57 protein-coding genes and 1 pseudogene (2 of these 58 cut by a window edge) are annotated in these 55,431 nt (G+C 71.5%); 32 read left to right on the top strand and 26 right to left on the bottom strand.

What is annotated here, in order from left to right:
• The 3 genes from BSB02_RS39840 to BSB02_RS23375 form a co-directional block, all read right to left on the bottom strand.
• On the bottom strand, positions 1–1,653 hold the 5' portion of the coding sequence (locus BSB02_RS39840; protein ID WP_143591045.1) for a hypothetical protein. 969 nt of this gene lie to the left of the window's left edge; the window shows 1,653 of its 2,622 coding nt (coding positions 1–1,653); it begins with the start codon at positions 1,651–1,653; the stop codon falls past the left edge of the window.
• Between the two features lie 465 nt (positions 1,654–2,118).
• Positions 2,119–2,931 (bottom strand): hypothetical protein, encoded by an 813-nt coding sequence (locus BSB02_RS23380; RefSeq protein ID WP_084961831.1) that lies wholly within the window; start codon positions 2,929–2,931, stop codon positions 2,119–2,121.
• Positions 2,932–2,955: 24 nt separating this feature from the next.
• Positions 2,956–3,699, bottom strand: a complete 744-nt coding sequence (locus BSB02_RS23375; RefSeq protein WP_143591043.1) for a CAP domain-containing protein — start codon at positions 3,697–3,699, stop codon at positions 2,956–2,958.
• A gap of 304 nt (positions 3,700–4,003) precedes the next feature.
• Between BSB02_RS23375 and rplM the strand changes: the two genes are divergently transcribed.
• From rplM to BSB02_RS23355, 4 genes are all read left to right on the top strand, one after another.
• Positions 4,004–4,447 carry a 50S ribosomal protein L13 gene (rplM, locus tag BSB02_RS23370; protein WP_084961827.1) on the top strand — a complete coding sequence of 148 codons (444 nt, stop codon included), beginning with the start codon at positions 4,004–4,006 and terminating at the stop codon, positions 4,445–4,447.
• A gap of 25 nt (positions 4,448–4,472) precedes the next feature.
• Positions 4,473–4,994 (top strand): 30S ribosomal protein S9, encoded by a 522-nt coding sequence (rpsI, locus tag BSB02_RS23365; RefSeq protein WP_084961825.1) that lies wholly within the window; start codon positions 4,473–4,475, stop codon positions 4,992–4,994.
• 1 nt (position 4,995) lies between these two features.
• A complete protein-coding gene (gene glmM / locus BSB02_RS23360; RefSeq protein ID WP_084961823.1) occupies positions 4,996–6,336 on the top strand; it encodes a phosphoglucosamine mutase in 1,341 nt (446 codons plus the stop codon).
• Positions 6,337–6,419: 83 nt separating this feature from the next.
• Positions 6,420–6,896 (top strand): hypothetical protein, encoded by a 477-nt coding sequence (locus tag BSB02_RS23355; protein ID WP_143591041.1) that lies wholly within the window; start codon positions 6,420–6,422, stop codon positions 6,894–6,896.
• Between the two features lie 13 nt (positions 6,897–6,909).
• On the opposite strand, the gene BSB02_RS23350 is transcribed toward BSB02_RS23355, so the two are convergent.
• From BSB02_RS23350 to coaA, 8 genes are read right to left on the bottom strand one after another with little or no spacing between them, the layout of a single operon-like run.
• Entirely contained in the window at positions 6,910–7,383 is a 474-nt protein-coding gene (locus BSB02_RS23350; RefSeq protein WP_084961819.1) for a hypothetical protein, read from the bottom strand.
• Positions 7,384–10,446, bottom strand: a complete 3,063-nt coding sequence (locus BSB02_RS23345; protein WP_084961817.1) for a CHAT domain-containing protein — start codon at positions 10,444–10,446, stop codon at positions 7,384–7,386.
• Positions 10,447–10,494: 48 nt separating this feature from the next.
• The gene (locus tag BSB02_RS23340; protein WP_084961815.1) at positions 10,495–11,211 is read right to left on the bottom strand and encodes an ABC transporter permease subunit; all 717 of its coding nucleotides are present in this window, start codon (positions 11,209–11,211) and stop codon (positions 10,495–10,497) included.
• A complete protein-coding gene (locus BSB02_RS23335) occupies positions 11,212–12,126 on the bottom strand; it encodes an ABC transporter ATP-binding protein (protein WP_240506607.1) in 915 nt (304 codons plus the stop codon). It abuts the gene before it with no gap.
• Positions 12,123–12,989, bottom strand: a complete 867-nt coding sequence (locus tag BSB02_RS23330; protein ID WP_084961814.1) for an ABC transporter permease — start codon at positions 12,987–12,989, stop codon at positions 12,123–12,125. The genes BSB02_RS23335 and BSB02_RS23330 overlap by 4 nt, the downstream gene beginning before the upstream one ends.
• Positions 12,982–13,902, bottom strand: a complete 921-nt coding sequence (locus BSB02_RS23325; protein ID WP_084961812.1) for an ABC transporter ATP-binding protein — start codon at positions 13,900–13,902, stop codon at positions 12,982–12,984. The genes BSB02_RS23330 and BSB02_RS23325 overlap by 8 nt, the downstream gene beginning before the upstream one ends.
• 39 nt (positions 13,903–13,941) lie before the next feature.
• Positions 13,942–14,877, bottom strand: a complete 936-nt coding sequence (locus BSB02_RS23320) for a DUF389 domain-containing protein (protein WP_240506606.1) — start codon at positions 14,875–14,877, stop codon at positions 13,942–13,944.
• Positions 14,878–14,923: 46 nt separating this feature from the next.
• Positions 14,924–15,826: a type I pantothenate kinase gene (coaA, locus tag BSB02_RS23315; protein WP_084961946.1), complete on the bottom strand. Its 903-nt coding sequence runs from the start codon at positions 15,824–15,826 to the stop codon at positions 14,924–14,926.
• A 161-nt stretch (positions 15,827–15,987) separates the two neighbouring features.
• Here coaA and BSB02_RS23310 point away from each other — a divergent pair, with 161 nt between their 5' ends.
• The 12 genes from BSB02_RS23310 to tsaD all read left to right on the top strand — a co-directional run bounded on the left by BSB02_RS23310 (position 15,988) and on the right by tsaD (position 26,298).
• On the top strand, positions 15,988–17,406 hold the full coding sequence (locus BSB02_RS23310; RefSeq protein WP_084961808.1) for an alkaline phosphatase PhoX: 1,419 nt from the start codon (positions 15,988–15,990) through the stop codon (positions 17,404–17,406).
• Positions 17,407–17,422: 16 nt separating this feature from the next.
• On the top strand, positions 17,423–17,773 hold the full coding sequence (locus tag BSB02_RS23305) for a holo-ACP synthase (RefSeq protein WP_084961806.1): 351 nt from the start codon (positions 17,423–17,425) through the stop codon (positions 17,771–17,773).
• 10 nt (positions 17,774–17,783) lie between these two features.
• Positions 17,784–19,235: an NAD(P)H-hydrate dehydratase gene (locus BSB02_RS23300; protein ID WP_084961804.1), complete on the top strand. Its 1,452-nt coding sequence runs from the start codon at positions 17,784–17,786 to the stop codon at positions 19,233–19,235.
• A gap of 17 nt (positions 19,236–19,252) precedes the next feature.
• A complete protein-coding gene (gene alr, locus BSB02_RS23295; RefSeq protein ID WP_084961803.1) occupies positions 19,253–20,383 on the top strand; it encodes an alanine racemase in 1,131 nt (376 codons plus the stop codon).
• Positions 20,380–21,429, top strand: a complete 1,050-nt coding sequence (locus BSB02_RS23290) for an alpha/beta fold hydrolase (RefSeq protein WP_084961801.1) — start codon at positions 20,380–20,382, stop codon at positions 21,427–21,429. Before alr ends, BSB02_RS23290 begins: the two co-directional genes overlap by 4 nt.
• Positions 21,426–21,884 (top strand): tRNA (adenosine(37)-N6)-threonylcarbamoyltransferase complex ATPase subunit type 1 TsaE, encoded by a 459-nt coding sequence (gene tsaE / locus BSB02_RS23285; RefSeq protein WP_084961799.1) that lies wholly within the window; start codon positions 21,426–21,428, stop codon positions 21,882–21,884. Before BSB02_RS23290 ends, tsaE begins: the two co-directional genes overlap by 4 nt.
• A gap of 173 nt (positions 21,885–22,057) precedes the next feature.
• Positions 22,058–22,681 (top strand): hypothetical protein, encoded by a 624-nt coding sequence (locus BSB02_RS23280; RefSeq protein WP_084961797.1) that lies wholly within the window; start codon positions 22,058–22,060, stop codon positions 22,679–22,681.
• A gap of 2 nt (positions 22,682–22,683) precedes the next feature.
• Positions 22,684–23,223 (top strand): class F sortase, encoded by a 540-nt coding sequence (locus BSB02_RS23275; protein WP_084961795.1) that lies wholly within the window; start codon positions 22,684–22,686, stop codon positions 23,221–23,223.
• 36 nt (positions 23,224–23,259) lie between these two features.
• Positions 23,260–24,183 (top strand): aminoglycoside phosphotransferase family protein, encoded by a 924-nt coding sequence (locus tag BSB02_RS23270; protein WP_084961793.1) that lies wholly within the window; start codon positions 23,260–23,262, stop codon positions 24,181–24,183.
• Between the two features lie 21 nt (positions 24,184–24,204).
• The gene (gene tsaB / locus BSB02_RS23265) at positions 24,205–24,843 is read left to right on the top strand and encodes a tRNA (adenosine(37)-N6)-threonylcarbamoyltransferase complex dimerization subunit type 1 TsaB (RefSeq protein ID WP_084961942.1); all 639 of its coding nucleotides are present in this window, start codon (positions 24,205–24,207) and stop codon (positions 24,841–24,843) included.
• Positions 24,844–24,854: 11 nt separating this feature from the next.
• Complete coding sequence (gene rimI / locus BSB02_RS23260) at positions 24,855–25,286, top strand: ribosomal protein S18-alanine N-acetyltransferase (protein ID WP_084961791.1); 432 nt, start codon at positions 24,855–24,857, stop codon at positions 25,284–25,286.
• Positions 25,279–26,298: a tRNA (adenosine(37)-N6)-threonylcarbamoyltransferase complex transferase subunit TsaD gene (gene tsaD / locus BSB02_RS23255; protein WP_084961789.1), complete on the top strand. Its 1,020-nt coding sequence runs from the start codon at positions 25,279–25,281 to the stop codon at positions 26,296–26,298. Before rimI ends, tsaD begins: the two co-directional genes overlap by 8 nt.
• On the opposite strand, the gene BSB02_RS23250 is transcribed toward tsaD, so the two are convergent.
• Positions 26,242–26,847 (bottom strand): TetR/AcrR family transcriptional regulator, encoded by a 606-nt coding sequence (locus BSB02_RS23250; RefSeq protein WP_084961944.1) that lies wholly within the window; start codon positions 26,845–26,847, stop codon positions 26,242–26,244. The genes tsaD and BSB02_RS23250 overlap by 57 nt on opposite strands.
• A 55-nt stretch (positions 26,848–26,902) precedes the next feature.
• On the opposite strand from BSB02_RS23250, the gene BSB02_RS23245 reads away from it, so the two are divergent.
• On the top strand, positions 26,903–28,648 hold the full coding sequence (locus tag BSB02_RS23245; protein WP_206184845.1) for an ABC transporter ATP-binding protein: 1,746 nt from the start codon (positions 26,903–26,905) through the stop codon (positions 28,646–28,648).
• Positions 28,649–28,737: 89 nt separating this feature from the next.
• Here BSB02_RS23245 and BSB02_RS23240 read toward each other — a convergent pair whose 3' ends face one another.
• The 3 genes from BSB02_RS23240 to BSB02_RS23230 all read right to left on the bottom strand — a co-directional run bounded on the left by BSB02_RS23240 (position 28,738) and on the right by BSB02_RS23230 (position 32,212).
• Positions 28,738–30,201: a coiled-coil domain-containing protein gene (locus BSB02_RS23240; RefSeq protein ID WP_084961787.1), complete on the bottom strand. Its 1,464-nt coding sequence runs from the start codon at positions 30,199–30,201 to the stop codon at positions 28,738–28,740.
• A gap of 178 nt (positions 30,202–30,379) precedes the next feature.
• Positions 30,380–31,570, bottom strand: a complete 1,191-nt coding sequence (locus tag BSB02_RS23235) for a class I SAM-dependent methyltransferase (protein WP_084961785.1) — start codon at positions 31,568–31,570, stop codon at positions 30,380–30,382.
• Positions 31,571–31,597: 27 nt separating this feature from the next.
• A complete protein-coding gene (locus tag BSB02_RS23230) occupies positions 31,598–32,212 on the bottom strand; it encodes a Uma2 family endonuclease (RefSeq protein WP_240506605.1) in 615 nt (204 codons plus the stop codon).
• A 340-nt stretch (positions 32,213–32,552) separates the two neighbouring features.
• Here BSB02_RS23230 and groES point away from each other — a divergent pair, with 340 nt between their 5' ends.
• The 4 genes from groES (at position 32,553) to BSB02_RS40695 (ending at position 35,720) form a co-directional block, all read left to right on the top strand.
• The gene (gene groES, locus BSB02_RS23225; protein WP_012887898.1) at positions 32,553–32,864 is read left to right on the top strand and encodes a co-chaperone GroES; all 312 of its coding nucleotides are present in this window, start codon (positions 32,553–32,555) and stop codon (positions 32,862–32,864) included.
• 70 nt (positions 32,865–32,934) lie between these two features.
• Complete coding sequence (groL, locus tag BSB02_RS23220) at positions 32,935–34,557, top strand: chaperonin GroEL (protein WP_084961780.1); 1,623 nt, start codon at positions 32,935–32,937, stop codon at positions 34,555–34,557.
• Positions 34,558–34,917: 360 nt separating this feature from the next.
• Positions 34,918–35,553, top strand: a complete 636-nt coding sequence (locus tag BSB02_RS23215; RefSeq protein WP_143591039.1) for a sigma-70 family RNA polymerase sigma factor — start codon at positions 34,918–34,920, stop codon at positions 35,551–35,553.
• On the top strand, positions 35,550–35,720 hold the full coding sequence (locus BSB02_RS40695; RefSeq protein WP_158088708.1) for a hypothetical protein: 171 nt from the start codon (positions 35,550–35,552) through the stop codon (positions 35,718–35,720). Before BSB02_RS23215 ends, BSB02_RS40695 begins: the two co-directional genes overlap by 4 nt.
• Here BSB02_RS40695 and BSB02_RS23210 read toward each other — a convergent pair.
• Together BSB02_RS23210 and BSB02_RS23205 are read right to left on the bottom strand one after the other, a co-directional pair.
• On the bottom strand, positions 35,681–36,058 hold the full coding sequence (locus BSB02_RS23210; RefSeq protein WP_084961778.1) for a DUF5319 family protein: 378 nt from the start codon (positions 36,056–36,058) through the stop codon (positions 35,681–35,683). The genes BSB02_RS40695 and BSB02_RS23210 overlap by 40 nt on opposite strands.
• Before the next feature lie 50 nt (positions 36,059–36,108).
• On the bottom strand, positions 36,109–37,101 hold the full coding sequence (locus BSB02_RS23205) for a helix-turn-helix transcriptional regulator (RefSeq protein ID WP_240506604.1): 993 nt from the start codon (positions 37,099–37,101) through the stop codon (positions 36,109–36,111).
• 538 nt (positions 37,102–37,639) lie between these two features.
• Here BSB02_RS23205 and guaB point away from each other — a divergent pair.
• Positions 37,640–39,118: an IMP dehydrogenase gene (guaB, locus tag BSB02_RS23200; protein ID WP_084961774.1), complete on the top strand. Its 1,479-nt coding sequence runs from the start codon at positions 37,640–37,642 to the stop codon at positions 39,116–39,118.
• A 6-nt stretch (positions 39,119–39,124) separates the two neighbouring features.
• The gene (locus tag BSB02_RS23195; protein ID WP_240506603.1) at positions 39,125–40,246 is read left to right on the top strand and encodes a GuaB3 family IMP dehydrogenase-related protein; all 1,122 of its coding nucleotides are present in this window, start codon (positions 39,125–39,127) and stop codon (positions 40,244–40,246) included.
• Between the two features lie 24 nt (positions 40,247–40,270).
• Here BSB02_RS23195 and BSB02_RS23190 read toward each other — a convergent pair whose 3' ends face one another.
• Positions 40,271–41,038, bottom strand: coding sequence for a hypothetical protein (locus BSB02_RS23190; RefSeq protein ID WP_084961772.1), 768 nt, complete (start codon positions 41,036–41,038; stop codon positions 40,271–40,273).
• Between the two features lie 52 nt (positions 41,039–41,090).
• Here BSB02_RS23190 and BSB02_RS23185 point away from each other — a divergent pair, with 52 nt between their 5' ends.
• The 3 genes from BSB02_RS23185 to BSB02_RS23175 all read left to right on the top strand — a co-directional run bounded on the left by BSB02_RS23185 (position 41,091) and on the right by BSB02_RS23175 (position 42,555).
• Positions 41,091–41,483 (top strand): helix-turn-helix domain-containing protein, encoded by a 393-nt coding sequence (locus tag BSB02_RS23185; RefSeq protein ID WP_240506602.1) that lies wholly within the window; start codon positions 41,091–41,093, stop codon positions 41,481–41,483.
• A 131-nt stretch (positions 41,484–41,614) separates the two neighbouring features.
• Positions 41,615–42,031 carry a VOC family protein gene (locus BSB02_RS23180; RefSeq protein WP_084961768.1) on the top strand — a complete coding sequence of 139 codons (417 nt, stop codon included), beginning with the start codon at positions 41,615–41,617 and terminating at the stop codon, positions 42,029–42,031.
• On the top strand, positions 42,028–42,555 hold the full coding sequence (locus BSB02_RS23175) for a dihydrofolate reductase family protein (protein ID WP_084961766.1): 528 nt from the start codon (positions 42,028–42,030) through the stop codon (positions 42,553–42,555). Before BSB02_RS23180 ends, BSB02_RS23175 begins: the two co-directional genes overlap by 4 nt.
• On the opposite strand, the gene BSB02_RS23170 is transcribed toward BSB02_RS23175, so the two are convergent.
• Entirely contained in the window at positions 42,528–43,100 is a 573-nt protein-coding gene (locus tag BSB02_RS23170; protein WP_084961764.1) for a dihydrofolate reductase family protein, read from the bottom strand. The two genes, BSB02_RS23175 and BSB02_RS23170, sit on opposite strands and share 28 nt — an antisense overlap.
• A gap of 75 nt (positions 43,101–43,175) precedes the next feature.
• Between BSB02_RS23170 and BSB02_RS23165 the strand changes: the two genes are divergently transcribed.
• Positions 43,176–43,742: a TetR/AcrR family transcriptional regulator gene (locus BSB02_RS23165; protein ID WP_206184844.1), complete on the top strand. Its 567-nt coding sequence runs from the start codon at positions 43,176–43,178 to the stop codon at positions 43,740–43,742.
• A 37-nt stretch (positions 43,743–43,779) separates the two neighbouring features.
• Here the strand turns inward: BSB02_RS23165 and BSB02_RS23160 are convergent, their stop codons facing one another.
• Positions 43,780–44,907 (bottom strand): LacI family DNA-binding transcriptional regulator, encoded by a 1,128-nt coding sequence (locus tag BSB02_RS23160; RefSeq protein WP_084961760.1) that lies wholly within the window; start codon positions 44,905–44,907, stop codon positions 43,780–43,782.
• A gap of 38 nt (positions 44,908–44,945) precedes the next feature.
• Positions 44,946–45,821, bottom strand: a complete 876-nt coding sequence (locus tag BSB02_RS23155) for a PfkB family carbohydrate kinase (protein ID WP_084961758.1) — start codon at positions 45,819–45,821, stop codon at positions 44,946–44,948.
• Positions 45,822–45,970: 149 nt separating this feature from the next.
• Between BSB02_RS23155 and BSB02_RS23150 the strand changes: the two are divergent.
• A pseudogene (locus BSB02_RS23150) lies at positions 45,971–47,221 on the top strand (RNA-guided endonuclease InsQ/TnpB family protein).
• Here BSB02_RS23150 and BSB02_RS23145 read toward each other — a convergent pair.
• Positions 47,208–48,215 (bottom strand): SIS domain-containing protein, encoded by a 1,008-nt coding sequence (locus tag BSB02_RS23145; protein WP_084961754.1) that lies wholly within the window; start codon positions 48,213–48,215, stop codon positions 47,208–47,210. The pseudogene BSB02_RS23150 and the gene BSB02_RS23145 overlap by 14 nt on opposite strands.
• A 179-nt stretch (positions 48,216–48,394) precedes the next feature.
• On the opposite strand from BSB02_RS23145, the gene BSB02_RS23140 reads away from it, so the two are divergent.
• The 4 genes from BSB02_RS23140 (at position 48,395) to BSB02_RS23125 (ending at position 52,263) form a co-directional block, all read left to right on the top strand.
• Entirely contained in the window at positions 48,395–49,645 is a 1,251-nt protein-coding gene (locus tag BSB02_RS23140) for an ABC transporter substrate-binding protein (RefSeq protein WP_206184843.1), read from the top strand.
• Positions 49,646–49,718: 73 nt separating this feature from the next.
• Positions 49,719–50,606: a carbohydrate ABC transporter permease gene (locus BSB02_RS23135; protein ID WP_084961752.1), complete on the top strand. Its 888-nt coding sequence runs from the start codon at positions 49,719–49,721 to the stop codon at positions 50,604–50,606.
• Positions 50,603–51,436: a carbohydrate ABC transporter permease gene (locus BSB02_RS23130; RefSeq protein WP_240506601.1), complete on the top strand. Its 834-nt coding sequence runs from the start codon at positions 50,603–50,605 to the stop codon at positions 51,434–51,436. Before BSB02_RS23135 ends, BSB02_RS23130 begins: the two co-directional genes overlap by 4 nt.
• Positions 51,433–52,263 carry a sugar phosphate isomerase/epimerase family protein gene (locus tag BSB02_RS23125; RefSeq protein ID WP_143591037.1) on the top strand — a complete coding sequence of 277 codons (831 nt, stop codon included), beginning with the start codon at positions 51,433–51,435 and terminating at the stop codon, positions 52,261–52,263. Before BSB02_RS23130 ends, BSB02_RS23125 begins: the two co-directional genes overlap by 4 nt.
• Here the strand turns inward: BSB02_RS23125 and BSB02_RS23120 are convergent.
• The 4 genes in view from BSB02_RS23120 to BSB02_RS23105 are tightly spaced (at most 11 nt apart) and all read right to left on the bottom strand, a layout consistent with a single transcriptional unit that may run on beyond the window.
• Positions 52,256–53,077, bottom strand: a complete 822-nt coding sequence (locus tag BSB02_RS23120) for a class II fructose-bisphosphate aldolase (RefSeq protein WP_084961750.1) — start codon at positions 53,075–53,077, stop codon at positions 52,256–52,258. The genes BSB02_RS23125 and BSB02_RS23120 overlap by 8 nt on opposite strands.
• An 11-nt stretch (positions 53,078–53,088) precedes the next feature.
• Positions 53,089–54,009, bottom strand: a complete 921-nt coding sequence (locus tag BSB02_RS23115) for a 1-phosphofructokinase family hexose kinase (protein ID WP_084961748.1) — start codon at positions 54,007–54,009, stop codon at positions 53,089–53,091.
• Entirely contained in the window at positions 54,006–55,142 is a 1,137-nt protein-coding gene (gene nagA / locus BSB02_RS23110) for an N-acetylglucosamine-6-phosphate deacetylase (RefSeq protein ID WP_084961746.1), read from the bottom strand. Before nagA ends, BSB02_RS23115 begins: the two co-directional genes overlap by 4 nt.
• A protein-coding gene (locus tag BSB02_RS23105) for an SIS domain-containing protein (RefSeq protein ID WP_084961744.1) crosses the window boundary here: on the bottom strand, positions 55,139–55,431 show its 3' end. 583 nt of this gene lie beyond the right edge of the window; only the last 293 of its 876 coding nucleotides appear in the window; its start codon lies beyond the right edge, outside the window; the stop codon is at positions 55,139–55,141. Before BSB02_RS23105 ends, nagA begins: the two co-directional genes overlap by 4 nt.

The following is a 55,431-nucleotide window of genomic DNA, read 5'->3' as shown; positions in this document are numbered from 1 at the left end:
CCGGGCGACGGCGATCTCCGTGGAGGGATCCGGTCCGGGCCTCTCGGCGCCGGGCGCTTCCGCGGGCCGTTCGGGTTGCGGCGTCTCGGCCCTCTCTGGCTCGTGCCTGTCAGGTTCGGTCCTCTCGGACCCGGCTTCCGCGGAGGGGGATTCCTCCGTTTTCTCCGCTTCCTCGGTGGGCACGGCCTGCTCCGGCCTCTCCGGGAAGGCGGCCTGCCCGGAGGGGGCCGTGCTGTCGTGGTCGCCGTCCAGGGGCTCGCCGGTCGCCGCGGGCCAGGGCGGCATCACCGGGCTGTCGGAGACGGGGGCGGGCCACACCTGCATGCCGGCCGCCGCGGCCGTGAACCCCTGCGGAGGCTGCCAGCCCCCCTGCGGCTCCGGTCGCGGCTGCTCGCCGTCGAGGGGCGGGTCGGCGAACCAGTCGTACGGCCCGGCGTCGCCGTCCGGCACCTCCCACGGGTGCAGGGGCGTGAAGGCGGGCGGGTTGTCCTGACCGGCCGTTTCGGTGGTGGTGGGCTCGCCTGGCTGAGCGGTGTCCTGGTTCGGCGTCGACTGGTCCGATGCCGCCTGGTTCGGTGCCGGGAAGGCCGCAACGGGCATCCCGGTGGCGGGCGTGGGCGCTTCGCCGGTGGGCCGAGTGAAGTCCGCGGTGAGGTTCTCGCCGGTTGGCGGCGTGAGCGAGGCAGGCGAGGTGACGCCCTCCTGCGGCGCGTGCTCGGCGCTCGCGGCGGGCGAGTCGAGGACGTCACCGGGGACGGGCCTGCCCGGCGCCTCGACCTGGGACGCGGGCGGGAAGGCAGGGGCCGGGGAGTTGGGCCCGGAAGGCGGCTGGGCGGGAGGCGGCTCGGGTGTCCGGAACTCGTCCGTGCCCCGGAGCGCATCCGTGCCCCGGAACGCATGGGAGCTCTGAAACGACTCTGAACCCTGCAGCGGCTCCGAGCTTTGTGAGTGCTCCGAGCCGTGACGTGCCCCAGGAGCTTGGAGCTCCTCGGGAGTTCGAAAGGCCTCGGGAGTCTGAAGCGGCGTCTCAGGACTTCCGACCGCCTTGTGGGTCTGAGGTGACGTAGCGGGCGGTTCGACCGCATGCGGGCTCTGAAGCGTCTCGGCCGTCTCGCGATGCGGCCACAGCTCCTGCCGGAGCCGGCGGGCGTCGTAGGTCTGCTCGGGGTCCGGCTCGCCGCTCGGGTCGTCGTGGCCGTAGGCGGGGTGGAACCTCGGCATGGCCTGGGCCGGTGTGGTGGCGTCGCGGTCCGCTGGAGGGTCCTCGGGAGCCGGCAGCCCGGGAGGCGGGCCGGGGTAGACGGGGATCGGCGGGCGGACGGGCTCGGGCGACTGGACGTTGAACTGGGTCCAGGCCGGGCCGGTGTCGCCGGGCGGGGTGGGCGCCGCACCGCTGTCGCCGGGGGCCCACGGCGACCGTGGCTCCGGCTCGCGCTGCCATGACGCCGGAGGCGCCGACGGGGCGGCTCCGCCGTACGGGAAGGGCCCAGGGTCGGCGGGGTGGGGTGCCGGAGAAGGGGCACCGGGCGGCTGCGGGAAGGGTGCGGGCGCGCCCTGGAACGGGACCGGCTGCCCGGGGTGCGCGGCTTCGGACGGCCCGGCGGGGCTGGCGGCTTCAGACGGCCCGCCAGGGTGGACGGCTTCGGACGGCATGCCGGGGCCGGTGGTTTCAGAAGGCCCGCCGGGGCGCGCGAGGTCCGGGCGCTCACCAGCGTGGGCCAGCTCAGGGCGCCCACCGGGGTGGGCGAGATCAGGACGCGCACCGGGGCCGTCTGGATTGGAAAGCCCAGCGGGCTCGGGCGAGCCGCCTGCGGCCGGTGGGTCCTGCCTGCCGGCCGTCGCGTCCGGCTCGGCCGGGCCGGGTTCGGCACTCGGGTAGGGGGAGGGACGGTCCTGGGGACCGGGGCCGGACTCGGGAAGCGCGGAGGGATGGTCGGCCTCGGACCGGGACTGCAGCCTGCCGAAACTCGGCGGGGGCGTCGCCGGCGCGGCCGAGCGATCGGTCACGTCGCGCTCGTCCATAAGCGAGAGCGTAGCGAGACTCGGGAGATCGTCACGCCGGTATGAGTGTTCCCGGTCGAATCGGTCATCCCTTTCGTGCCCACATCACCCGAATGTCTAGCCTCCCGCGGCCCCCGAGAGGGAACGCCCGTCGAGCGCCTTGAACACGGTGTTCTGGGTGATGTCGTCGGCCGCCTGGAAGAGCCGCTTGCCCTCCTTCTTGTCCGGCTTGTGGCCGTCCTTGAACTGGAACCAGATCATGACCGCGTAGTGCCCGTGGGTCCAGACCTGCGCCCCGGCCTCACCGGAACCGAGGAACTTGGTCACCTTGTCCTTGCCGGGCAGCGGCTTGACGTAGTCCTGGCGCTCGCCCTTGCCGCCCGCCTTGCTGGCCTTGTCGGCGGCCTTGGTGTCGAGCAGGTTGGCCACGCCGACGGTACCGATGATCTCACCCTTGGCGTCGCGGAAGCTCGCGCGGATGACCTGCGTGCACTTGCCGTCCTTGAGCGCCTTCTGCAGCTTCTCGCCGACCACCGCGTCCGCGCACTTCTTGTCCTTGCGCGTGATGGTCATGGTGTACTGGCGCCCGTCGACCACGACCTTGGCGGACGGGAACAGCTCCTTGACGGTGAGCGGGTCGGGGTCGGTCTTGCGCTGGTCGGCGAAGCCGTACTTGCCGGGCGGGGCCGTGGGCAGCGGGTCGGAGGTCGGCCGGGCCTCGGTGGCCGCGGGGGCCGGCGGGTCGGCGTTGAACATCACCATGAGCGCCACGACGAGCGCGGCGAGCACGACGACGCCGCCGACGATGAACCAGAACGGCCCGCGGGTGCGGGGACCGTCGTCGTACGGGCTCCACATCTGGCTCTGCCGCTGGCTCTGCTGCGCCGGCTCGGGCTCGGCGCCGGTTTCCTTCTTCTTGGGAAAACCCATGCGGAGAGATTAACCTCTCGCGGCTCACGAGTAGCCGAAGTCCTGGGTCCACCACGGGCCGCCGCCTCCCGGGACGACGCCCACGCCGATGGCGGCGATGGCGCAGTTGAGGATGTTCTTGCGATGGTCGGGGCTGGCCATCCAGCCCTGGACGGCGGCCTCGGCGGTGGGGTAGCCGCGGCCGATGTTCTCGGCCGCGCCCGCGGAGTACCCGGCGCGCGCCATGCGGTCCCAGGGGGAGGAGCCGTCGGGCGAGCTGTGGCCGAACTGGCCGGAGGCGGCCATCTCCAGGGAGTGCTCCTCGGCCGAGCGCGTCAGCCGGGCGTCGACGCGCAGCGGGCCGCAGCCGTGCCGCCTGCGCTCGCGGTTGGTCAGCTGCACCACGCGCGCGGCCATCTGGGGCGAGACCGTCAGGTCCGGCGTGCCGTACACGCTGGTGTGATCGGGGTTGGTCTCGCCCCGGATCTGACCTTCCGGCGTGGGCCCGGCCGTGGGCGCGTGGCCGGCGGAGGGCGCCCGTTCCCGCTCGCGCGGGATCGCGTCGGCGGCCCGCTGCGGCTTCTTGGTCGTGGGGGTGGCGCTCGGCGCGGCGGCGGGCGGGGCCGTGCTGTTGAGGTAGACCTGCGGGGCCGAGTCGTCCTCGGCGGTGGTCAGCCGCCCGATCAGCACGCCCGCGAACAGGACGGTCAGCATGCAGCTCAGCAGGCCCAGACGGCTCCTGCGCCGCGCGCGCCGCCGGGTGTGCCGCGTGTGAGGGGGCTGCCACATACCGCAGTCAACGATAGGGAAGCAAGGTAGTGGTAAAGAAGGGGTTGGAGGGAACCGAAATGGAATCGGTAGCCCCGGCCGGTGCCGCCCGCCTCGTTTTGACCACTGCCAGCAGGGGCGGTAGCCTATCGACGTTGTGTGCATAGGTCCCGCGTGACCAATGCGCGGCGCGTCCGGCGTCATCTCCCATCCATGCGGAGACGGAAGGTCCGGGCCGTCGTGTGCCCGCACCGACCGACCAAGAGCTGTCCGCCCCGTCAGTGGGTCCGACAGTGCCGACAGACGCAAGATAAGGCTTACGACCGTGCGCACGTACTCACCGAAGCCCGCAGACGTACAGCGTCAGTGGTACGTCATCGACGCGACCGATGTCGTGCTGGGCCGGCTGGCCAGCCATGTCGCGGCCCTGCTCCGCGGCAAGCACAAGCCGATCTTCGCGCCCCACGTCGACACCGGTGACTTCGTCATCGTCATCAACGCCGACAAGGTCGCGCTCAGCGGCAACAAGCTCGAGCAGAAGAAGGCCTACCGCCACTCGGGCTACCCGGGCGGTCTGCGCTCCGTGACCTACGGCGAGCTCATGGAGAAGCGGCCGGAGAAGGCCGTCGAGAAGGCCGTGAAGGGCATGCTGCCCAAGAACTCCCTCGGCCGGAAGATGGCCAAGAAGCTGAAGGTCTACGCCGGTGCCGAGCACCCGCACCAGGCCCAGAAGCCCGTGCCGTTCGAGATCACCCAGATCGCCCAGTAGTAGTTCGAAGGATTTGAGGAGAACCGTGGCTGAGCCCACCGGTGTCGAGACGGCCGTCGAGGCCGAGCTGGAGGACTACTCCAGCGAGGAGTTCCCGTCCGAGTACACCACCGAGTCCGCTGCCATCGCCGACGCTCCCGTGCGCAGGCCCGTGACGACCGGCCACTCGTACGGCACCGGCCGCCGCAAGGAGGCCGTCGCCCGCGTCCGCATCGCCCCGGGCACCGGCAAGTGGACGATCAACGGTCGTTCGCTTGACAACTACTTCCCGAACAAGGTCCACCAGCAGATCGTCAACGAGCCCTTCGTGGTGCTCGGCGCCGAGGGTGCCTTCGACGTCATCGCCCGCATCGACGGCGGCGGCGTGACCGGCCAGGCCGGCGCGCTGCGCATGGGCCTGTCCCGCGCGCTGGCGGCCCTCGACGTCGAGGTCAACCGCCCGCCGCTGAAGAAGGCCGGCTTCCTCACCCGTGACGCCCGCGCCACGGAGCGGAAGAAGTACGGCCTCAAGAAGGCCCGCAAGGCTCCGCAGTACAGCAAGCGCTAAGTTGGGGCGCCTTTTCGGCACCGACGGGGTCCGTGGGGTCGCGGGGCGCGACCTCACGGCCGAGCTCGCCATGGACCTGTCGGTCGCGGCGGCTCACGTCCTCGGCGACGCAGGGGCATTCGGACACAAGCGTCCGGTTGCCGTCGTGGGCCGGGATCCCCGGGCTTCAGGAGAGTTCCTGGAGGCCGCGGTGGTCGCCGGCCTCGCGTCGTCCGGGGTCGACGTGCTGCGCCTGGGCGTGCTGCCCACCCCGGCGGTGGCCTACCTGACTTCCGCGCTCGGGGCCGACCTCGGCGTGATGCTGACGGCCTCGCACAACCCCGCGCCCGACAACGGCGTGAAGTTCCTGGCCCGCGGCGGCGTCAAGCTGGCCGACGCGGTCGAGGACGAGATCGAGCGGCGGTTGCGCGAGCCGTGGGACCGTCCCGAGGGGGCCAAGGTCGGCCGCGTCCGCGACGCCTTCGGCGAGGCCGACCGCTACATCTCGCACGTGCTGGAGACGATCCCCAACCGCCTGGAGGGGCTGCGGGTCGTCGTCGACTGCGCGCACGGCGCCGCCCACATGGTCGCACCCGAGGCCATGGTCAGGGCCGGGGCCGAGGTCGAGGCGATCGGCGCGCGTCCCGACGGCCTCAACATCAACGACAGCTGCGGCTCGACCCACCTGGCCAAGCTCCAGCAGGTCGTCGTCTCGCGGGGCGCCGACTTCGGCGTGGCCTACGACGGCGACGCCGACCGGTGCCTGGCCGTGACCCACGAGGGCAAGGTCGTCGACGGCGACCAGATCATGGCGATCCTGGCGCTCGACCTCCACTCGCGCGGCGAGCTGAAGCGCGACACCGTGGTGGCGACCGTGATGTCCAACCTCGGCTTCAAGCTGGCGATGCGCGAGGCGGGGATCACCGTCGTCGAGACGGCGGTGGGGGACCGCTACGTGCTGGAGCGGATGAAGGCCGACGGCTACAACCTGGGCGGCGAGCAGTCCGGGCACGTGATCATGCTGGATCACGCGACGACCGGCGACGGCCTGCTGACCTCGCTGCACCTGGCCGCCGTCGTGGCCAAGTCGGGCGTCTCGCTGGCCGAGCTGGCCTCGGTGATGACCCCGCTGCCGCAGATCCTGATCAACGTCAAGGGCGTCGACAAGGCCAAGGCGGGCGCGCCCGAGCTGGCCAAGGCCGTCGCCGAGGCGGAGGCGGAGCTCGGCGAGTCCGGCCGCGTGCTGATCCGGCCGAGCGGCACCGAGCCCATGATCCGGGTAATGGTCGAGGCGGCGTCGCAGGAGCAGGCCACCCAGGTGGCCGAACGCCTGGCCGGCGTGGTCCGCGCCGCATGCGTTTGACGGGGTACGGCCCGCGTGCCGTACCCCGATCATCCGGTTTGACGGCTTGATCCCTTCTTGGGGATCCTTGGCCAATGATTTCTTTGCGATCAATCGCGGGCGGCGTGGTCGCGGCGATCCTGCTGACGGCCGCGTTCATCGCTCCCGCCCAGGCCAAGACGGTCGAGGCTCTGGCGAGACCGGCGAACGGCACCATCCTGTACGACCGCATCAGCGGGGGACACGGCGTGCTGAAGGTGAAGAACGGCACCAAGCGCGACGCCGTCGTCACGCTGATGAAGGGCTCCAAGAAGGCGATCAGCGTCTACGTCAGGGCCAAGTCGACGGCCAAGGTGGACACGGTCGTCGACGGCACCTACCGGGTGTACTTCACCACGGGCACGCGCTTCAGCGTGAGCAAGGGCCGTTTCGGCAGGAACCCCAGCTACCAGCGGTTCGACGACAAGCTCCGGTTCGTGACGACCGCGACCAGCTACTCGATCTGGACGCTGACCCTCCAGCCCGTCATCGGCGGCAACGCCAAGACCAGCGGGGTCAACCCCAAGGACTTCCCCGCCTGAGCCCCGGAGGCGCTCACTGCCTCCTGCTCACGAACTCCATGATCAAGGCGAGGACGGCGTCGAGCCCCTTGGCGCCGCCCGCCTCCATGTTGACCTTGAGCTCGCTCGCCTTGGTCTTGAAGTGGATCGACCCTTTCGGCCGCAGGATCGCGGCCGCGGCGGCGATGAGGAGGACGTCCAGCGCCACGTCGGCCAGAGGCAGGGTGCCGACCCTGCGGATGCGGCCGGCGGCCTCCTCGATCGTGGGGCGGGTCTCGGGCAGCGTCTCGGCGATGGTCTCGATCACCTCGCGGAGGGAAGGGTCGGCGGAGCCGTCCGGCGACACGCCCCGAGCCTGCGCGAGCTCCTCGAGGAAGCGACGGTCGCGGGCGGTCCTGGCGGCGATCTCCTCCTCGGTGACCGGGAGGTCACCGGAGTCGTCGAAGTGGGCGACCAGGTGCTGCAGGACCTGGCCGAGCTGGGCGTCGTCGAGGTCGTCGAGGGTCACTCAGGCTCCCATCAGCTTGAACGCCGCCCAGTGGTAGAGGTGCCGCCAGGCGTCGTGATCGGAAGAAAAGTACATCTCGCGCTGGGCCTCGGTGAAGGCCTGCGCCTTGGACAGGCCGTCGCCGAGCCAGAGCGTGTAGAAGCGGTCGATCAGGACGGTCGAGGAGTGCAGGTCGGCGTTCCACATCGGGGCCAGGACGCTGTCGGCCCCGGCGGCCAGCGCCGAGCGGACCGGGCCCCACAGCTCGTCGCTGGCGGCGGTGACGACGCGGCCGACCGAGCAGGCCTGGAGCGTGAGGTGGACGCCTGCCATCGTGGCGGCAGGGAGCTCCGCCGCCGAGAGCCAGCCGCCGGTGCCGGTGCCCGGTGAGAGTCTCAGCCCCGCGTTCATGATCTCCCTCGGATCGGTGGGCGAGCCGCCGTGGGCCAGGATGTGCATCAGGTCGACACGGGTCAGCATCGACAGCGCCTCGGCTGGAGTGGCCTCGCGGCAGAACACCTGGTCCACGTCGAGCCCCAAGGTGTGCAGACGGTTCGCGATCCGCTGGTGGCTGTCGGCGAAGACGCCCTCTTCCACCGGCCGCAGCGGATGGCTGAGCAGACCCGCCCGGCGGGGGTCGTCGCCGCGACGCCGGAACAGCGTGACGGCCGCCTCCAGGCTCGGCACGTAGCACAGGGCCGGGCTGTGCCCCGCCTTCCACAGCTCGGGCAGCAGCAGGGCGTGGAGCGGGATGTTGTGCCAGGCGCCGTGTGGGGCGATCACCACGGCCGAGCTGAGCCGCAGCATGGCCGCCAGCGTTTCCATCTGGCGGTGCAGGTCTCGCAACGGTCGCAGGTACGGCTCGGCCAGGTCGAAGGGCCGGTCGGGGTCGATCGGCGGATGCAGCGCCGTCCCGGAGAAGCCGGCCTGCAGATACCTCACCGCCGTTTCCAGGTCACGTTGGGTGACCTGGACGCTCATCAGCAGCGTGGCGTCGTGGGTGGTGCAGAACAGGTAGCTGCACTCGCGTGTCTCGTAGAACGAGACGAGGGCGCTGTCCTCCGGGAGGTGGGAGCGCAGCTCCCGCACTGGATCGTTCGTCGAGAACCGTGCAAGGCGCTCGGCCTGGCTCTCTTCGAGGGCGGCGGGGTGACCGGCGAGATCCTCGCGCATCTGCGCGGCCCACTGGCTCAGCCGCTCGTCGACGTCCAGAACGGCGCCGGGCGGTCCGGCGGTGAGGCGGCGGGTCAGCCATCGGCTCTTGGCCGTCTCGACGTACCAGCGCAGTGTGCGAACAAGTCCACCCACAGCCATGTCGCTCAAAGCGTCATGCTTGAGCATGAGAGCCAACGCCCGGCACATGAACTCGAGCGCGTCCAGCTTGCGCCGCCCCGCGTACGCTTCGCCGGGCAGCGGGACGCGGGCGATGCGGTCATCCTCGAGCACCAGCAGGTGCTGGGCCGTCTCGGCCGCAAGGAAGGCCCTGTCGTATTCCCCGTTTTCTAAGAAATGGCTGGCGAGGAAGGCGTGGAGGACGATGGAACGGTCGGTTCCCCACCTCCCCGGCTCGGCCTTGGCCCTCTCCACCGCCTCGTCCAGCGGTCTGCCCTGCTTGTGCAACGCGGCCATCCAGAACACCAGCGTGCTCTTGCAGAGCTGGTCGTGTGCCCGCATGGCAGGATCGTCGGCCAGCCGTCGCAGCTCCTCTGCGGCCCTCTCACGCTCGCCCAGCAAGTCGCGTAACCGCCAGTGGTGGACGGGGATCGCCATCCGGGCCCACGCGGACTGCTCCTCCGGTTCCGCCAGGACCAGCTGTTCGGCTTGGTCGAGGTGATCCAGCGCGCCGGCGATCAGCTCTCGGTCGGTCTCGCCGAGCGGCTCTCCGAATTCATGGGCGGCGAACAGGGCGGCGCACGTCGTGGCGTAGCTCACGTGCAGGTTCCGCTCCAGGACCGCGTCGCCGTACGGCTCGGCTATGTCCAGTGCCTCCCGGTAGTGGGCGAGCGCGGCCTCGGCCAGCCCCATCGACTCGCACGAGATCGCGGCGTGGCGCAGGAGACGCCGCTGCTCGTCGACGAGCCCGAACTTCCCGGCGAGGGCGGCGCACGTCGTGGTTACCCACTCCACGGGGTACGGGATGTGCATGGACTCCAGGCTGTAGGCGAGGTGCATGCCGAGGGCGATCGTCGGCAGGGCTTCCTCCGGGCTCGTGGGCCGCGCCAGCCGTACGTGGTAGCCGAACTGCTCGAAGGCTCGCACCAGCTGCGTACCGTCCCGCGGGTCCAAGGCGTCCACCGTCTCCTGGCCGTAACGCATGGCTGACATGGTCTGGATGTCATCCCACACCAGGGCGTTCTCCTCGAGCGAGGCGTCCGGCGGCGGCCAGGACCCGGTGGAGTGGTTCATGGAGTAGGGCTCGTCGCCCCGGCGGACGACGTAGGTGTAGCCCAGGTCGTGGGGCGCCACCCAGACCAGAGTCAGCCCCGCGTGCTCGTAGCGTGTCGCGGTGCGCAGCACCGCCTCGCCGAACTCCGAGGGGGTCCAGGCCGCATTCGGGTGCCGGAGCTTGAGCCGGGGGCCGGGCGTGGGTGCGGGCGGTTCGGCGGCCCACACGAAGTCGCCGAGCTCGCCGGTGACCAGTTCCCAGTGGAAGATCCGGCGCGCCTCCTGCGGTGAGGGCGGCGCCGGGTTCAGCGTGACCAGGCCCAACCGGCGGCGCCGCCCGGCGAAGTGCCCTGACAGCACGAACGACACGGCCGTCGTCCCGGGCAACCGGTACGGCCCGCGCACGGCGACCGGCTCGCCGGTGCACTGCAGCGCGTCGACGGCCAAGTCGTGTGGGTTCGCCGCGCCCCGCAGCGTGTACGGCCAGCCTTCGAGCTCGGCCAGGAGCATCACCGGCACCGGCAGGTCGACCGCCTCCCACGCGGCGGCGAACGCCCGCGCGTCGAACAGCTCGGCCCCTATTCCCATCACAACGATGTAACGCGCCCGGCCGCGATGCCGTCCCGCCCAGACGACGGCCACCCGGTCGCCGAGCGCCGCCCGTGCCACCGGTTTCGCCCAGTCCCGCTTTCCGATCACGTGGCGATTGTCGGCCGTACCGGCGGGGCCGTCATGAGTAAGGGCTACCTAGTCCTCGCCGGTCAGGGAGAAGGCTCGCAGCCGCCGGCCCGTCAGCAGCACCGCGCCGACCGTCACGATCACCAGGGCCGGTACGGCGAAGCCGAGCGTGACGTCGGTCTCGACGAAGGGGGAGGTGGCCAGCTGGTCGGCGATGGTCTGGGCCCACTGCTGGATGGAGAACTTGCGCGCCCCCGGCACGAGGCTGCCGACCAGGCCCTCCCAGACGAGGGCGTAGACGACGCCGATGGCCACGGCGTGCTTGGTCACCACGCCGAGGAAGAGGAAGACCGCCGAGTAGGCGATTCCGGCGACGAGGGCGCCGAGGGCGAAGCCGGGCGCGACGCCCGACTCGGTGCGGATGAGGATCCACGCGGCCAGGTAGGTAGGCACCGCGGCGAACAGCACCAGCAGCGAGGCGGCCACCGCGAACTTGGTCACCGCGATCACCGGCCGGGAGATCGGTTTGGACAGCAGGTGGATGACCGTGCCGTCGTCGATCTCCGGGGCGATGACGCCGGTGCCCGCGATGAGGCCGAGCAGCGGCAGCATGGTGCCGATCACGAACTTCTGCATCAGCAGCACGGCCGTACGCTCGTCGGCGCTGCCCACCAGGCGCAGCAGCAGCGCCAGGCCCAGCAGGGCGAGGGGCAGCAGCACCAGGAGCAGGATGCGCCGCCGGCCGAGCACGGCCCGGTAGGTGATCCCCGCGACGGTTGCGTTCATCTAGGAGCTCCGGGTGATCAGGTAGGAGAACACGCTTTCCAGGTCCTCGTCGGCGGGGGAGACCTGCAGAAGGCGGATGCCCTCGGCGCGGGCCACGCGAGCGACCAGCCAGGTGAAGCGCCGGAAGTCGGTCGCCTGCACCTCCAGGCCGTCCTCGCCCAGCGTGACGCCGCCCGTGCTGCCGTCCACGACCAGCGCCGCGGCGAGCCTGCGGTCGTCGCTGGAGCGGATCCTGAACAGGTGCGGCCGGTCGGTCATGAGCCGGCGGATCTCGCGGAAGTCGCCCGAGGCGGCGTGCCGCCCGGCGACCAGCACCTCGATGTGCTGCGCGACCCGCTCGACCTCCTCCAGGATGTGCGAGCTGAACAGGATGGTCCTGCCCGAGGCGCCCATCCGCCGGATGAGGTCCATCAGGTGCAGCCGCTGGCGCGGGTCCATCCCGTTGAACGGCTCGTCCAGCAGCAGCACGGCGGGGTCGTGGACGAGCGCGGCGGCCACCTTGACCCGCTGCTTCATGCCCTTGGAGTAGGTCTCCACGCGCCGGTCCTTGGCGTGTTCCATGTCCACGGTCGCCAGCGCCCGGCGGGTGGCGGCGCCGGGGTCGGGCAGGCCGTGGAGCCGCGCAGCCGTCAGGACGAGCTGCCATCCGGTGAGGAACCCATACAGGCCCTCCCGCTCCGGAACCAGGCCGATGTCGCGGTAAATATGGTGATTTTTCCAGACCTTCCGCCCCTCGAGGGTGACCGTCCCGTTCGAGGGTGCCAGGAACCCGGCCATGATGTGCAGCAACGTCGACTTGCCCGCGCCGTTGGGCCCGAGCAGGCCCGTGACGCCGGGCCCGATCGTCATGGTGACGTCGTTGACGGCCACGACGTTGCCGTACCAGCGGGACACCTGGGTCAGCTCCAGCTTCACTTCGCCGCCGCCTTCCGGTAGCGCAGGAACAGCGCCGCGACGCCGAGCGCCACCAGCGCCGCGGTGAGCAGCACGGGGCCGGGCCCGTCGGGATACTGCCCGCTCGCGCTCTCGCCGCCGAACAGCGCGACCCTGACCGCGTCGAGGAGGAAGAACGGGTTGATCAGGTACGACCAGGCGGCGGCCGTACCGCTCCCGATCGACTCGAAGGTGCCCACGAGCACGCCCGAGACGGCCAGCAGGAGCAGGTAGACCGCGATGACCGAGGCCACCCCCAGCCCGCGGCGCGGCGTCAGGGAGGCGATGGTCAGCCCGAAGGCCGACAGCAGCAGCGCCAGGCACAGCCCCGTCGTCAGCGCGGCCAGGTACTCCCCGGTCTGCGGCGGCCCCTCCAGGTCGATCAGCAGCTCCCCGGCGTACACGAGCGTGAGCGGCACGCCGATCACCAGGAACACCGCCAGCGTCATCGCGGCCAGCTTCGCCCCGGCGTACTGCGGGACGCCCACCGGACGGGACAGGTACAGCGGCAGCACCCGGTGCCGCAGGTCAGGCGCGACGAGGGCGGGTGACTGCGAGGCCACGAAGATCGACAGGATGGCCTGCATGTAGACGAAGAAGCCCGGGTACGGCATGCCGCGCTCCTTCAGCAGGGCCATCATCGCGATCGACACCACGGCCGGGAGCAGCATGACGGTCGCCAGGCCGAACGGCATGATCTTGGCGCGTGCCGTGCGGCCGAAGCCGAAGGCGGCGCGCAAGCTGTAGACGAACAGCGCCCGGGTGGCGTACCAGGAGCCGAGCCGGGGACCGTCGTAGTGGCGGTACCCGATGTCGTGGATGACGCCGGAGGCAGGCTCAGACACCGGCCACCTCCTCTCCGAGAGGCTCCCTGAAGACGTCCTCGATGCGGTGGCGGCCCTGTTCGAGCCGGATGAGGCACAGCTCCAGGCCGGCGACGGCGTCGCGGACGGCGTCGTAGGTCTCGGGGCCGAGCATCTTCACCGTCAGCAGGCGGCCCTGGACGCTCACGCTCTGGCCGAGCTCGGTCAGCCGGGCGACCAGCGCGTCGGCGCCCTCCTCGACCTCGACCGTGAGCGACTGCGTGGCCTGCGTGAACTCGGTGATCGCGCTGGAGCGCAGCAGGCGCCCGGCGTCGATGACGACGACGTGGTCGCAGATGCGCTCCAGCTCGCCCAGCAGGTGGGAGGTGACCAGGACGCTGATGCCGAACTCCGTGCCGATGCGGCGGATGAGCGTCAGCATCTCCTCGCGGCCGCGCGGGTCCAGGCCGTTGGTGGGCTCGTCCAGGAAGACGAGGCGGGGGTCGTGCACCAGCGCCTGGGCGAGCTTGACGCGCTGTTTCATGCCGGTGGAGTAGCCACCGATCGGGCGGTAGCGCTCCTCCAGCAGGCCCACGTGCCGGAGCACGTCGGCCGCGCGCTCGCGTGCGGCGACCTTGGGCAGGCCCGACATCCGGGCCAGGTGCACCACCAGCTCGGTGGCCGAGACCTCGGGCGGCAGGCAGTCGTGTTCGGGCATGTAGCCGACGAGCGTGCGGATCCTCGCGCCGTCCGTCGCGGGGTCCAGGTCGAGGACCCGGGCGCGCCCCGAGGTGGGCGGCTGGAGGCCCAGGAGGATCTTGATGAGGGTGGACTTGCCCGCGCCGTTCGCGCCGACCAGGCCGGTCACCCCGGAACCGGCCGCGACGGTGAGCCGGTCGAGGGCCGTGACGCCGGGGAAGTGCTTGGTCAGTTCCTCGGTCTCGAGGATGTGCATGATCAGGACACTACCGGCGTGTCGCGTGCGTGGCCTCGTTCACACGGATGATTTGCTCGTTCGTCCGGCGGGCTGACCGGCCTGCGGCCAGAAGGTCCGCTGGATGAGCAGCGTCGCCGTCCCGGAGATGACCATGCCCGCCAGGTTGACGCCGAGCTGGGCCGCCGCGCCGCCCACCGCCTGCCACTCGCTCAGCGCCATGGCCACGGCGGCGTAGCCCGCGGCCGGGATCGTGGTGACCGAGATGAACACGCCGACCAGCGCCGAGGACTTGCCCGCGGTGATCGACAGCACGCCGGCGGCCCCCGCGAGGATCGCCACGATGAAAGACCATTTATCGGGATAAACGATGAACTGCACCTCGGCGTTGATCTCCAGCATGCGCGAGTCGATCCACCCCAGCCGGCGCGACACGAAGGCGCAGGCGAAGGTGACGGCGATGGCGCCGGCGAACCCCACGGCGATGGCCCACGCCGAGTCGCCGATCAGCCCCCACTTCCGCTGGATCAGGCCGAAGCAGATCCCCGCGACCGCGCCGAACTCCGGCCCGAGCACCATCGCGCCCACGATGAGGATGGGCGAGTCCATCAGCACGCCGATGCCCGCGATCTGCACGGCGATCGCGAAGAAGGCCAGGTAGGCCCACGTGATGCGCGAGTCGCCCTCCACCCGCTGGGCCAGCGCCTCCCAGACCACCGCGTCGTCGCTCTCGCCCGGCGCCTCCTCCTCGGCTTCCTCGGCCACCCGCGAGACCGACAGGTCGATCTGCTCGACGGCGATCGACCCGGCGTCCCTGAGCCATTCGAGGCGGCCGATCACCGTGTTGGCCGCCTCCCTGGCCAGGTCGCAGAAGATCAGGTCACCGGCCGGCTGGCGGGCGGCGCCCCGCAGGAAGGCGATGTTGGTGACGCCGGTGCAGTCCTCCAGCGTCTCCAGCACCTCCTTGGTGCGCTCGGGCGGGCTGATCAGTCTCATGTGGAGCACCCCGCCATTGTGCCGGGGGCTCCGCTGCGGCGCGCGGTCAGGTGCGGCGCAGCCGTACCCGCCGGATGGAGTGGTCGGCGGCCTTGTACAGCACCAGGCCCGCGCGCCCGCGGGTGGGCAGGATGTTCTCCACCAGGTTGCGCTCGTTGATGTCGCGCCAGACGTTCCTGGCGAACTCGGTCGCCTCGTCGTAGGGCAGGTCGGCGATGAACCTGAAGTAGGACTTGGGGTCCTCGAAGGCGGTGCGGCGCAGCTTGTGGAAGCGCTCGACGTACCACTCCCTGATGTCCTCGACCCTGGCGTCGACGTAGATGGAGAAGTCGAAGTAGTCGTTGACCGCGAGGCTGGTGGGCGGGGCGGGCTGGAGGACGTTGAGCCCTTCGAGAATCAAGATGTCCGGACTTTTCACGACTTGGGTGGCGCCGGGGACGATGTCGTACTCCAGATGGCTGTATACCGGCGCCCGCACCTCGGCCGCGCCCGCCTTCACCTCGGCCACGAACCGCACCAGCGCCCGCCGGTCATAGCTTTCCGGGAAGCCCTTCCTGTGCATGATCCCCCGCGCCTCCAGCACCGCGTTGGGGTACAGGAAGCTGTCGGTGGTGACCAGCGCGACGTTGGGGTGCTCGGGCCAGCGCGCCAGCAGCGTGTGCAGCAGCCGCGCCGTGGTCGACTTGCCCACCGCGACGCTGCCCGCGATGCCCAGGATGTACGGCATGCGCCGCTCGGGCTCGCCCAGGAAGGAGTTGAGCGCGCGGCTGCGCTGCTTGGACCCGGTGAAGTGCAGGTTCAGCAACCTCGTGAGGGGGAGGTAGATGTCGGTCACCTCGGCCAGGTCGATCGGGTCCTCGACCCCGCGCAGCGCTTCCAGCTCCTCCGCGGTGAGAGTCAAGGGCGTGTTCTTGCGAAGCTCGCTCCACTGCTCCCTGCTCAGTTCCACGTAGCCGTTGTTCACGCACGCAGCCTAACCGCCTGGCGAAAGGGCCTGTCCGGGCGGTCCAGGTGCGGAGGTGCTGCCCGAATGATTGGCTATTTCTGACATATAGCGGGAGATGTCTGAGACATTACTTTGCAGTGAACACCACGCAGGGAGGTCGTCAGATGGATCGCCGCCGCTTCCTGACCGGGGCCTCGGCGCTGGCCGCGGCCGGCGTCGCCGGGCCCTTCGCGGGAGTCGCCTGCGCCGGGGCCACCGGCAAGGTCGTCCGGGTATCGGGCTACGGCCTGCTCAGGCCCGTCCCCGACGAGCGCGACGGCGCGGTCCGGCTGCACCTGCCGGAGGGGTTCAAGTACCGCTCCTTCAACGCCGCGGGCGAGACCTTCACCGACGGCAGCACCGTGCCGGGCAGGCACGACGGGATGGCCGCCTTCCGCGGGCCGCGCGGCACCGCGATCCTGGTGCGCAACCACGAGGTCAACGGGCCCGTCGGCGCGTTCGGCGACCCGGAGGACGCCTACGACCCCGCGGCCGGCGGCGGCACCGCGACGCTCCAGGTCACCCGCTACGGCCAGGTGCTGCGCAGCGGCCCGTCGCTCAACGGCACGATGATGAACTGCTCCGGCGGCCCCATGCCGTGGGGCTCCTGGGTGACCTGCGAGGAGACGGTCAACGGGCCCGACGTGGGCAACGACTTCTCCGGCGGCGACAACTCCAAGCTCACCCAGAAGCACGGCTACATCTTCGAGGTGCCGTCCCGGGGCACCGCCTCGGCCAGGCCCATCAGGGCGGCCGGGCGCTTCGCCCACGAGTCGGCGGCCTTCGACCCCGCCTCGGGGGCGATCTACCTCACCGAGGACAACTTCGCCTTCCCCTCGGGCTTCTACCGGTACCTGCCGCCCAGGAACCCGCTGGCGGCCAGGCGCATCCTGGACGGCGGCAGGCTCCAGATGCTCGCCGTACGGGACCAGCCGGGCAAGGACCTGTCGGCCGGCCAGCCCGCCGGGGCCGCGTACAAGGTGACGTGGGTGGACATCGACGACCCCGACCCCGAGTTCACCGGCAAGCCGTCCAACGACGAGGCGATCCAGGCCGTCGGCAAGCAGGGCAGGGCCAAGGGCGCGGCGCTGTTCTCGCGCCTGGAGGGCGCCGTCTACCACCACGGGACCGTGTATTTCGTCTCCACCCAGGGCGGGGCCACGGCTTCGGGGGACACCCCGCCGTCGGGGTTCGGCAAGGGGCGCGGCCAGGTGTGGGCGTACGAGACGTGGAGCTCGACGTTGCGGCTGGTGTACGAGTCGCCCGGCTCGGTGACGCTGGACCTGCCCGACAACGTCACGGTCAGCAACCGCGGCACGCTCGTGCTGTGCGAGGACGGCGACGGGGACAACTTCCTGCGCGGCCTCACCAGACGCGGGGAGATCTTCGACTTCGCGCGGCTCGTGCCCGTCGCGGGCGACTCGGGTGCGGAGTTCGCGGGGTCCACGTTCGGCCCCGGCGGCCACACCCTGTACGTCAACATCCAGTCGCGGCAGGGCGTGTCGTTCGCCATCTGGGGTCCGTGGCACCGCGGGGCCTTCTGACGGTTACGCTGGGCACGTGATCCTCGGCATCGGCGTGGACGTCGTGGACGTCGCCAGGTTGCAGGCGGCGCTGGAGCGCACGCCCACGCTGGCCGAGCGGCTGTTCACGCCGCACGAACGCGGCCTGGCCGTCGCCTCGCTGGCCGCCAGGTTCGCCGCCAAGGAGGCGGTGGCCAAGGCGCTCGGCGGGGAGCCGGGGATGAGCCACCACGACGCCGAGATCCGCTGCGACGAGCGCGGCAAGCCGGAGCTCCACCTCAGCGGGAAGGCCGCCGACGTCGCCTACGGGCTGGGCGTCAAGAGGTGGCACGTCTCGCTCAGCCACGACGCGGGCGTCGCGGTGGCCTACGTGATCGCCGAGGGATAGCGTCGGGTGCATGCGCACCGCCTACACCGCCGACCAGATCCGGGCCGCCGAGCTCGCCCTCATGGCGCGGCTGCCGCCCGGCGAGCTCATGCAACGCGCGGCGGCCGGGCTGGCCGTCGTCTGCGCCCGCATGCTGGGCCGGGTGTACGGCTCCCGCGTCCTGCTGCTGGTGGGCAGCGGCGACAACGGGGGAGACGCCCTGTATGCCGGGGTACGGCTGGCGCGCCGCGGCGCCAGGGTCGAGGCGATCCTCGCGGGGAGCAAGACCCACGCCGAGGGCCTGGCGGCGTTCCTGGCCGCAGGCGGCCGCGTGGCCGACACAGGGACCGGCGCAGGGGCCGATGCGATCGCCGGCGCCGACCTGGTGATCGACGGCCTCGTCGGCATCGGCGGCACGGGACCGCTGCGGGAGCCGTACGCGAAGCTGGCGCGCGAGGTGGTCGCGCCGATCGTGGCCGTGGACGTGCCCAGCGGTGTGGACGCCAGCACCGGGCAGGTCCCGGGCGTGGCGGTCGAGGCGCAGGTCACCGTGACGATGGGCGCCTACAAGACCGGGCTGCTGGTCGACCCGGGCGCCGGGTACGCCGGGCAGGTCGAGCTGGTCGACATCGGGCTGGGGCCGTACCTGCCCGATCCGGACGTCGCCGCCCTCACCGACGCGGACGTGGACGACCTGCTGCCGGTGCCGGGCGTGGAGTCGGACAAGTACCGCAGGGGCGTGGTCGGCGTCGCGGCCGGCAGCGACGCCTACACGGGCGCCGCGGTGCTGGCCGTGGGCGGCGCGCTGCGGGCGGGCGCCGGGATGGTCCGCTACGCCGGGACGGCGGCGCCGGTGGCCCAGGTGCGGGCCCACTGGCCGGAAGCGGTGATCACCGAGCTGGACCGGCCCTCGATCGAGGGCGTCGGCCGGGTGCAGGCGTGGGTGCTCGGCCCCGGCCTGGGCACCGGCGAGTGGGCGCACGAGCTGGCCCGCCAGGTGCTCGCGAGTGACGTGCCGGTGCTCCTCGACGCCGACGCGCTGACGCTGGCGGCCCGGGACCGCTCGCTGCTGCGGCGCGGCGCGCCGCTGCTGCTCACCCCGCACGCCGGGGAGCTGGCCAGGCTGCTGCGGACGTCCAGGGAGCGCGTCGAGGCGGCCAGGCTGGAGCACGTGCGGCGCGCGGCCACCGAGCTGGGCGCGACGGTGCTGCTCAAGGGCTCCACCACGCTCGTGGCCGAGGAGGACAGGCCGGTCAGGGTCAACACCACCGGCACCTCCTGGCTGGCCGCCGGCGGCACGGGCGACGTGCTGTCCGGCGTGGCGGGCGCGCTGCTGGCACAGGGGCTGAGCTGCTACGACGCGGCCTCCTGCGCGGCCTACCTGCACGGGCTGGCCGGCCGGCTGTCCGCGCCGCTGGTCGCCTCCGACGTGGCCGCCGCCATCCCCCGGGTCGTCAAGAGCCTGGGACGGGCACGCGGCTGAGCTGCCAGACTGGGAGAATGCACTTTCCCGCTGAGGCGCGCATCGACCTGGCCGCGATCCGGCACAACGTCGCCCTGCTCCGCGAGCGGGCGGGCGGCACGGAGATGATGGGTGCGGCGAAGGCCGACGCCTACGGGCACGGCCTGGTGCCCACCGCGCGGGCCGTCGTCGAGGGCGGCGCCTCCAGGCTGGGCACGGCGTTCGTCAGGGAGGCCCTGGAGTTGCGGGCCGGGGGCATCGACGTGCCCGTGCTGTCGTGGATCATCACGCCCGGCGAGCCGCTGGAGGAGGCGCTGCGGCAGGACGTCGAGCTGTCGGCCTGCGAGGAGCGGACCCTCGCCGACATCGCCGCCGCCGCCCGCCGCACGGGCGTGACAGCCAAGGTCCATCTCCAGGCCGACACGGGGATGAGCAGGGGCGGCGCGCCGCTGGCCGCCTGGCCCGGCCTGCTGGCCGCCGCGGCGAGGCTGCGCGCCGAGGGCGTCGTCGACGTCGTCGGCCTGTGGTCGCACTTCGCCTGCGCGGACATCCCCGGCCACCCCTCGATCGAGCTGCAGCTCGACTGCTTCGATGGCGCGCTGAAGCAGGCCGAGCAGGCCGGCCTGGGCGACTCGCGGATCATCCGCCACATGGCCAACTCCGCGGCCATCGTGACGCTGCCGCGCGCCCGCTACGACCTGGTCCGCCCTGGCATCGCCCTGTACGGCCTGAGCCCCATCCCCGAGCTGGGCGACTTCGGGCTGCGCCCGGCCATGACGCTGGTGGCGCAGATCGCGCTGGCCAAGCGCGTGCCGGAGAGCTCGGGCGTCTCCTACGGCCACCTCTACACCACGGCCAAGGAGACGACGCTGGGCCTGGTCCCGCTCGGCTACGCCGACGGCGTCCTGCGCCACGCGACGAACCGGGCCGAGGTGCTGGCGGCCGGGCGCCGCCGCACGATCGCGGGCCGGGTCTGCATGGACCAGTTCATGATCGACGTGGGTGACGACCCGCTGCGCGCGGGCGACGAGGTCGTGCTCTTCGGCCCAGGCGACAGGGGGGAGCCAACCGCTCAGGAGTGGGCGGATAACCTCGGCACCATCACACATGAGATCGTGACGAGGATCGGCGCGCGGGTGCCGAGGATCTACACGCAGGTGGAGACATGACGACGACAGCTCGCAGGAAGGTCGGGGTCGCCGGCGCGATCGTCGGCGCGGCCTCCGCCGGGGTGGCGGCGGTGGCCCTGGCCAAGCGCCTGGCCGTGGGCCGCATCCGGCTGCGCCCCGACCCGGCCGCCGACGAGCCGTTCGGCGAGCTGCGCGGGCGCGAGCGGACCCTGGTCACCTCCGACGGGCTGGCGCTGCACGTGGAGATCGACGGCCCGGAGGACGCGCCGCTGACGATCGTGTTCTGCCACGGCTACTGCCTCAACCGGGAGTCCTGGCACTACCAGCGCCGCGAGCTGCGCGAGCAGCACAGGATCGTGGTGTGGGACCAGCGCTCCCACGGGCTGTCGCAGCGCGCCGCCGCCGAGGACTGCACGATCGACCGGCTGGGCGAGGACCTGGCCGAGGTGATCGAGGCGTTCGTGCCCGGGCCGTGCGTGCTGGTCGGGCACTCGATGGGCGGCATGACGGTGATGGCGCTGGCCGACCGGCATCCCGAGCTGTTCGGCGACAAGATCCGCGGCGTGGCGCTCATCGCCACCTCGGCGGGCAGGCTCGCGGAGATCACGCTGGGCCTGCCGGCGCTGCTGTCGAAGGCGGTCCACATGGTCGCGCCCACCACGGTCTCGCTGATGGGCCGCCGGGGCGCGTTCATCGACAGGACCCGGCACGCCGCCAGCGACATCGCCTTCCTCATCACCCGGCGCATCGGCTTCGGCGACTCGCGCAACGTCAGCCCGACGGTGGTGGACTTCGTGGAGTCGATGATCAGGGCGACGCCGACCGAGGTGATCGCGAACTTCTACCCGGCCCTGATGAACCACGACAAGCTTCAGGCGCTCGGCGTGCTCGACGACGTGCCGACGGCCATCATGGTGGGGGACGGCGACTGGCTGACCCCTCCCGACCACAGCAGGGCGATCGCCGCCGCGCTGCCGAAGGCGCGGCTGACGGTGGTGCCCGACACCTCCCACCTGATCCAGCTCGAACGCCCCGCCGTGGTCAACGAGGCACTCCGTGATCTGATCAAGCAGGTGGAGACATGAGATCATCGACGGCCGAGGAGATGCGGGCGCTCGGCGTACGGCTGGCGTCCCGGCTGCGCGCGGGCGACCTGGTGGTGCTGTCCGGGCCGCTGGGCGCCGGGAAGACCACCCTGGTGCAGGGCATCGCCGAGGGGCTGAAGGTGCGCGGGCCCATCACCTCGCCCACGTTCGTCATCGCGCGGGTGCACCCGTCGCTGCGCGGCGGCCCGGCCCTGGTCCACGTCGACGCCTACCGCCTCGGCGGCGAGCTGGAGGTCGACGACCTCGACCTGGACGCCTCGCTGGAGGAGTCGGTGACGGTCGTGGAGTGGGGTGAGGGCCTGGTTGAGGGGTTGTCGGAGGACCGGCTGGAGGTGCACATCACCCGGCCGGAGGAGGGCGAGGCGCGGGAGGTCACGCTGCGCGGCGTCGGCGCCCGCTGGGCCGACACGCCGTCTGATCCGGCACAAGGGTAAAAGGTCGGCCATCTGCCTGTATCCCTGGCACCATATGGATCAAGGTTTGCGCGATTCATTATGGGCATAACGGGAGGCATTCACCGGAAACCGGTGGATGCTTGGGGAAACTGGCAGAGTGGGGTGCGGCCGTGCTCAGGGTCAGGCAAGTCGCGTTTGCGAGTGCCATCGTCATGATCGGGTTAGCGGGCTGCACAGCGGAAGCCTCCTCCCCCACAGGATCGCCGACCGCCACGGGGTCGCCCACCGCGAGCCCGACCTCGACGACGCCGCGGGCGAACATCGAGGTCCAGCTCAACCCCGACACGGTCACCGAGGGCGAGGCCGCCAAGGTGTGGGTGCTGGCCAACTGCCCGATCCCCACCGGCGGGCCCGCCCACACCGGCCGCGCGACCTCCGACGCCTTCGTCTCGGCCGTCACCCTCAACCCGGTGCCGCCCGCCACCCCGACCGCCCGGCCCACCGGCGGCGCGACCCCCACGCCCGCGCCCGTCCCGTGGGTGCGCGGCCAGGCGGAGGTGGCCCGTACGGCCCGGCCCGGCACCTACACCGTGGACGTCAGGTGCGAGGGCACCAACGACACCGGCCGGGCCACCCTGCGCGTGCGGCGTGAGCCCACCGCCACGCCGACGAGGACCGTCGTGCCCACGAAGGCGCCCAGGGCGGGCGGCGGCGGCACCTACGGCAAGGAGCTCGACGAGGGCGGCGGCTTCCCGTTCGGTCCCGCGGGCGTGGTGCTCGGCCTCGCGCTCGCCGGCGGGATCGGCCTGGTGATCAGGCGCCGCCGTACCGGCTAGCCATGGCCCGCTTCTCCCGTGTGGTGCTCGCGGGGGCCGCGACCGGGCTGGTCCTGGTCGTCTTCGGCCGGACCGTGCAGACCCAGCCGCAGCGGACGACGGCGGCCGTGGTGCCCAAGAGCATCGACATCCCGTCGCTGGACCTCGAAGCGCCGCTGATCAAGCTGGGGCTCACCAAGAACGGCGAGGTCGAGCTGCCGCCGTACGACAAGCCCGGCGTGGCCGGCTGGTACAAGCACAGCGCCGTCCCCGGCGAGAAGGGCGCCTCGGTCATCATCGGCCACGTCGACACCAAGACCGAGCCGGCGGTCTTCTACAAGCTGCGGCAGCTGCGCAAGGGCCAGGTCGTGCGGGTCGAGCGCAGCGACGGCAAGGTGGCCGAGTACAAGGTCGACGCCGTCGAGCAGGTGCACAAGGACCGCTTCCCGGCGACCAAGGTCTACGTCGAGGACGGGCTCAAGCTGGTCACCTGCGGCGGGCGCTTCGACTACGCCAGGAACGAGTACGTCGACAACGTCATCGTCTACGCCTCCCCCGCGTGACGGAAAACCCGTTGCGGCCGTCCGGATGATGGGGACATGAGCAACAACCCGCCCGCGTCCGGGGTGCGAGTGCCGTGGGAGGACGTCCCGCGGGGAGTGCGCGCCCGCGTCGAGGACTTCCTCGGCGCGCGCGTGACGGGGGCCGAGACGCAGAACGGCGGCTTCTCGCCCGCGGCAGCCGTACGGCTGGGCCTGCAAGACGGGCGGCGCGCCTTCGTCAAGGCCCTGGAGGCCGCGCCGTACCCGCAGTCGGTGGGGATATACCGCGACGAGGCCAGGATCGCCGCGCGGCTGCCGGACGCGGTCCCGGCGCCCCGGCTGCTGACCCACTTCGAGCAGGACGGCTGGGTGGTGCTCGTCTTCGAGGACGTCGACGGCCGCCATCCCCGCCAGCCGTGGGACCGCGCCGAGCTCGACCGCGTGCTGCGGGCGCTCGGCGAGATGTCGGCGGCGCTGACCCCGTCGCCGGTCGACGCCCCGCCGATCGGCGAGAAGCTGGCCGAGAGCTTCACCGGCTGGCGGCGGCTGCTGGAGGAGGACACCACCGGCCTGGACCCGTGGGCGCTGGCCAACCTGGAGCGCCTGGCCGAGCTGGAGGCGGGCTGGGCGGAGGCGGCCAAGGGCGACACCCTGCTGCACGCCGACGTGCGGGCCGACAACATCCTCCTCACCGAGGAGGGCGTCTTCTTCGTCGACTGGCCGCACGCCTGCCTCGGCGCGCCCTGGGTCGACCTGCTGGCGCTGCTGCCGTCGGTGCGCATGCAGGGCGGGCCGCCGCCGCACGAGCTGCTCGACGACCCCGACCCCGCGATCACCGCCGTGCTGGCCGCGATAACCGGCTACTTCGTCCGGCAGGGCCGCCGGCCCGACCCGCCGGGCCTGCCGACGGTCCGGGCCTTCCAGCGCGCCCAGGGCGTGGTGGCGCTGGAGTGGCTGAGAGAACGGCTCGAGAACGGCTGAGCGGTACTAGGCTTGACGTCCGTGCTGGTCTTGGCCTTCGACACCGCGACGCCCGCCGTCACCGCCGCGGTGCACGACGGCGGGCGCGTGCTCGCCGAGTCGACCACGGTCGACGCCCGGCGGCACGGCGAGCTGCTCGCCCCCACCATCGACAAGGTCCTGCGCGAGGCCGGAGCGACGCTCCGCGACGTCACCGCGATCATCTCCGGCACCGGCCCCGGACCCTACACCGGCCTGCGCGTCGGCCTCATGACCGCGCAGAGCCTGTCCACCGCCCTCGGCGTGCCCGCGTACGGCGTCTGCACCCTCGACGTGCTCGCCTACGGCAGCGGCCTGGCCAAGGAGTTCCTCGTCGCGACCGACGCCCGGCGCAAGGAGGTGTTCTGGGCCCGCTACGCCGACGCGCGCACGCGGATCGAGGGCCCCTTCGTCGACAAGCCGGCCGACGTGCCGGCGGGCGGCCTGCCCGTGGTCGGTCCCGGCCTGTATCCCGAGCTCCTCGGCCGGCCGGTGGCTCCGCCGTACCCGCTGGCGGGTTTCCTGGCCGCCCTGGCGGCCGAGCGGATGGCGGCGGGCGCGCAGCTCGACCGGCCGCGTCCCATCTACCTGCGGCGGCCGGACGCGGTGGTGCCCGGCGCGCCCAAGAGGGTGACCCCTTGATCCTCCGGCAGATGACGCTCGAGGATCTGCCCGCGGTCATGGCCATCGAACGGGAGACCTTCCCGCTCGACGCCTGGAGCGAGGGCATGATGCGCGGCGAGCTGGCCGACCAGCCGCGCAGCCGCCACTACGTGGTGGCGGTCGAGGACGGCCGGATCGTCGGCTACGCCGGCCTGGCGGCCGCCGCCGACCAGGCCGATGTGCAGACCATCGCCGTGCTCGCCGCCCACCGCGGCAAGGGCATCGGCCGCGCGATGTTCACCGAGCTGCTGGCCGAGGCCGCGCGCAGGGGCGCCGTCGAGGTGTTCCTCGAGGTGCGCGCGGACAACCCGCCGGCACGCGCCATGTATGAGAAGTTCGGATTCCAGGAGATCGGCGTCCGCCGCCGCTACTACGACGACGGCACCGACGCGATCGTGATGAAGAGGAAACTGGATGGCTGACGAGCCGCTTGTTCTCGGCATCGAGACCTCCTGCGACGAGACCGGCGTGGGGCTCGTCCGGGGGCACACGCTGCTGGCCAACACCATCGCCTCCAGCGTCGACGAGCACGCCCGCTTCGGCGGGGTGGTGCCCGAGGTGGCCTCCCGCGCCCACCTGGAGGCCATGACGCCGACCGTCGAGCGGGCGCTCGCCCAGGCCGGCGTGAAGCTGTCCGACGTCGACGCCGTCGCGGTCACCGCCGGTCCCGGACTGGCGGGCGCGCTGCTGGTGGGCGTGGCCGCCGCGAAGGCCTACTCGCTGGGGCTGGGCGTGCCGCTCTACGGCGTGAACCACCTGGCCGCGCACGTGGCGGTCGACCAGCTGGAGCACGGGCCGCTGCCCAAGCCGTGCATCGCGCTGCTGGTCTCGGGCGGGCACTCCTCGCTGCTGCTCGTCCCCGACGTCGCCTCCGACGTGATCTCGCTGGGGTCGACCGTCGACGACGCGGCGGGGGAGGCGTTCGACAAGGTCGCGCGGGTGCTCGGGCTGCCCTTCCCCGGCGGACCCCACATCGACAGGGTCGCCCGCGAGGGCTCCGGCGACGCCATCGCGTTCCCGCGGGGCAAGATGGACGACGGCACGCTCGACTTCTCCTTCTCCGGGCTCAAGACGGCCGTCGCCCGGTGGGTGGAGGCGCACGAGCCGGTCAACGTCGCCGACGTGGCGGCGTCCTTCCAGGAGGCCGTCGTCGACGTGCTCACCCGCAAGGCGCTCCAGGCGTGCAAGAAGTACGGCGTGCACGACCTGCTGATCGGCGGCGGGGTGGCGGCCAACTCGCGGCTGCGTGCCCTGGCCCAGGAGCGGTGCGACGCGGCCGGAGTACGGCTGCGCGTGCCCCGCCCGGGGCTCTGCACGGACAACGGGGCGATGGTCGCCGCGCTGGGCGCCGACCTGGTGGCGGCCGGCGTCACGCCCTCATCGCTGGAGATCCCGGCCGACTCCTCGCTGCCCATCACGACGGTCCACGTCTGACGCGAGGGCCTTGCGCAGCGTCCGCAGGCACCGGGCCATGGTCGCGTGCTTGGGCGCGCCGTCCCTGATGTGCGACCAGGCCGCGTAGAGCAGGGACCACAGCACCTGCTGCACCCAGGGCGCGTCGAGTTCGGGGTCGATGTCGCCTTCGGCGTGGCCGCGCTCCACCAGGCGGGTGAGGGCGCGGTCGGCTTCGGTCTCCTCCTCCCAGCCCGCCCAGTTCATCATCTCCGGCAGCTCGAACATCAGCATCAGGCCGTCGCCGAGCTCGAAGTACTCCTGGCAGAGCCGGTCGATCGCCTCCAGCGCGGGTCCCTCCGCGAGTTTGGCGCGTGCGGTGGCGGCCGCCACCTTCTCCAGCAGGTCGGCGCCGATGGCCTCCAGCAGGTCGGAACGCTCGGGGAAGTAGCGGTGAACCGTGGTGCGCCCCACCCCCGCCACCGCGGCGACGTCGGACAGCGAGGCCCCCTGGTCCTTGGACAGGACGGTGACGGCGGCGTCGAGGATGGCACGCCTGGTGCGGGCCCGTGTCCGGCTCTCATCGACCATGTCCAATACGGTACTCGATTGACTTCTATGGAACAGATATGTTCCACTTTTGGTCATGAATGTTCCGAAGCTGCGTGTCCTGTGGTCGTTCGCGCGCCCGCACAGGAGAACGCTGGCCCTGGGGCTGCTGCTGGCGCTGGTCGGCTCGGCCATGGGCCTGGCCACGCCCATGGTCACCAAGGCCGTCCTGGACGCCCTGGCCACCTCGGGCTCCCTCCTCCAGCCGGTGGCCGCCCTGCTCGTGCTGCTGGTCGTCGGGTCCGCCATCGGGTACCGGCAGTGGGCCATGCTCGGCGCGGTCGGCGAGCGGGTCGTGCTCGACGCCCGCGAGTCGATGATCCGCCGCCTGCTGCGCGCCACCGTCCCCGACATCACCAGGCGACCGCCCGGCGAGTTCGTCGCCCGGGTCACCTCCGACACCGTCCTGCTTCGCGAAGCCGCCACCTCCAGCGTGATCGGCCTCGTCAACGGCATGGTCATGCTGGCCGGCACGCTCGTCCTGATGGGCGTGCTCGACCTGGTCCTGCTGGGCGTCACGCTCGGCGCGGTGGCCGTCGTCGCCTTCCTGTTCCTCGCGCTCATGCCGGCCATCGCCACCGGCCAGGCCCAGGCCCAGGACTCCGTGGGCCGGATGGGCGGGGTCCTGGAGGGCGCGCTGCGCGCCATCAAGACGGTCAAGGCCAGCCGCGCCGAGGACCGGCAGGCCGAACGGATCATCGCCGACGCGCGGACCTCGGCCGCCCACGGCGTGCGCGTCGTCAAGAAGGAGGCGCTCGCCTGGACCATCGCGTGGTCGGGAGTGCAGCTCGCGATCATCCTCGTGCTCGGCATCGGCGCCTGGCGGGTCGCCTCCGGCGCCCTGGAGGTCTCCAGCCTGATCGCGTTCCTGCTCTACTCCTTCGGCCTGCTGGACCCCGTCACCGAGCTCAGCCAGAACGTCACGGCCCTCCAGTCCGGCCTGGCCGCCGCCGAGCGCATGCGCGAGGTGGACGCCCTGGAGGTGGAGAAGGTACGGCGGGGCGGCGTCTCGGCCCTTACGCGCCGGGCCTCCGACGGCGCGCCGGTGCTGGAGCTGCGCGGCGTCACCGCCGCCTACGGGCCGGACGCCGAGCCCGCTCTTCGCGGCGTCGACCTGGCCATTCCGCGTCGCGGGCACACGGCGCTCGTCGGCCCCTCAGGAGCCGGGAAGACGACGCTGTTCTCGCTGCTGCTGTGCTTCCTGCGGCCTCGAGAGGGCGAGGTCTTCCTCGACGGCGTGCCGTACGCCGAGCTGACCCCGGACGAGGTCCGCGCCCGGCTCGCCTACGTCGAGCAGGACGCCCCCGTGGTGCCCGGCACCATCCGCGACAACCTCCTCTACGCGCGCCCCGACGCCTCCGAGGAGGAGCTGCGGCGGGTCCTGGAGGAGGTACGGCTGGCCGCGAAGGTGGACGGCCTGCCGCACGGGCTGGACACCGAGCTGACCTCGGCCTCGGTCTCAGGCGGCGAGCGCCAGCGGATCGCGCTCGCCCGGGCGTTGCTGCGCGAACCCGAGGTGCTGCTGCTGGACGAGGCGACGGCCCAGCTCGACGCGCTCACCGAGGCGGCGGTCCACGACTGTGTACGGCGGCGCGCCGCCGAAGGGGCGGTGGTGACGATCGCGCACCGCCTGTCGACGGTGATGGACGCCGACACCATCGTCGTGGTGGACCGCGGGCACATCCGCGCACGCGGCACGCACGAGGAGCTGCTGGCCTCCGACGAGCTCTACCGGCGGCTGGTGGAGGCGCTGCGCATCGAGGGAGCCGGGGTCGCCGCGTGAGTCCGCCGGGCCCGGCCCCTGGATCCGGTCCTCGGGCCCGGCCCGTGGGTCAGCCCATGGGGTCCCAGTCTCTGGGCTCGGTCCTCGGCTCAGTCCTTGGGGCGGGACGGGCGCAGCAGCGCCTCGGCCAGCGCCAGCATGGTCTCCTCCAGCGCGCTCAGCCGCTTGGTGAGATCGCCGGTCGCCGGCTCGACGATGCCCGAGACGGTCTCGCTGACCTCGTCCCGGTCCGGCCGCTCGCGCACGATCTCCGTCAGCGTCGCGGCGGCCGTGGCCAGCCGCTCGTCCAGCGCGTCCAGGCGCCTGACGTGCTCCACGGTGACCCCGTCGAGCAGCTCGCCCACCTGCTGGCTGATCCCCAACGTCGCGGGCAGCTGGCCGATGCGCTGGTTGACGGCCTCGACGTGGTCGTCGACCGCCTCCAGCTGCTCCCTGGCCTGCTCGGCCCGGGCGTCGACGGCGTCGAGGCGGCCGCACAGGTGCTCCTCCACCTCGCCGAGCCGCTCGTCGAGGGCCCCGATCCGGGACTCCACGCCGGTGAAGCGCGCCTCGTGCCGGTTGTCCGCGATGGTCATCCGCTCGTCGAGCGTGGTGAACCGGCTGTCGATGCGCCCGTCGAGCGAGTCGAACCGGTCGTCGTGCCGCCCGAGGTGCCCGTCGACGACGTTCAGGCGCTTGTCCATGCCGTCCAGGCGCGTGTCGATGTCGGCCAGGAAAGCGTCGGCGGTCTCGATCCGGCTGTCGACGCTGCCGAGCCGGTTGTCCACCCCGATCAGGCGGCCGTCCACCCGCTCGACGCGGCCGTCGAGCCCGTCCAGGCGCGCGGTGACGACCTCCTCGACGCTGTCGACCCTGGCGCTGACCTGGTCGACCGTGGTGGACAGCAGCTCGGTGGCGGCGGTGAGGCGGCCTTCGAGCCGCTGGGTGGCCTCGGCCACCTTCTCCTCCACCCGCTCCGACAGGTCGAGCACGCCGCCCTCGATGCGGTCGGCCCTGGTCGTCAGGTCGGCCACGGCCTTGTCGAGGCGGCTGAACCGGTTGGCGGCCGCCTCCATGTGCGAGCCGAGCTGGGCGAGCCTGCCCACGACGTCCGCCATGCTCTTGGCCAGGCCCTCGGTGCCCTCAAGCAGGACCTGGACGCGCTTGAGCACCTCGTCGACGTTCTCGCCGACCGCGCTGACGTCGGCCCACAGGCTGGGCAGCTCGCCGAGCGGCGTGACGCGCTCGCCGACGGCGTCGACGTGGTCGCGCACCGCCTCCACGTGCTGGGCCAGGCCCTCCGCCCAGCCGGGCGGGCGGGCGGCGAACTCGTCGAGCCGCCCGCTGACCGTCTCCAGCGTGCCGCTCAGACCTCCCAGCTCCCGCTCTCGGACCTCGCGGAGCAGCCACTCCATGCCTTCCAGGCGCTGGCGGATCTCGTCGAGCACCGCGCCCTGGGTGCGCTGCTCGTAGACGTGGTCCTGGGCGGCGCGCGCGAGCAGCTCCCGCATGCGGTCGGAGATGGCGGTCTGGCTGCCTGCCTGGAGAAGGGTGGTGTGGTTGGAATGATCCACCGATGGCTCCTTCGCCCGCCGACGACGTCCGCGCGCGGCGGTGGGTTGGGTCCGGGTCTAGGCATCTCCCCTCGTGCCGCGAGAATGGCAATGGCTCAGGCCACGGGAGGCGGGGTTCAGCATAGCCATTGGATCATGGTGTTTCTGGGCCGACGATGAAAGACGATGATTATCCCGTTTACGCAGGCCGGGATGGGGAGCAGAGCAAGGCGAAAGGCTGGTCCATCACTCGCGTGAGCACGATTGTGGCTGATTTTTCACCAGAAAGCCGAAGATCCCTGCGCAATTTCTCGACATCGAGAGCCGAGCCGCGCTTCTTGATGGTGACATTTCCTATTTCGCGGTCGCGGAGCTCCTTGCGCAGGCGCTTGAGGTTGAAGGGGAACGCCCCGTGCACCTCGTACCTCACCGCCCACGGGGTGTCGACCGGCTCGTCGCCGCTGATGTAGGCGATCAGCGGATCGGCCAGCCGGCCGCCGACCAGGTCGGCCACCTCGGCGACCAGATGGGCGCGGATCGCGGCGCCGTCCGGCTCGTAGAGGTAGGCGCCCAGGGGACCGACGGCGGCGACGGCGCCGGTCGGGCTCAGCGTGTGGCCGCCGGGCAGGAGCGTGGCCAGACGGCCGGCTCCGCCGTACCCGAGGGCGCCGGTCCAGATCGTGGCCTCCTTGACCTCGCCCCGGTGGGAGACCCACTCGGCGGTGGCGCCGCCGGGGATGAGGTCGTACGGCAGGCCGGGCGCGACCTTGACGCACGCGGCGGGCGCCCGGCGCAGCAGGTCGACGACGACGGGCCAGGAGGGCGAGTACGCCAGGGGGTCGAAGGTCCGGCCGCGGCTCGTGCGGCGCGCGGGATCGGCGAACAGCAGGTCGAAGGCCGAGGGGTCGACGTCGGCGGCGTCGGCCACGCGGATGCGGACCCGCTCGCCCACGCCCAGCGCGTCGGCGTTGGCCCGGGCCACGGCGACGGTCAGCGGGTCGAGGTCCGCCGCGTCCACGACGCAGCCCGCGCGGGCGAGGGTGATCAGGTCGCCGCCGATGCCGCAGCAGACGTCGGCGACGCGCAGGCCGTCGAGGCCCGGCAGCAGGCTCGCGAGGCGGCGGACCCGGTGGGCGGCCACCTCGCCGTGGGTGGCCTGTTCGAGCCCGTGCGGGGTGAAGTACATGCGCGCCGCGTCGTCGCCGAACTTCACCTTGGCCCGCTCGCGCAGCGCCGCCTGGGTGAGGGCGGCGGAGGTGATGCTCGCGTCATAGGTACGGCGGAGCCTCGTGGCGGCGGCGACGGGATCGGCGCCCACCAGCTCGGCCGCCTCGGCGAGGGCCTTCTGCCCGCGCGGGGTCAGCAGGCCGAGGAACGCGTCGAGGTCCACATCTCACGACGGTAGTGCACGTCGCGGTCAGCGCAGCAGGTCGGCGAGGTCGAGGTTGACGGGGAAGGGGCGGTCGAGGGCGAGCTTGCCGCGGAAGATGCCGGTGCTGCCGTACTGGCCCCGGTGCGCTTCGAGCTCGAAGGTGTGGACGGCGGGCTTGCCGTGCTCCTCCTCGACGATCCAGAAGTGGGGGATTCCGGCTTGGGCGAAGATGTCCGGCTTCCGCTTCCAGTCGCGATGCTCCGACTCGGGGGAGACGACCTCGACGACGAGGCGAACCGCGGAGGGCGGGTAGCAGGTCACCCCGTCGTCGTCGGCCGCTGCGTCGATCACCAGGACATCGGGACAGGGCCGCTGCCTGGGGGCGATCTTGATGTCCATCTGTGTGGCGACGGCGAGGGAGTCCGGAGCCTGTGCGCGCAACAGGTAACGCAGGTTGGCGATGACACGTTCGTGGAACCGGCGCTGGGGGGACATGAGAATGAGTTCTCCGTCGACGAGTTCGACCCGCTTGAACAGATCCAGCTCACCGTTGGGCCCGTCCTGCGGCAGCAGATCGAGATCGTCGGCCGTCCACCCGCCCTCGGGGGGGTAGGGCCAGTTCGCGAGAACGTCTCGGGTGCGCTCCATCGTGGCTGTCACATCACTCACTGTAGCGTCGGCTGATCGCTTACGGTGTCCGTCGGACCACATTCTGTTCGATGGCACACCTTCTAGAGATGTTCCCCCATTCACGCCTCCGTGTCGCCGGGTGAGACCGGAAGTTTGCGGAGGATCGCCGTCGCCTGTTGTCCAGCCTGGCAGAAGGCTCGTACCTGCGCTGAGGCAGTTCGTGTTGACTGTCAAGCCCCTCTTGCATATGTTTCGTGTTGGCACTCTCCCCTTGAGAGTGCCAACATGCGACGAGGCAGGTCTGACACCCGCGACGGCAGGCCGCTGGTCGCCTCTTCTAGATCATTCAATCTGAAGGGGAGGTCCGATCGTGACGACCGCCACCAAGGTTCCCGTTAAGCCGCTCGGCGACCGCATCGTGGTCCAGCCGCTTGAGGCCGAGCAGACCACCGCTTCCGGCCTTGTCATCCCGGACACTGCCAAGGAGAAGCCGCAGGAGGGCAAGGTCCTGGCTGTCGGCCCCGGCAACTGGGACGAGGACGGCGACAAGCGGATTCCGCTCGACGTCAAGGAGGGCGACATCGTCCTCTACAGCAAGTACGGCGGCACCGAGGTCAAGTACGGCGGCGAGGAGTACCTCGTGCTCTCCGCCCGTGACGTTCTCGCGATCATCGAGAAGTAAGCCGGAAATGTCGAGCCCCGGGCGCTTGGTATGAGCGGCCGGGGCTTTCGACGCAGGAGAGGACTCATCAATGCCGAAGATTCTGGAGTTCGACGAGAACGCGCGGCGTGCGCTCGAGCGCGGCGTGAACGCGCTCGCGGACGCCGTGAAGGTGACCCTCGGCCCGCGCGGTCGCAACGTGGTCATCGACAAGAAGTTCGGTGCGCCGACGATCACCAACGACGGCGTCACCATCGCCCGCGAGATCGAGCTCGAGGGCCGCTACGAGAACCTCGGCGCCCAGCTCGCCAAGGAAGTGGCCACCAAGACCAACGACATCGCGGGTGACGGCACCACCACCGCCACCGTCCTGGCCCAGGCCATGGTCCGCGAGGGCCTGCGCAACGTCGCCGCCGGCGCCAACCCGCTGTCCCTCAAGCGGGGCATCGACCAGGCCGCCAAGGCCGTCAGCGAGAAGCTGCTGGCCAGCGCCCGCCAGGTGGAGGACAAGAAGGAGATCGCGAACGTCGCCACGATCTCCGCGCAGGACGCCAAGATCGGCGAGCTGATCGCCGAGGCGTTCGACAAGGTCGGCAAGGACGGCGTGCTGACCGTCGAGGAGTCCAACGCCATGGGCCTGGAGCTGGAGTTCACCGAGGGCCTCCAGTTCGACAAGGGCTACCTGTCGGCGTACTTCGTCACCGACCCCGACCGGATGGAGGCCGTCCTCGAGGACGCCTACGTCCTGCTCCACCAGGGCAAGATCTCCTCCATCGCGGACTTCCTGCCGCTGCTGGAGAAGGTCGCCCAGACCAAGAAGCCGCTGTTCGTGGTCGCCGAGGACGTCGAGGGCGAGGCCCTGGCCGTCCTGGTCACCAACAAGATCCGCGGCACCTTCACCTCCTGCGCCGTCAAGGCCCCCGGCTTCGGCGACCGCCGCAAGGCGATGCTGCAGGACATGGCCATCCTCACCGGCGGCACCGTCGTCAGCGAGGAGCTGGGCCTGAAGCTGGAGCACGTCGGCCTGGAGGTGCTGGGCCAGGCCCGGCGCGTGGTGGTCACCAAGGACACCGCGACGATCGTCGACGGCGCCGGCGACCCCAAGGCGATCGAGGACCGCGTCCGCGAGATCCGGCTGGCCATCGAGCAGACCGACTCCGACTGGGACCGCGAGAAGCTGCAGGAGCGGCTGGCCAAGCTCGCGGGCGGCGTGTGCGTGCTGCGCGTCGGCGCGGCCACCGAGGTGGAGCTGAAGGAGAAGAAGCACCGCCTGGAGGACGCGATCTCCGCGACCCGCGCCGCGATCGAGGAGGGCATCGTCTCCGGCGGTGGCTCCGCGCTGGTCCACATCGCCAAGGAGCTCGACGACCTCGGCCTGGCCGGCGACGAGGCGACCGGTGTCGGCATCGTGCGCCGCGCGCTGGTCGAGCCGGCCCGCTGGATCGCCGAGAACGCCGGCCTGGAGGGCTACGTCATCACCGCCAAGATGAGCGAGCTGCCCGTGGGCCACGGCCTCAACGCCGCGACCGGCGAGTACGGCGACCTGATCGCCCAGGGCGTCATCGACCCGGTCAAGGTCACCCGCTCGGCCGTGCAGAACGCCGCGTCCATCGCCGGCATGCTGCTCACGACCGAGGCCCTCGTGGTCGACAAGCCCGAGGAGGAGGCCCCGGCCGCCGGCGGCCACGGGCACGGTCACGGCCACGGCCACTGAGCACGGCCACCGGTTACGGACGCTGGGGCGTCCGTCGGCTTCACCGCGAAGGGCCCGTCCCGGCAGGGGCGGGCCCTTCCGTCGTCCGGGCCCCTTCCGTGGCCCGGGCCCTCCGCATGAAGGCTTCATCCTTGCGATCAGGATGGAAACTTCTTTCCCGCGTAAACCGGCCACGGCCGTAAAGCGTCTGCGCTCGTCACGGCCTCTGACGAATAACCCCCATTTCCGCATATCAACTGAAATATGAAGAAGTTTCGAAAGGCGAAGTGTCGTCGGCCGATTACTGCGGGTTATCTTCTCATCAATGTGACCAATCCGTAGCCGTTCGCTATGACGACAGGGCCGACCCTCGCGGGCATCATGCCTATCGTGAGCGAGGGAAGCGTCGCCGACGCCAAAATTGGGGTAAGGCTCGCGTCGAGACTTCCGGTACGAGCGGACGACTCTGAGCTTCGGGAACTGACCAGCCTGGCCGTCCAGGGAGACCCGGGGGCGATCGAGTCGCTGCTCGGGGAGCTCCGGCCGATGGTGGTGCGCTATTGCCGTGCCAGGCTCGGGCGGGTCGCCGGGCAGTACCACATAGCAGACGACGTGGCTCAGGAGGTCTGCATCGCGGTTCTGTCCGCGTTGCCGAGATATCGGGACATGGGTCGGCCCTTCGCGTCCTTCGTCTTCGGAATCGCCTCGCACAAGGTGGCCGACGCGCTGCGGAGTTCGGTGCGCTCCGCCGTACCGACCCAGGACCTTCCGGACGGGCCGGACGAGGGGCCGGGACCGGAAGAAACGGTCGTAAGGTACATAGAGGTCGAACACGCCCGAAGGTTGCTTTCCAAGCTTCCCGCCAATCAACGGGAATTGCTCCTGCTCCGGGTGGTGTCGGGACTGTCGGCCGAGGAAACCGGTAATGTGCTGGGCATGTCACCCGGTGCGGTTCGCGTGGCCCAGCATCGCGCGCTGGCCAGACTGCGGCAGATGGTGGAGCTGGAGTCGGCTTGACGCCGGAGGAGCCCGACCTTCAGGCCACCGACGAGTTGCTCACCGCCGTGTCACGAGGCGAGGTCGCCGGCGGCGATCCGGCGGTACGGCTGCTCGCCGCCCTCGTGGCCGACGTCACGGAGACCGCTCAGCGGCGCTCCTCGGTGTCGATGACGCCGTCGGCGTAGCCGCGCGCGTACTCCCAGCTCACGTAGTCGGCGGGGTCGGGGTGGAAGGCGGGCTCGTGCACCTGCGCCCGGCCGTTCTCGATCATCTGGCGCAGGTTGCCCCGCAGCAGCTCCCAGTCGAAGTAGTGCTGCTCGCCGCATTCGGGGCAGTCCAGGACCAGGCCCAGCACGCCCTGCGGTTCGAGCAGCGAGCGGAAGACCTCCACGTCGGCCAGGTCGGTGATCGCCTCGTCCCGCTCCTCCGGAGTCAGCGGCACGGGGTCGTCGATGTCGCCCATCGCCGAGGTGGGGTCGTCGGGATCGTCCGCGAAGGGGTCGCGGGGGTCGTCTTCCTGCACCTTTCCACGATAGTGACTGATGGGGACATGAGCGCCAGTCCGGGCCCGGCTCATCCCAGCCAGCCGCGGCGGGCCGCCTCCACCCCCGCGTGGAACCGCGACTGGGCCCCGAGCTCGGCCATCGCGTCGGCGAAGCGGGCGCGCACGGTCCGCACCGACACCCCCAGGTGCCGGGCGATCGACTCGTCGCACATGCCCTGCGCCGCGAGCCTGATGACCTGCATCATGCCGTCGCCCCTGCGTCCCCATGCCTGGGGTACGGCCCGGCCCCACAGCTCCTCGAACAGCGAGCGCAGCACGCCCACGACGATGTGCGCGCGCACCAGGTAGAAGTGGTAGGCCTGCTCGGGCAGGTTGCCGCCCCAGTACGCGGGCAGCCCGGCGGCGGCCTGGCCGGCGATGAGGAACCAGCTCGGCGGCCGCACCAGCGTGCGGACCTCGCCGCCGGTGTCGACCAGCCGCCTGAGCTGCTCGCGGACGCCCGGGAGGGGCAGCGTGCCGACCGGGACGATCATGCGGACCGTCAGCAGCCCGCGCTTCTGCATATCAAGCCAAGAATCCGCAAATTTTCGAACGAAGTCGGTCATGGTGCGCGCGTCGGGGATGACCGTGACGATCTCCATGGGCGGCGTCTGGACCGCCATGCCCACCACGCTCTCGTACAGCACGTCGGCCCCGCTGACCACCTCGACGGGGAACCGACCGTCCTGGTAGTCGCGCCCCGCGTCGTAGGCGCCGATCAGGTTGCGGATGGACCCCAGCGCCGAGTCGATCCTGCGGCTCTCCTCCGCCAGCCGGTCCAGCCGCTCGGCGATCAGCCGGCCGAGCGCCGCGGCGGGATGCCTGGCCAGGTACTCGCCCGACCGCTCGTCCACGATGCCCAGCCGTACCAGCTCGTCCATCTGGCGGCCGACCTTCTCCACCGGATCGTCCGTCGCGGCGGCCAGGTCGTGGACGGTCGCCTTGTGCAGCCGCAGCACCGCGGTGTACAGGGCGGTCTGCGTCGGCTCCAGGCCCAGCGTCTCCAGAGGATCCGGTGACATCGATGACATCGACTCGTTCGGCATCGCGGGCTCCGTCGGGGGAAGGGGCGCCGGAGCCGTGCGGGCGGCGGCGCCCAACGGGCGTGTCGCGAGGATAACCCGCCGTTCCGGCGCTGTCCGTGGGTTGCGAGGAATGATCGCGGTTGCGCGGGCGGGCCGATGCAACTTCGTGCAACTGCACCAAGTGCCATTGTCTTGTGTCCCGGAGTAACGCAGTCTTAACCCAGCGTCGGCATCGTCAACGCGGACGGGGCGTGGCCATCTGGACGCGGAGGGGGGTTCGATGGCAGCCCGCGCCCCGCGCGGATGCCGGTGGCTGGGGGATCGGCCGGATCACCGGCCGGCCGATCCCCCAGCGCGCATGTCGCCGTGAGGACGGCGGACCGGTTCGTGGGGGTCGCCGTCCTCCGGCCCCTCTCAGCGCTTTCCGATGCTTTCCCGGCGCCTCGTCCCGTGCCTGCTCGCCGGCTCCGGCCCATTCCGCGCCAGGCCCTAGACTGGGGAATCGCCGCAAGCGCGCTGGGGAGGGGTCCGCACCATGTCCAAGTTCACCGACACCGGTCTCACCTTCGACGACGTGCTCCTCGTGCCGGGCTATTCGGACATGCAACCCGGCGAGGCCGACACCACCTCGCGGCTGTCGCGCGGCATCACCCTCAACATCCCGCTGATCTCCGCGGCCATGGACACCGTGACCGAGGCCCGCATGGCGGTCGCGATGGCCCGCCAGGGCGGCATCGGCATCCTCCACCGCAACCTCTCCATCGAGGAGCAGGCCACCCAGGCGGACCTGGTCAAGCGCTCCGAGGCCGGGATGGTCACCAACCCGGTCACCTGCACCCCCGACGACTGCCTCGCCGACGTCGAGAAGCTGTGCGCCACCTACCGGATCTCCGGCGTGCCGGTCACCGACGCCGACGGCAGGCTGGTCGGCATCGTGACCAACCGCGACATGCGCTTCGAGACCGACCACTCCCGCCCGGTCCGCGAGGTCATGACCCCGATGCCGCTGGTGACCGCGCCGGTCGGGGTCTCCAACGACGAGGCGTTCGCCCTCCTGCGCAAGAACAAGATCGAGAAGCTTCCGCTCGTCGACGCCGAGGGCAGGCTGCGCGGCCTCATCACGGTCAAAGACTTCACCAAGAGCGAGCAGTACCCCCTGTCGACCAAGGACGCCGACGGCCGGCTCATGGTCGGCGCCGCCGTCGGCGTGGGCCCCGACGGCGAGGCGCGGGCCAAGGCGCTCGTCGAGGCCGGGGTCGACGTGATCGTGGTCGACGTGGCCCACGGCCACTCCAAGGGCCTGGCCGACATGATCGGCAAGATCAAGGCCAACAGCAGGGTCGAGGTCATCGGCGGCAACATCGCCACCCGCGCGGGCGCCCAGATGCTCGTCGAGGCGGGCGCCGACGCCGTGAAGGTGGGCGTGGGCCCCGGCTCCATCTGCACCACCCGTGTCGTCGCGGGCGTGGGCGCGCCGCAGCTCACCGCCATCTACGAGGCCTGGCAGGCCTGCCGCGAGGCGGACGTCCCGGTGATCGGCGACGGCGGCCTGCAATACTCCGGCGACATCGCCAAGGCCATCGCCGCGGGCGCCGACACCGTCATGCTGGGCTCGCTGCTGGCCGGCTGCGAGGAGTCGCCCGGGCAACTGCTGTTCATCAACGGCAAGCAGTTCAAGTCCTACCGCGGCATGGGCTCGCTCGGCGCGGTGCGCAACCGCGAGCGCGGCGGCTCCTCCTTCAGCAAAGACCGCTACGCCCAGGCCGAGAGCGGCGAGGACAAGTACATCCCCGAGGGCATCGAGGGCCAGGTGCCCTACCGCGGCCCGGTCGCCGCCGTCGTCCACCAGCTCGTCGGCGGCCTGCGCCAGGGCATGTGGTACACCGGCTGCCGCACCATCGCCGAGCTGCACGAGAAGGGGCAGCTGATGCCCATCACCTCGGCCGGCCTGAAGGAGAGCCACCCGCACGACATCCAGATGACGGTCGAGGCTCCGAACTACCACGGAAGGTAAGCCCAGATGACGCAGCAGGTGGAGATCGGCCGCGGCAAGACCGGCCGCCGCGCCTACGCGCTCGACGAGATCGGCCTGGTGCCCTCTCGCCGCACCCGCGACCCGGAAGAGGTCTCGATCACCTGGCAGATCGACGCCTACCGGTTCGAACTGCCCGTCGTCGTGGCGCCCATGGACAGCGTGGTGTCGCCGGCCACGGCCATCGCCATCGGCAAGCTCGGCGGCCTGGCCCCGCTCGACCTCGAGGGCCTGTGGACCCGCTACGAGGACCCGCTGCCGCTGCTGGAGGAGTGCTCCACCCTCGACGACGCCGCCGCCACCAGGCGGCTGCAGGAGATCTACCGCGAGCCGATCAAGGAGGAGCTGATCGGCCGGCGCATCGCCGAGATCCGCGCCTCCGGCGTGACCACCGCCGTACGGCTGTCGCCGCAGCGCACGGCCCAGTACCACAAGGCCGTCATCGACGCGGGCGTCGACATCTTCGTCATCCGCGGCACCACCGTCTCGGCCGAGCACGTCTCCGGCCGGGCCGAGCCGCTGAACCTCAAGCAGTTCATCTATGAGCTCGACGTGCCGGTCATCGTCGGCGGCTGCGCCACCTACACGGCGGCGCTGCACCTGATGCGCACGGGCGCGGCGGGCGTGCTGGTCGGCTTCGGCGGCGGCGCATCGCACACCACGCGCAACGTGCTGGGCGTAGCCGTGCCCATGGCGACCGCGATCTCCGACGTGGCCGCGGCCCGGCGCGACTACATGGACGAGTCGGGCGGGCGCTACGTCCACGTCATCGCCGACGGCGGCATGGGCACCTCCGGCGACATCGCCAAGGCCATCGCCTGCGGCGCCGACGCCGTCATGGTGGGCTCGCCGCTGGCCCGCGCCGTGGAGGCGCCCGGGCGGGGCTTCCACTGGGGGTCGGAGGCGCACCACCCCGAGCTGCCGCGCGGCAAGCGGGTGCACTTCGGCACCGTCGGCACCCTGGAGCAGATCCTGCACGGGCCGTCGTCGGCCGCCGACGGGTCGATGAATCTCATGGGGGCGCTCAAGCGCACGATGGCCTCGACGGGCTACTCCGACATCAAGGAGTTCCAGCGCGTCGAGGTGGTCGTGGCGCCGCCGCAGCGCTGACCTTTCCCGGCGTACGGCGGGCGGTCAGCGCCGGCGCAGGCGCAGGGCCAGCCAGGCCGCCCCGGCGATCGCCGCGGCGGCCAGCACGCCCAGCAGCGCGGCGTTCCCGGTGAGCTGCGAGGCGGCCGACACGGGGCGGGTGTCCGCCGGAGCATCCGTGCCGGGCGCCGCCGAGCCATGGGTGCCGGAGCCGGCCGGGACACTGCGGGTTGTCGCGGTGCCGGAGGAGCCCGAGGTGGCCGGAGTGCGGGAGGCCGATGGCGCCCGGGTGGCGCGCGGGGCCGGGGTCGGCGTGCCGAGGGCGGTGAGCAGCGCGCGGTCGACGGTCTCGCCGCTGCCCGGCAGGCCGTCGCCCTTCTTCAGCGGCCCCTTGCCCGCCCGCAGGGCCATGTTGCCCGAGCACAACGACGTGTGCAGCGCCACCCCCGGATCCACGGCGAACAGCCCCGACTCTCCGCGGGCGGCGAAGACGAGGTAGCGCCTGCCCTTCTGGAAGGCGTAACCGCAGGCCGCGCTGTCGGCGTTCGTCGCCACGTCGAAGCGCGCCTTGGCGGCTCCCTTGTAGATCTGGTCGGCCTCGAAGGTCACGACGATGGGCGGGCGCGGGCCGAGAGGATCGCCGGCGACCTGCCGTGTCGCCACCACCGTGCCGGTGAAGACGCTGGAGGCGTTGCCGACCGCTTCTCGCGCGGTCAGCTCGGCGCAGGAGCAGGCGCATGCCGTACCCGCCGGAACCAGGACAAGGCCGGCGGCCAGCGCCACGACGGCGAGCAGCCGCGCCGGGACAGTCATCCAAGCCACACCCTCCAGACGAAGGGGAGGTCCGGCTGGTTCAATGACGACTATGAGGGTTCCGCTGGCCAGGCACCTGCTGCGGGCGAGGGATCTGATGGACCGGTGCTACGCCGAGCCGCTGGACGTCGCGGCGCTGGCCCGCAGCGCGCGGGTGTCGCCCCAGCACTTCGCCCGGACCTTCAAGCACACCTTCGGCGAGACCCCGCACCGCTACCTGCTCACCCGGCGGCTGGAGCGGGCCAAGGCGCTGCTGCGCGAGGGCGAGCTGACCGTCACGCAGGTGTGTCATGAGGTGGGTTTCACCAGCGTGGGGTCGTTCAGCACGCAGTTCAAGCGCTTCGTGGGGGAGAGCCCGAGCGCCTACCGGGCCAGAGCGGTTCCGCCCGAGCTGGCGACGCTGCCGAGCTGCCTGGTGTCGATGTGGACGAGGCCCACAGGATGAGTGTTTTGGACCCAAAGAATGGGCGTTTTGGACCCAAAGAGTTGAGCGTTTTGGACCCAAAGAGTGGAGCGTTTTGGAGAAGCGATAGGCCACCGCCCCTTCCTACGGTGGTCGGACACGGAGGGAAAGTCATGATCACGGCTCTGGGCCTGGTGTGCGTCTGGGTGTTCGACCATGATGTGGCCCTCGACTTCTACGTCGGCAAGCTGGGGTTCAAGACCGCCGCCGACATGGAGGCCGAAGGGCAGCGGTGGGTGCTGGTCAGCCCGCCGGAGCAGCCCGAGCTCAGCGTCATGCTCGCGGTGCCCGCGCCGCCGGTCATGGACGAGGCGACGGCCGAGATCGTGCGCTCCCTGGTCGCCAAGGGCGGGTGGGGCACCGGCGCGCTGTTCACCGACGACTGCCGGGCCACCTACGAGGAGCTCAGGGCCAAGAGCGTGGAGTTCGTCGAGGCGCCGCACGAGCGCTTCTACGGCGTCGACGCCGCCTTCCGTGATCCGTTCGGCAACCACTGGCGGCTGACGCAGCCGCTGAGGAGGGGACCATGAGGAAGATCGCGGCAGGGCTGTTCATCACGCTCGACGGCGTCGTGGAGAACCCGGGGGCGTGGCAGCAGCCGTACTTCAGCCCCGACGCGGCGCAGGAGATGGCCGAGTCGATGGCCCAGCAGGCCGGCATGCTGCTCGGGCGGCGCACCTACGAGGAGTTCGCGGCCTCCTGGCCGCACTCCGACCTGCCCAACGCCGCCCACATGAACTCCGTGCGCAAGTACGTGGTGTCCACGACGCTCGAGAAGGCCGACTGGCAGAACTCCACGCTCGTCGCGCCCGACCAGATCGGCCAGCTGAGGGAGGAGGGGTTGATCCAGGTCGTGGGCAGCCCCACCCTCGTGCGGTGGATGCTGCGCAACGACCTGGTGGACGAGCTGGGCCTGATCGTGTGCCCGGTCACTGTCGGCGCCGGGCGCCGGCTGTTCGAGGGGGACGAGTTCGCGTTCGCCCTGGAGGAGGCCAAGCCGTACGCCTCGGGAGCGGTGCGGCTGACCTACCGGCGGGCGAACCAGGTGACCTGAGCGCCGTTGCTGAAGGTCCTGGTGGCGGTCGGGGTGAAGGGGGTGGGCTGGAAGTCGCCGTCGAAGGCCCGGGTGCCGTTCGCGGCGACGACCGGGTAGCTCTTGACGACCAGCTCGTCGATCTCGGGCAGCAGCGCGGCGGCCAGCCTGCCGCCGCCGGCCAGCCAGACGTCCATGCCGTCCTGCCGCTTGAGCTCGCGCACGAGGCCGAGCGGGTCGTCCTTGACGAACTCCACGGCGGGGTCGTCGATCCCGGTGAGGGTGCGCGACACGACGTACTGCTTCACGTGGGCGTAGGGGCTGGTCACGTTGATGGCCAGACCGGGCTCGTAGGTGCCGCGGCCCATCACCAGCGTGTCGAAGTGCCGGTTGGGCGCGTCCGCCAGGCCGAGGTGCGGGCGGACGTGGGTGGGCAGGGTCTCCGGGTACTCCTCGCCGATCCACGCGAGCATGTCGTCGGGCAGCGGGAAGAACGAGATGTCGTGGCCGGGGCCGGCGATGTAGCCGTCGATGGAGACGCCGACGTAGTACACAAGCTTTCGCATACCGTTTTCCACTTCGCTAGTAGTACTCTGTCTGTAGTGGTTATGACCGTAGTACTACAGATGGAGTGGTGTCAAGTGCGGAGGAATCCGGAACGGCGGCGCGCGCTGCTCGACGCGGCCATCGAGGTGCTGGCCAGGGAGGGAGCGCGCGGGCTAACGTTCCGCGCCGTCGACGCCGAGGCGGCGGTGCCCCCCGGCACGGCGTCCAACTACTTCGCCAACCGCGACGACCTGCTCACCCAGGTCGGCTATCGCTTCTACGAGCGCCTGGAGCCGGACGCGGCCACGATGGCCAGGCTCGCCGAGGGCCCGAAGACCCGCGAGGCGGTCAAGGGCCTGCTGAGGGAGACCGTCGACCGCGTCACGGCCTTCCGCACCGGCTACCTCGCGTTGCTGGAGCTGCGGCTGGAGGCCACCCGGCGGCCGGAACTGCAGAAGATCCTGACCGAGCGGGTGCGCGCCGACGTCTCCTTCAACATCACGAACCACCTCAAGTCCGGCATGCCCGGCGACGAGACCTCGGTCCTGCTGCTCTACCTGGCCCTGAACTGGCTCATCGTGGAACGGCTGACGCTGCCCGACGTGCTCACCGAGGAGCAGGCGGCCGCCCTCGTGGAGGCCGCCGTGGACCGCTTCCTGTGAGTTCCTGTGAGTCCCTGCGAGTTCCTGTGAGAACGGCTCAGCCGGCGGGGGCGGGGCCGACGGAGGAGCGGACGATGAGGCGCGAGCGCAGCGTGTGCATCTCCCGGCGGGGCTCGGCGCCTTCGAGCACGTCGAGCAGCACGCGGGCGGCCGTCGCCCCCAGCTCGTGCACCGGCTGCTCGATCATCGTCAGCGGCGGCTCCATGACCGCCGCCCAGGCGCTGTCGTCGAAACCGATGATCGAGACGTCGCGGGGATACGACAGCCCCGCGGCGCGGATCGCGCGCAGGGCGCCGATGACGGCCTCCGCCTCCGTGCAGAACACCGCCGTGATGCGGTCGGGCAGGGCGAGCATGCGCGCGACCTCCTGGGCCGCGTGGCGCTCGCTCTTCTCGCCGACCATGACCAGCTCGGGGTCGAACGGGATGCGCGCGTCGTCCAGCGCGTCGAGGTAGCCGCGCAGGCGCTCGCCGTCGGTCCACAGGTTCCGCGACGTGCGGGCCAGCAGGCCCCGGCGGGTCGCGGGCTGCTCGGCGGCGGGCGGCCCCCACACGAAGCCGATGCGCCGGTGGCCCGCCTCGACGAGCGTCTCGACGGCCTCGCGGGCCGCGTCGCGGTTGTCGATGACCACGGTGTCGAGGTCGAGCGCCGCCACGGCCCGGTCGACCAGGACGACGGGCACGCCCCGGTCGATGGCGGCCCTGATGTGCGCGACCTCGCCCCTGTCCACCGCGGCCGAGGAGATGATCATGCCGTCGACGCGCTTGTCGATGAGCACGTCGGTGGCCGCCACCTCCTCCTCCAGCGCCTCGTAGGTGCTCAGCACCAGCGTGTCGAAGCCGCGGGCGCGCGAGGTGTCGGAGATGCCGCGCATGACGCCGGCGAAGAACGGGTTGCCGATGTCCGCGACGATCACCCCGATGGTGTGGGTGACGCCGGTGGACATGCTGCGCGCCAGGGCGTTGGTCCGGTAGCCGAGCTTCCGGGCCGCCGCCAGCACGCGCTCGCGCAGCTCGGGGCTGACGTAGCCGTAGCCGCCGAGAGTGCGGGCGGCGGTCGCCCTGCCGACCCCCGCCTCGGCCGCCACCTCGGAGATCGTCGGCCGTCCGGCCGAGCCGCGGTCGGTGGCTCCCCGTCCCGGACCCTGGCCCCGCTCAGCAGGCATGGAGCGTGTCCCTCATTTCTCGCGTGCGCCGGCTGGCCTCATGCTACGGCCTGCGGCTCGGCCGGCCTGCCGTGTCCGAAGGCGCCCTCGACGAAGCACTGGTCGTGCGCCGCGCCGGCGCCCGCCCGCAGCGCCCGCGAGAGCATGGCCTCATCCGGTACGGCACGCGCGCTCCACCCGTCACGCAGCAACGAGACGGCGAAGCCCGCGAGGAAGGCGTCACCGCACCCCATGGTGTCCACAAGGCCGCGCCCGACCGGCCGGGCGGGCGTGGCGGCGGTGACGGCGCCGTCGGTGGCGATCGCCCCCTCGACGCCGCGCGTCGCCAACGCGAGCCGGGCGCCCCGCCGTACCGCGTCGGCCAGCAGGGCGCGGGTCGCCGCCTCGTCCAGGTGCGAGCAGGAGAGCAGGACGAGATCGGCGTGCGGGCACACGAGGTCGAGGTAGCCGGGCGTCCGGTAGTCCTCCTCGCTGGACAGGTCGAAGCTCACCAGCGTGGGCAGCGCCGCCAGCTTGGGCAGCTCGCTCTCGCTGCGGGAGTACACGCTCGAATGGACCAGGGAGAAGCCGGCGACGTAGTCCAGCAGCGAGTCGTCCAGCACGAGCGGCTCCCGCACCGTGACGCCCCCGCCGTTCCAGCCGAGGAAGATCCGCTCGCCGTCGTCGACCCGCAGCGTGGACACCCCGGTCTCGCCGGAGCGCACCACGCACCGGTCGACGGCGACGCCCTGCGCCGCGATCGCCTCCCGCAGGAAGGCGCCGAGCGGGTCGGACCCGAAGACGCCCAGGTAGGCGGCCTCCAGGCCGAGGCGCCTGGCGTAGACGGCGACGTTGACGCTGTTGCCGCCGGGGTAGTCCACGCCCCGGTCGACGAAGCGGTCGACGATGTTGTCGCCGAAGCCGAGAACCCTCATCGAATGCCTCCGAGGAAACCCCCGTCTTCAGGCGGGGGAGGAACCGGGCTCCTGCGGAGCAGGGCAGGGACAGGCGATTCGCCGTCAGGCGAACCGCCGTCTCCCGAAGCAGGAGGCCTCTTAACTGATCGCGCGGTAGAATGTGAGGCGTGGCGCAGATCGTGAAGCGGGCCTACAAGTACCGCTTCTACCCGACCCCGGAGCAGGCCGAAGAGCTTGCCCGGACCTTCGGTTGCGTCCGCTACGTCTACAACAAGGCACTGGAGGATCGCACCCGCGCCTACACGCTGGAAGGGCGCCGTGTCTCCTACGTGGAGTCCTCCGCAGCGCTCACCCGATGGAAGAAGACGCCGGAGTTGGCGTTCCTGGCCGAGGTGTCGTCCGTGCCACTCCAGCAGGCGCTGCGGCACCTGCAGGCGGCCTTCGCGAACTTCTTTGCCCGCCGCGCCAAGTACCCCACCTTCAAGTCTCGCAAGAAGTCGCGGGCGTCGGCGGAGTACACCCGCTCGGCGTTCCGCTGGCGCGAGGGCCGGCTCACGCTGGCGAAGATGGAGGCGCCGCTGGCCATCGTGTGGTCGCGGCCCCTGCCGGAGGGGGCCGAGCCGTCCACCGTGACGGTGTCCCGTGACGCGGCGGGGCGCTGGTTCGTCTCCCTCCTGGTGGAGGAGAAGATCGCCCTGCTGCCGCCGGCCCGGCAGGCGGTGGGGGTGGATGCGGGCATCACAGCCTTGGCCACGCTCTCGACCGGCGAGAAGATCGTCAACCCGCGCCATGAGCGTCGCGATCGGCGCGCGTTGGCCAAGGCGCAGCGGGCGCTGGCCCGCACGGCCAAGGGGTCGAACAACCGGGCCAAGGCCCGGATGCGGGTGGCCCACATCTACGCCCGGATCGCCGACCGGCGGCGCGACCACTTGCACAAGGTCACCACACGGCTTGTTCGCGAGAACCAAGTGATCGCCGTGGAAAACCTCACCGTGCGCACCATGGTCAAGAACGGCCGCCTGGCCCGCGCCATCTCGGATGTGAGCTGGCGGGAACTCCGTTCGATGCTGGAGTACAAGGCGGCCTGGTACGGCCGCACCCTGGTGGCGGTGGACCGCTGGTTCCCCTCCTCCAAGCTGTGCTCGGCCTGCGGGACGCTGCAGAAGGCGATGCCGCTGAACATCCGCACCTGGACGTGCGCCTGCGGCGCGTTCCACGATCGGGACGTCAACGCCGCGAAGAACCTGCTCGCCGCCGGGCTGGCGGAGAGTTGAAACGCCTGTGGAGCTGGCGTAAGACCTCAACGGGAGTCCTCTCGGACGGGGCGACCGGCGGTGAAGCAGGAAGGCCGACCGGCGACGGTTGGAATCCCCTCCCTTCAGGGAGGGGAGGAAGTCAAGCCCGTCAGTAGTCCATGACGCGGTAGTAGCGCCGCAGCTCCAGCGAGTGGCCGCGGACCCGCTCCAGGTGCTTGCTGACGCGGCCCATCACGGTGTCGAGGACGAGCGGCGCGAGCAGCCCGCGGAACTCGGGGCTGACGCCCTCCAGCGGATAGTCGCGCGTGTCGAACACGGTCACGTCGCGCGAGATGCGCTTGGCGAAGGCCTCGGCGCGGTCGGTGAGCGGGCGCGTCTCGTCCTCGCCCTGGAAGACCAGCACGCTGGTGTCGGGCTCCAGCAGCTCCAGCGAGCCGTGGAAGAACTCGGCGCTGTGCACGCGGGTGGTGCGCAGCCACTGCATCTCCTCCAGGATGCACATGCTGTACAGGTAGGTGAATCCCCACAGGTTGCCGCCGCCGACGAGGAAGTAGTAGTCGGTCTCCTTGTGCGCCTCGGCGAAGGCCGCGGCCATCGGCTCGGCCTGCCTGGCGACCTCGAGGAGGACCTGCGGGATGCCGGCCAGCTCGTCGGCGAGCTTGCCGTAGCCGGCGAACTCGCCGCGGCGCTCCAGCAGGCGGCCCATGAGGTAGAGCATCTGGACGTCGAAGGGCCAGGTCTTGGGCTCGGTCAGGAACGCCTCGTCCACGAGCCGGGCGACGGGCGAGTCGGCCTGGCCGGTGAAGCCGACCGTGTGGGCGCCGGCGGCCTTGCAGTACTCGATGGCCCGGATGCTGTCGTCGGTGGTGCCGGAGACCGAGGTGAAGACCGCCGCGGTCCTCCCGCCGGACGACAGCGCCCGGTCGCCGGAGACCACCAGCTCGGCGGCGATGGCGGCGCGCACGTCGAGTCCGGACAGCCGCCGGGCGAGGTGCTCGTACGGCCACATCTGGGCGTAGGTGCCGCCCGCGCCGACCAGGAGGAGGGCGTCGAGCCCGTCGTCCGCCAGGCGGTCGGCGAGCGCCTCGATGTGCGGGCGCAGGGCGACCGCGCTCGCGGTCTGGGCGAGGAATTCGGGCTCGTTGAAGCCGAGCATCGTCGCGTCCTTTCTCAAGCAACCGGACTGATACCGGTATCACACGGGGATCACGCTGACACAGGAACGCCAAACCGTCAAGCAAAAGGGAAAACAACAATCTTGGAAATGAGTCTGGTACCGGTATCAGATCCGCTGTACAGTCACCCAGCAACGAGGCCGCGAGAAAGGAAGCCCCCATGCGCACTCGCGCGTTGATCGCGCTGGCCGGATGCTCGGCGCTGCTGGCCGCCGGCTGTGCGGGCGGTGCCGGCGGCACGGCGAGCGGACCCGCCGCCGACGTCGCCGCCAAGCCGGAGTTCTCCGGCACGCTGAGCATCCTCACCAAGTTCGCCGGCGAGCCGCTGGAGTCCTACTTCGCGGACCTGGCCGCCAAGTACCGGCAGCGGCACCCGGGCGTGCAGGTCGAGCTGATCCAGGAGACCGACCAGAGCATCAAGGACAAGACCAAGACGCTCACCGCCTCCAACGCCCTGCCCGACATCTACTTCACCTGGACCGGCAACTGGGCGGAGAACTTCGTCCGCGGCGGGCGCGCCGCCGACCTGACCAAGGTCATCGGCCCGGACACCGAGTGGGGCAGGACCTTCGGCCGCGGCTCGCTGGAGGCCTTCGCCTACGACGGCAAGTACTACGGCATCCCGCTGTACAACAACGGCAAGTTCATGGGCTACAGCAAGGCGGCCTTCGCCAAGGCCGGGGTCGAGGTGCCCAAGAGCTTCGAGGAACTGCTCGCGAGCTGCGCCAAGCTGCGCCAGGCCGGCTATGAGCCGATCGCCTTCGGCAACAAGGACGGCTGGCCCGCCCTGCACTACCTGCAGCAGCTGTTCGCCTACCACGTGCCGAAGGACACGCTGGAGGCCGACTTCCACCCCGCGACGGCTAAGCTTGACCACCCCGGCTACGTGGCGGCGCTCAAGCAGTTCAAGACCCTGGTCGACCAGTGCACCGACACCAAGGCGGGCACCAACGGCGTGCTGTACACCTCGGCGCAGGAGGCCTTCTCCGGCGGCAAGGCCGCGATGTACTACCAGGAGGTCCTGGAGTTCGACACCACGGTCGGGGACAAGGCGCTCGACCCCGGCGACTTCGGCATCTTCCCGCTGCCGGTGCCGCAGGGCGCGGCGGGCGACCCCGAGGCGCTGGAGGGCGCGCCGGAGGGCTACCTGATCAACGCCAGGTCGCCGCGTGCCGCGCTGGCGATCGACTTCATGAAGTCGCCACCACGCTGGAGAACGCCAAGACGCTGTCGGCTCCGCCGTACGGGCAGCCGAGCACGGTCGTCGGCGCCGTCACCGAGCAGACCTCCAGCAAGGCGGTCTACGAGGGGATCGAGCGGGTCAACCGGGCCCCGCGGCTGGTGGTCTGGCTCGACACCGTCACCGTGCCCGAGGTGGCCGACGCCTGGCTCGCGGGCGGCGAGGCGCTGATCACCGGGGCCAGGACGGCCGAGCAGGTGCTGGAGAGCGTGCGCCAGGCCTCCTCGGCGGCCAAGTAGGAGCCATGCGCACGGTCCTCCGCAGGTCGCTCGGGCTGGCGTGGGTGCTGCCCGCCCTCGTGCTCGTCGGCGTCTTCGTCTACCTGCCGCTGGCGCAGAACTTCGGCTTCAGCACGCTGGAGTGGGACATCTACAGCGGCGCCCAGCAGTACGTGGGGCTCGACAACTACCGCAAGCTGGTCGACGACCCGGTCTTCTGGGGCTCGTTCGGCAACAACGTGCTGTACGCGGTGCTCTCGATCGTCTTCCAGGTCTTCGGCGCGCTGCTGCTGGCCGTGCTGATCGAGAGCGTCCGCGGCGAGCGGTGGCGGCGGGCGCTGCGGGCGGTCTACTTCGTCCCGTCGGCGATCTCGCTGACCGTGGCGGGCCTGCTGTTCTACTTCGTCTACGAGCCGAACCTGGGCCTGCTCAACAACGCGCTGGAGGCGGCCGGGCTGGGCGGGCTCGCCCAGCCCTGGCTCGGCCAGGAGAGCACGGCCATGCACGCCGTGATCGCGATGAGCCAGTGGCAGGGCTTCGGCTACTCCACGCTGCTGTTCGCGGTGGCGATCCAGCGCATCCCCGGCGAGATCTACGGCGCCGCGGCCATCGACGGGGCCGGGCCGGTGCGCCGCCTCATCCACGTGACGATCCCGCTGGTGCGCGAGATGACCGGGCTGATGACCGTGGTCACGATCTCGGGCGCGTTCCAGGTGTTCAACGAGGTCATGGTGATGACCAGCGGCGGGCCGGACAACTCCACGCAGGTGCTCGGCACGTGGCTGTACCGCAGCGGGTTCGTCCGCAACGACTTCGGCTACGCCGCCGCCATCGCCACGGTGATCTTCGTGGTCACGCTCGCCCTCGCGCTGGCCCAGCTGTGGGTGGCGCGCCGCAGAAAGGTGGACTGGTGACCCGCGTGGGCTTCCTCGGCGCGATAGCGCGCGTGTTCATGTGGGCGTTCCTGCTCGCGCTGGTCGTGGTGGTGGTCTATCCGCTGCTGTGGATGGTGCTCAACGGCTTCAAGTCCAACGCCGAGCTGTTCGGCGACCCGTTCGCGCTGCCGGTGGACTGGAGCCTCGACAGCTACCGCAAGGCGTGGAACCGGGGGGTGAGCGACTACCTCACCACCAGCGTGCTGGTCACGGTGACCTCCACCGTGGCCACCGTGCTCGTCAGCGCGTGGGCCGCCTACGGGCTGACCCGGGTGGCGATCCCGCTCAACAAGACCATCACCGGCCTGATCCTCGGCGGGCTCATGCTCGCCCCGACCGTGGCGCTGGTGCCGCTGGTGAAGATGTTCCAGGCGATGGGGCTCTACAACAGCTTCTGGGCGCTGCTGATCCTCTACACCGCCTTCCGCGTGCCGTTCACGACCTTCCTCATCCGCGCCTACATGATCGACCTGCCGCGCGAGGTGGACGAGGCGGCCGAGGTGGACGGCGCGGGCCGGTGGACCGCGTTCTGGCGGATCATCCTGCCCATGTGCAAGCCGATCATCATCTCGACGGTCATGCTGCACGTGCTGTTCGCGTGGAACGAGTACCTGTTCGCGATGGTGTTCACCAGCGGCTCGGGCGTGCAGACGCTGCCGGTCGGGCTGATGAGCCTGATGAGCAAGCACGGCACCGACTTCTCGGTGGTGTTCGCGGGCATGGTCATCGCCGCCGCGCCGGTCGTGCTGCTGTTCTTCCTCGGCCAGCGCTACATCGTCAAGGGACTCGCGGACGGGATCGGAAAGTGAACCTCGAGCAGATCACCGGGTCGAACTTCGCCTACCAGCACCACAGCCTGGAGCGCTTCCTCGACGACGCCGCGGCGCTGGGCCGTACCCGCCTGGAGCTGTGGGGCGTCGCGCCGCACTTCCACATCCCGCGGGTGAGCGACGCCGAGGCCCGGGCCGTACGGCGCGCCGCCGCGGCACGCGGGCTCGCCGTCGCGTGCCTGACGCCCGAGCAGGTGGCCTACCCGGTCAACGTCGCCTCCCCGGCGACGTGGCTGCGCGCCGCCGGCATCGCGATGTTCCGCCGGGCCGCCGAGCTGTGCGCGGAGCTCGAAGCCGGGCTGCTCCTGCTGACGCCCGGGCGCGGCGCGGAGGACGAGCCGGTGGAGGCCGCGTGGCGGCGCTCGGTGGACGCGATCGGGGAGATCGCCGCCTACGCGGCCCGCCTGGGCGTCTCGTGCGTGCTCGAACCGCTCCAGCGGGTGGAGTCCAACCTCGTCAACGACGTGCGCACGCTGGCCAGGATGATTGGCGAGGTGGGCGTGCCGACCCTGGGCGCGGTGCTCGACACGGTCGGCATGGCCACGGCGGGGGACACCGTGGCCGGCTACTTCGACGTGCTCGGCGACCGGGTGCGGCACGTGCACCTCATCGACGGGCGGCCCGCCGGGCACCTGGCGTGGGGCGACGGCGAGCTGCCGCTGGCGGGCTACCTGGCCGAGTTCCGGCGCAGGGACTACCGCGGGCTGGTGACGTTCGAGCTGTTCGGAGACGGCTCCTACGCGCTGGACCCGCGCCCGGCCGTCGAGCGCTGCCTGGCCGCCGTCCGCGCTGCGGGTCTCAGCTGAGCACCTCCAGCAGGTGGGCGACCTCGCGGGCGACGGCGTCCCTGCCGGAGGCGACGTACTTGCGCGGGTCCACGACCTTCTCGTCGCGGGCCAGGTGGTCGCGCACCGCGCCGGTGAAGGCCTTGTTGAGGTGCGTGGCGATGTTGATCTTCTTCATGCCCCGCCGTACGGCCTGCCGGAGGGTCTCGTCGGGCACGCCGGAGGAGCCGTGCAGGACCAGCGGCACCGGGACGGCCCGGTGCAGGTCGGCGATCAGCTCCAGGTCGAGCACGGCCTCCTTGGTCGTCATCGCGTGGGAGGTGCCCACGGCCACGGCCAGCGCGTCCACGCCCGTGCGGGCCACGTAGTCCACGGCCTCGTGCGGCTTGGTGCGGGCGCCCGGCGCGTGCACCCCGTCCTTGCCGCCGACCTCGCCCAGCTCGGCCTCCACCCACACGCCGCGCTCGTGGCACCAGGCGGCCACCTCGGCCGTCGAGGCGACGTTGTCGGCGTCGGGCAGGGCGGAGGCGTCGTACATCACCGAGCCGATGCCCAGCGCCACGGCCTCCTCAACGAGCGAGCGCTCGGTGGCGTGGTCCAGGTGGACCGCCACGGGCACCTCGGCCCGCCGCGCGACCGCCATGGCGGCCAGTGCGATCGGCTCCAGCGCGCCGTGGTAGCGCACGCAGTTCTCGCTGATCTGCAGGATGACGGGCCGGCCCGCCCGCTGCGCGCCCGCCACGATGGCGGTGGCGTGTTCGAGCAGGATCACGTTGAACGCGCCCACCCCGCCCGGGCTGCTCGCGACGATCTCACCGGTTCCGACGAGGGGCATGGGCGATCTCCTTACTCGATCACGATCTTGGGAAGGACCTCGGCGTAGACGCCGCGGTCGAAGTCGCCGGCGACAGGGGCGGCCACCGCGGCGGCGCCCAGGGCCGCGGCCCGCCGCAGGGTGTCCGGCCACGCCGTCCCCTCCGCCAGCCCCAGCGCCAGCCCGGCGACCAGGGCGTCGCCCGCGCCGGTCGGGTTGCCCTCGATCCGGTACGGCAGGCGGACGCGGAAGGCGCCCTCACCGGTCGCGGCGAACAGGCCCTCCTCGCCCAGCGAGACCACCACCGACGCCGCGCCGAGCGCGCGCAGCGCCTCGGCCCCGGCCGCGAGCGAGGACAGCCGCCTGTCGCCGGGCAGGTCCACCGCCCTGGCGAGCTCCTCGGCGTTGGGCTTGACGACGCAGGGCGAGCCGGGGGCGGCGTGCCTGAGGGCGGCCCCGTCGGCGTCCACGATGACCCGCGCGCCGCGCTCGCTGGCCCGCGCCGTGAGCGTGGCGTAGAAGTCCTCCGGCACCCCGGGAGGCAGGCTCCCCGACAGCACGACCACGTCGGCGTCGCGGGCCGGCCCGTCGAAGGCGCGCAGGAACTCGTCGATCTCCGACGCCGTCACGGCCGGTCCCGGCTCGTTGAGGAGGGTGGTGCGGGAGCCCTCCGCGACGACCAGCGTGGAGCGGGAGTCGGCGGCGATCGGCGCCATGGCCTCCGGCAGGCCGGAGGCGGCCAGGTCGGCGCGGATCGCCTGGCCGGTGGGGCCGCCGGCGAAGCCGTGGACCAGGACCTCCTGGCCCAGCGCGGCCAGCACGCGGGCGACGTTGACGCCCTTGCCGCCCGCGCGCCGGTGGACCGACCGCACGCGGTTCACGCCGCCCCACTGGACGCCGGGCACCTCGTAGGTGACGTCGAGGGCGGCGTTGAGCGTCACGGTGAGGATCACGCGGGCTCCCGTACCCAGACGCCGCCCTTCATGACGGCGGCGACCTCCAGCTCGTCGGTCAGCACGACGAGGTCGGCGCGCTTGCCGACGGCGATGGAGCCGATCTCGCCGTCCAGCCCCAGCACGCGGGCGGGGGTGAGCGAGGCGGTCTCGGCCGCCTCGGGCAGCGACAGGCCGACCTCCTGGACGGTGCGGCGGAAGGCGACGTCCATGGTGAGCGTGCTGCCGGCGATCGACCCGCCCTCCACCAGCCGCGCGACCCCGCCGGAGACCTCGACCTCCATCGAGCCGAGCATGTAGGAGCCGTCGCCCAGCCCGGTGGCGGCCATGGCGTCGGTGATCAGCGCGGTGCGGGAGCGGCCCGCGACGGCGTAGGCCAGGCGCAGCATCGCGGGATGCACGTGGACGCCGTCGTTGATGAGCTCGACGGTCACCCGGGGGTCCTCCAGCAGCGCGGCGACCGGGCCGGGCGCGCGGTGGCCGAGCGGGGGCATGGCGTTGTAGAGGTGGGTGGCCACGGTGGCACCCGCGTCGATGCCCTCGCGGGTCTGGTCGTAGGTGGCGTCGCTGTGGCCGAGTGCGACCACCACGCCGCCGGCGACGGCCGCGCGGATGACGTCCAGGGCGCCGGGCAGCTCGGCGGCGATGGTGAGCATGCGCACGTGACCGTGACCGGCCTTCACCAACCGGTCGACCTCCTCGACCGAGGGGTCGCGCAGCAGCGCCGGGTTGTGCGCGCCGCAGCGGGCCCTGGCGATGTAGGGGCCCTCGAAGTGGATGCCCGCCAGCAGCCCGTCCTGGCACAGCTCGGCCAGCGCCTCCGTGGCCGCGGTCAGCTCCTCCAGCGAGCCGGTGACCAGGCTGGCCACCATCGCCGTGGTGCCGTGCCGTTCGTGCAGCGCGACGGCCCGCCGCGCGGCGTCCTGGTCGCCGGAGGGGAAGGAGCTGCCCGCGCCGCCGTGGTTGTGGATGTCCACGAATCCCGGCACGACGTGCCGTCCGCCCAGGCTGTGACCGGGGCCGGGGGCTGCTCCGCGGCCGATGTGCGTGATCCGGCCGTCCTCGATGGTCAGCCAGCCCTCGTGAACGCCGTCCGGGGTGACGATGCGGGCGTCCGACAGTGTGAGACTCATGGAGAAAGAATCACAGATCGCGTGAGGTGGAGGGGCTCGTCGGGGTCGAGCCCGCGGGCGAAGGCGCGCGCCACGGCCACCCGCTGGACGCGGACGAGCTCGGCCATGGGGTCCAGGCACGACTCCACGAACGTCCCTCCCGTGGCCTCGACCTGCTCACGAAGCCCGCCGGGCGCGGCGCCCAGCATCCAGGTGACGCGGCCGGGGCCGGCAATGCTGATGGGGCCGTGGCGGTACTCCATGGCCGGGTAGGCCTCGGTCCACGACCGCGACGCCTCGCGCATCTTCA

This window comes from Thermoactinospora rubra, assembly GCF_002093975.1.
GTDB classification, from domain to species: domain Bacteria; phylum Actinomycetota; class Actinomycetes; order Streptosporangiales; family Streptosporangiaceae; genus Nonomuraea; species Nonomuraea rubra_A.
The sequence above is the reverse complement of the archived record's forward strand: the minus strand, read 5'-3'. Positions and strand labels throughout refer to the sequence as shown.

Excerpts from the sequence above, each read along its gene's own strand:
- tsaD (WP_084961789.1), top strand. The coding sequence starts at position 25,279 with ATGGCTGACGAGCCGCTTGTTCTCGGCATCGAGACCTCCTGCGACGAG.
- BSB02_RS23195 (WP_240506603.1), top strand. The coding sequence starts at position 39,125 with ATGACGCAGCAGGTGGAGATCGGCCGCGGCAAGACCGGCCGCCGCGCC.
- BSB02_RS23175 (WP_084961766.1), top strand. The coding sequence starts at position 42,028 with ATGAGGAAGATCGCGGCAGGGCTGTTCATCACGCTCGACGGCGTCGTG.
- BSB02_RS23160 (WP_084961760.1), bottom strand. The coding sequence starts at position 44,907 with ATGCCTGCTGAGCGGGGCCAGGGTCCGGGACGGGGAGCCACCGACCGC.
- BSB02_RS23270 (WP_084961793.1), top strand. The coding sequence starts at position 23,260 with ATGAGCAACAACCCGCCCGCGTCCGGGGTGCGAGTGCCGTGGGAGGAC.
- BSB02_RS23155 (WP_084961758.1), bottom strand. The coding sequence starts at position 45,821 with ATGAGGGTTCTCGGCTTCGGCGACAACATCGTCGACCGCTTCGTCGAC.
- BSB02_RS23180 (WP_084961768.1), top strand. The coding sequence starts at position 41,615 with ATGATCACGGCTCTGGGCCTGGTGTGCGTCTGGGTGTTCGACCATGAT.
- BSB02_RS23245 (WP_206184845.1), top strand. The coding sequence starts at position 26,903 with ATGAATGTTCCGAAGCTGCGTGTCCTGTGGTCGTTCGCGCGCCCGCAC.
- BSB02_RS23340 (WP_084961815.1), bottom strand. The coding sequence starts at position 11,211 with ATGAACGCAACCGTCGCGGGGATCACCTACCGGGCCGTGCTCGGCCGG.
- BSB02_RS23250 (WP_084961944.1), bottom strand. The coding sequence starts at position 26,847 with ATGGTCGATGAGAGCCGGACACGGGCCCGCACCAGGCGTGCCATCCTC.
- BSB02_RS23290 (WP_084961801.1), top strand. The coding sequence starts at position 20,380 with ATGACGACGACAGCTCGCAGGAAGGTCGGGGTCGCCGGCGCGATCGTC.
- BSB02_RS23320 (WP_240506606.1), bottom strand. The coding sequence starts at position 14,877 with ATGAGACTGATCAGCCCGCCCGAGCGCACCAAGGAGGTGCTGGAGACG.
- guaB (WP_084961774.1), top strand. The coding sequence starts at position 37,640 with ATGTCCAAGTTCACCGACACCGGTCTCACCTTCGACGACGTGCTCCTC.
- BSB02_RS23275 (WP_084961795.1), top strand. The coding sequence starts at position 22,684 with ATGGCCCGCTTCTCCCGTGTGGTGCTCGCGGGGGCCGCGACCGGGCTG.
- BSB02_RS23215 (WP_143591039.1), top strand. The coding sequence starts at position 34,918 with ATGCCTATCGTGAGCGAGGGAAGCGTCGCCGACGCCAAAATTGGGGTA.
- BSB02_RS23170 (WP_084961764.1), bottom strand. The coding sequence starts at position 43,100 with ATGCGAAAGCTTGTGTACTACGTCGGCGTCTCCATCGACGGCTACATC.
- BSB02_RS23145 (WP_084961754.1), bottom strand. The coding sequence starts at position 48,215 with ATGCTCGGCTTCAACGAGCCCGAATTCCTCGCCCAGACCGCGAGCGCG.
- BSB02_RS23310 (WP_084961808.1), top strand. The coding sequence starts at position 15,988 with ATGGATCGCCGCCGCTTCCTGACCGGGGCCTCGGCGCTGGCCGCGGCC.
- BSB02_RS23280 (WP_084961797.1), top strand. The coding sequence starts at position 22,058 with ATGATCGGGTTAGCGGGCTGCACAGCGGAAGCCTCCTCCCCCACAGGA.
- alr (WP_084961803.1), top strand. The coding sequence starts at position 19,253 with ATGCACTTTCCCGCTGAGGCGCGCATCGACCTGGCCGCGATCCGGCAC.
- tsaE (WP_084961799.1), top strand. The coding sequence starts at position 21,426 with ATGAGATCATCGACGGCCGAGGAGATGCGGGCGCTCGGCGTACGGCTG.
- BSB02_RS23325 (WP_084961812.1), bottom strand. The coding sequence starts at position 13,902 with ATGCACATCCTCGAGACCGAGGAACTGACCAAGCACTTCCCCGGCGTC.
- BSB02_RS23380 (WP_084961831.1), bottom strand. The coding sequence starts at position 2,931 with ATGGGTTTTCCCAAGAAGAAGGAAACCGGCGCCGAGCCCGAGCCGGCG.
- BSB02_RS23190 (WP_084961772.1), bottom strand. The coding sequence starts at position 41,038 with ATGACTGTCCCGGCGCGGCTGCTCGCCGTCGTGGCGCTGGCCGCCGGC.
- nagA (WP_084961746.1), bottom strand. The coding sequence starts at position 55,142 with ATGAGTCTCACACTGTCGGACGCCCGCATCGTCACCCCGGACGGCGTT.
- BSB02_RS23140 (WP_206184843.1), top strand. The coding sequence starts at position 48,395 with ATGCGCACTCGCGCGTTGATCGCGCTGGCCGGATGCTCGGCGCTGCTG.
- BSB02_RS23135 (WP_084961752.1), top strand. The coding sequence starts at position 49,719 with ATGCGCACGGTCCTCCGCAGGTCGCTCGGGCTGGCGTGGGTGCTGCCC.
- BSB02_RS23185 (WP_240506602.1), top strand. The coding sequence starts at position 41,091 with ATGAGGGTTCCGCTGGCCAGGCACCTGCTGCGGGCGAGGGATCTGATG.
- groL (WP_084961780.1), top strand. The coding sequence starts at position 32,935 with ATGCCGAAGATTCTGGAGTTCGACGAGAACGCGCGGCGTGCGCTCGAG.
- BSB02_RS23205 (WP_240506604.1), bottom strand. The coding sequence starts at position 37,101 with ATGTCACCGGATCCTCTGGAGACGCTGGGCCTGGAGCCGACGCAGACC.
- BSB02_RS23375 (WP_143591043.1), bottom strand. The coding sequence starts at position 3,699 with ATGTGGCAGCCCCCTCACACGCGGCACACCCGGCGGCGCGCGCGGCGC.
- rimI (WP_084961791.1), top strand. The coding sequence starts at position 24,855 with ATGACGCTCGAGGATCTGCCCGCGGTCATGGCCATCGAACGGGAGACC.
- BSB02_RS23120 (WP_084961750.1), bottom strand. The coding sequence starts at position 53,077 with ATGCCCCTCGTCGGAACCGGTGAGATCGTCGCGAGCAGCCCGGGCGGG.
- BSB02_RS23300 (WP_084961804.1), top strand. The coding sequence starts at position 17,784 with ATGCGCACCGCCTACACCGCCGACCAGATCCGGGCCGCCGAGCTCGCC.